This window comes from Shewanella sp. H8 (assembly GCF_040285065.1).
Taxonomy (GTDB): Bacteria; Pseudomonadota; Gammaproteobacteria; order Enterobacterales; family Shewanellaceae; genus Shewanella; species Shewanella polaris.
In genome coordinates this window covers 1,441,786-1,499,456 of sequence record NZ_CP157213.1, presented here as the reverse complement: position 1 = coordinate 1,499,456, position 57,671 = coordinate 1,441,786, and the positions used below count along the sequence as shown (strand labels likewise).

Below are 57,671 nucleotides of genomic sequence, written 5' to 3'. Positions count from 1 at the left end.
TGTTGTTTGTATACATGCAATAAAACGGATTTTTTTATTAAAAAAGTATAACTATGTACGCTAGTCGACCAATTGAATATCCAAGCCCTCTAACAAACTCATGGCTTCAAACCGGCTGAATATGGCTTGCTTAACGTTATTAGTGGTAATATCAATTTGATAATTCAACGCATCTGTAAAATTTGCCTCCGTTAGATTGGTATGACTAAATTGGCTTAAATTAAAATCGGTCAAACGAAAATCTGCTTTGCTTAAATTAGCTTCTCTAAAGTCGACATCATGGGCACGACAGTCAATAAGTGAAATCTCGGGTAAATGCAGTGAATAAAAATTACTGCCATTGAGCAAACATCGTTCGAACTTAATCGTGGTTTGAGTCATAAATTGCGGCCACTGAGCTTTAGTCCAATCAATACCTATGGCTTTACTGTCGCTAAACATAACATCATCAAACTCTGTGGCAACCACTGAGAGTACGCTTAAATTACATTGGCTAAAAACACACTCAATAAAATGACAATGATAGAAATCACTTTGACTAAAATCACATTGGGTAAAATGGCAGCGTTCGAAAGTAATATGTTTGAACTGTAAAGCCACGCCCTTGATCGATTCGAATAAATCATCGCTGTAGTGTGATAACACAAACAATTCACTAGATTGATGTTTTGCTATATGACTCATATCTCATATCCCTTACAAACAAAAAGACCTAGACGTGAGCCTAGGTCTTTTTTGTATTTCATCTGCTGCGACGACTTAATTAGTCGGCAACTGGATACTCAATTTCAGCATCAGCTTTAAGTGAGGCAACCACGGCACGATAATCAGCTTCGCTGTATTGAGGTGCGATACGTTGTTTAAGCGTATTAATTAAGTTGTCATTAATGCCTTCAGCTTTATTGACTTTATCAACCACAATAACCGCATAACCTGTCGCTAATGCTGCAGTGTCAATAGTGACATTATTTTCAGCAGGAGCAGCGATTTTGAATGCTTTATTGGTGATAGCTTGATCGATATCCTGATTAAAGCGACCTAATTTAGTTAAGGTTGTTAATGAGGCACCGGTTAAGGTGTTATTGCCTGCTTTTAACTGCGCCATATATTCGGCAGCTTTATCGCGAGCACCTTCATTAGCTTTGTCTTGCTTCAAACGCTCAACAATACCTGCTTTTACATCAGCAAAACTTAAGGTACCGGCAGTTTGATGACTTTTCAAGCGAATAACCACAACATGGTTTGGTGCAAGTTCAATCACATCACTATTCAAACCGCTGGCTAAAACCTGATCAGAAAATGCTGCTTTGATGAACTCAGGATTATTAAACTGAGCTGGTACGTCATCACGAGAAAACAACTCTGTTGTTTGCACTTTAGCATTAACGGCTTGCGCAGTTTCAGCTAATGTATCTGGGATTTCGTAACTGGTATCGGCTAATTTAGTTTGTAAACCATAGAACACATCAAGGGCTTTCTTTTCTTGCAACTGAGCAACAATTTTTGCTTTCACATCTTCAAAAGCAGTTGCTTGGCTGGCTTGTAAATCAAGCAGCTTGATAATGTGGTAACCAAAGTCACTTTTAACAATTGATGATACTTGATCTTTTTGCAAACCAAAAAGAGCCTCATCAAAGGCAGGGTCCATTACGCCTTGTTCAAACCAATCTAACTTACCGCCTTGCTGAGCACTGAGTTTATCGTCAGAATCAGTTTTTGCCACTTCAGCAAAGTCTTCACCCGCTGTTAACTTGGCTTCTATGGCGTCAGCTTTGGCTTTATCAGCGCTGTCGTCGTCAGTTGCTGCAACAAAAATATGTGCAGCAAGACGTTTTTCAGCAGTTTGATATTGTGCTTTGTTATCGTTGTAATACGCGAGCACTTCTTCAGCAGAAGTTTCGCTATTTTTCGCCATGTCAGCAACATTTAATTCAACATACTCTAGACTGACTTTTTCAGGGCTCATGTACTGCGATAAGTTAGCGTCGTAATAGGTTTTAGCTTCTTCATCTGACACCGACACGCTTGACAAGAAAGGTGTTGAGTCGACAACTAAATAACGAATATCTCGAGTTTGACCTTGAACTTCTGCAAGCTGCTTAGCTTCACCATCGAGAACAAACTCACTGCCTACAAGGGCATTTAATAACTGACGACGCGTCATATCAACACGCATCATGTTTCTAAAGCTTGTGGTTTGGTAACCTAACTGACGCAAAACGGCTAAATAACGTTCATTATCAAATTGACCATCAGTTTGAAACGCTGTCTCTTGGAGAATAGCTTGTTTAATTTGATCATCAGATACACGCAAGCCCAACTTATTGGCCGCTTGATCAATGAGTTTATCAGCAATTAAGCGATCTAATACGCCTTGCTTAATGCCATTCATGTAAGTTTCGTCAGCCGCTAATGTTGCAAACATTTCGCCTAGCTGTTGCTCAATACGTGAGCGTTCATTTTGAAAAGCCTGCTCTAAGTCGTTGGCACCAATTTCATCACCATTAACAACTGCGGCAGGAACACCTGTGTTTGAGCCTAAATAACTGCTCACACCGGCAAAAGCAAAAGAAAGTATCACAAGTACTAGAATTGTTTTAGCAACAATCCCCTGTGAACCTTCACGAATTTTTTCTAACATCTGAATTCTCGCTTGTTGCGATTAATAAAATAAAAAGGCGCATCACCTTGTGAATGCGCCTTATTGTAAATTATATGGAGTTATCAGACGCTACCACGGGTAAAACCCAATACTCCCAATATGTGCTATGCAATGCATAACAATATTGCTTTTCGTAAAAAGCACCGCCTAAGCAGTGCTTATTTTACGAATGCCTTACAAAGGCACGTTGTTAATAATTAATTAACAGCGTCTTTTAACGATTTGCCAGCTTTGAACGCAGGAATGTTCGCAGCAGCAATTTTAATTTCTTGACCCGTTTGTGGGTTACGGCCAGTACGTTCAGCACGTTGACGCACTTCAAATGTACCAAAACCAACTAGAGAAATTTTATCGCCATCTTTAAGACCTTCAGTAACCGCAGCGATAAAAGAATCTAGTGCGCGACCTGCAGCCGCTTTAGAAATATCAGCACCAGATGCGATTTTCTCGATTAGTTCAGATTTGTTCATGTCATCCCCTTGAATGTTATTGTCGCGCCGCAACCTAATCCGTGTTTAGAGCGGTCTGCGGAGGCTTTATGTTAAAAAGTCTGATAACGCACCAAACTTAGTATGAAAACCAAAAAAATGATATTGGATACAGCTCAGTGTCAGATGCCCCAAGGGCTTGGTGCGTCTGACTCTCCACAGACCTAGGCTACCACAGGTCAGCGTTTTGTTAAGCCCCTTTTTTCACTTTTTTTATGCTCTACAGCAAATTTTTAACTAACAAGCTACTTTTTAACCACTTCAAAGCCTTCAACTGGTCGTTCAAGCGCCAATTTTAGCACTTCATCGATCCAGCGAACCGGGTGAATGGTTAAGTCAGCAATCACATTTTCGGGAATTTCTTCCAAATCACGTTCATTTTCTTTAGGAATTAACACATGTTTAATTCCACCACGATGGGCTGCTAATAGCTTTTCTTTCAAACCACCAATCGGCAAAACTTCACCACGAAGCGTAATTTCACCGGTCATAGCAACATCACTGCGTACTGGATTACCGGTTAAACTAGACACTAACGCGGTACACATTGCTGCACCCGCAGATGGACCATCTTTTGGTGTCGCACCTTCTGGTACATGCACATGAATATCACGCTTTTCATAAAAATCATTATTAATACCAAGATTTTCTGCGCGAGCTCGTACCACTGTCATTGCCGCTTGAATCGACTCTTTCATCACATCGCCCAGCGAACCGGTATAAGTTAATTTACCTTTGCCTGCAACTGAAGTAGCTTCGATTGTTAATAAATCACCACCGACCTGAGTCCATGCCAGACCGGTTACTTGGCCGATTTGGTTGTTCGATTCAGCTTTACCAAAATCAAAACGTTGGACACCTAGGAATGACTTTAAGTTATCCTGGTTAACCTCAACAACTTTAACCGTTTTATCGAGTAAAATATGCTTAACCACTTTACGGCAAATCTTCGATAATTCACGCTCTAATGAACGCACACCTGCTTCACGAGTGTAATAACGAATAATCCCTAAAATAGCGCTGTCATCAACCTTGATTTCTTTTGCTTTAAGGCCGTTACGTTCAATTTGCTTATTCAATAAATGTTGTTTTGCAATATTAAGCTTTTCATCTTCGGTATAACCCGCTAAACGAATCACTTCCATACGGTCAAGTAAAGGGCCAGGAATATCCATTGAGTTTGACGTAGCAACAAACATGACATCAGATAAGTCGTAATCGACTTCGAGATAATGATCGTTAAACGTTGCATTCTGTTCTGGATCGAGCACTTCTAATAATGCTGACGATGGATCGCCGCGCATATCTGAGCTCATCTTATCGATTTCATCGAGTAAGAATAATGGGTTTTTCACACCCACTTTAGCCATTTTCTGAATGACTTTACCTGGCATTGAACCAATATAAGTACGGCGATGACCACGAATTTCCGCTTCATCACGAACTCCACCTAATGCAACGCGTACATATTTACGCCCAGTAGCTCTAGCAATAGATTGACCCAGTGAGGTTTTACCCACACCTGGAGGTCCAACTAGACACAAGATAGGTCCTTTAAGTTGTTTAACACGACTTTGAACGGCTAAATACTCAAGGATACGTTCTTTGACTTTTTCAAGCCCATAATGATCGGCATCAAGTACTTCTTGCGCCTTAGCTAAGTCACGCTTAATTTTAGAGCGTTGTTTCCAAGGTACTGAAGTCATCCAATCTACGTAACTACGAACAACGGTAGCTTCAGCAGACATTGGCGACATCATTTTGAGCTTATTTAACTCAGCAGAGGCTTTCTCTTTTGCATCACTTGGCATGCCAGCTTCTTCAATCTTACGCGCCAGCACTTCAAATTCGTCATGAGTTTCGTCAATATCGCCTAATTCTTTTTGAATAGCCTTCATTTGCTCATTCAAATAATATTCGCGCTGACTTTTTTCCATCTGCTTTTTAACGCGAGTACGGATACGTTTTTCAACTTGTAACAAGTCGATTTCCGATTCCATCATCGCCATTAAATATTCAAGACGCTCGCCGACATTTATCATCTCAAGTACAGATTGCTTATCTTCTAGCTTCAATGGCATATGTGCGGCCATGGTGTCAGCTAAACGAGCCGCTTCATCAATACCAGAAAGTGAAGTTAACACCTCAGGCGGAATTTTTTTATTCAGCTTGATGTAACCTTCAAACTGGCCAATCGCGCTGCGAACTAACACTTCTTCCTCTTTGTCACTTAATTGTTCTGACTCGAGGTATTCGGCTGTTGCAACGAAGAATTCTTCTTCTTGAGTGTACTTTTTGATTTTGGCTCGTTGACCGCCTTCAACCAATACTTTCACAGTGCCGTCAGGTAACTTCAGTAGTTGTAAAATAGAGGCTACTGTACCAATATCAAAAATATCGTCCTTAGTTGGTTCATCAAGATCTGCATCTCTTTGGGCAACCAATAAAATTTGCTTGTCTTGTTCCATTGCCGATTCTAGGCAACGAATGGATTTTTCCCGTCCTACGAATAGCGGAATTACCATATGTGGGTAAACTACCACATCTCGCAGTGGTAATACGGGGAGTTCGATATGCGCTTCACGCTCTTGGGTCATGGCTCGATTCCGTTTAATGAAAAGACTTAATACTGATTATATTGGGGTGATGTTATCAGTTTCAATGGCTAATACGAAAAAAGGAGTCCAATGGACTCCTTATTTTTCAATTTACTTATTATCAGCGTAATTATTGCTCGCCAGACGCTTTCTGAGTCTCTGTATTTTCGTAAATCAAAATAGGAGCTGATTCACCTTTTACAACAGATTCATCAACAACAGCTTTAATCACACCTTGTTTCGATGGAATATCGTACATAGTATCAAGCAAAATGCTTTCAACAATAGAACGTAATCCACGCGCACCGGTTTTACGAGACATGGCTTTTTGCGCAATGGCTTGCAATGCATCATCACGGAATTCAAGTTCGACATTTTCCATCTCAAATAACGCACTATATTGTTTAGTTAGCGCATTTTTAGGTTCAGATAGAATTTGTACTAATGCAGCTTCATCTAACTCGGTTAGTGTTGCAACAACAGGTAAACGACCAATAAATTCAGGAATTAAACCAAACTTCACTAAATCACCAGGCTCTACTTGGCTCAGGATCTGTGAAATTGTCGCTTTATCTGCTTCACCTTTTACTTCCGCACCAAAACCAATTCCCGTACCAGTGTGTGCACGTTGTTCAATGACTTTTTCAAGCCCTGCAAACGCACCACCACAGATAAACAGAATTTTAGAGGTATCCACTTGCAAGAATTCTTGTTGTGGATGCTTACGTCCGCCTTGTGGAGGAACAGAAGCCACGGTGCCTTCAATTAACTTAAGCAACGCTTGCTGCACACCTTCGCCCGAAACATCACGAGTAATAGAAGGGTTATCTGATTTACGGCTAATTTTGTCAATTTCATCAATATAGACGATGCCACGTTCGGCTTTCTCGACGTCGTAATCACACTTTTGCAGTAGCTTCTGAATGATATTTTCTACATCTTCACCCACATAACCTGCTTCAGTTAATGTCGTTGCATCTGCCATGGCAAATGGAACGTTAAGTGAACGAGCGAGTGTTTCAGCCAATAATGTTTTACCGCTACCGGTTGGGCCTAATAGTAAAATGTTACTTTTACCTAGCTCTACACCATCTTTAATTGCGCCATTACGTAAACGCTTATAATGATTGTATACCGCTACAGCTAACACTTTTTTAGCTTGATCCTGACCAATCACGTAGTCATCAAGATGATTGCGTAACTCATGCGGTGTCGGCAATTTGTCTTCATCACGTTTAGGCGAAATCTCTTTGATCTCTTCACGGATGATGTCATTACATAGCTCAACACATTCATCACATACATAAACTGATGGACCAGCAATGAGTTTTCTGACTTCATGCTGACTTTTTCCGCAAAAAGAGCAGTACAGCAATTTGCCGCTGTCACCGTTATTTTTGTTATCGCCCATTATTCTACCTCTGTTTACAACTTAGGCTAAACCTAAGCTCTGCTTGTAGATACTTATCATAACCACATTGATGACGGAACGTCTTTAAATACAGAATACCTGAAAGTATCTAGAAAATCAGCAACCAGTTTAACCGCGACTCGTTAGTAATGAATCAACAATACCATATTCAACAGCTTGAGTAGCACTCATGAAGTTATCACGATCGGTATCACGTTCAATAATATCTAGCGGTTGACCAGTATGCTCGGCTAACATTTCGTTTAATTTATTCTTAATGCCTAGAATTTCCTGTGCATGAATAGCAATGTCTGATGCTTGGCCTTGGAAACCACCTAATGGCTGATGGATCATCACACGTGAGTTAGGTAAACAATGACGCTTACCTTTAGCACCACCGGCTAGTAAGAATGCGCCCATACTTGCTGCTTGGCCCATACATACCGTACTCACATTTGGTTTAATGAACTGCATGGTGTCATAAATAGCCATACCCGCAGTCACTGAACCACCAGGTGAGTTAATGTATAAATAAATATCTTTGTCAGGGCTTTCTGACTCAAGGAATAATAATTGAGCGACAATAAGGTTCGCCATGTGTTCTTCTACTTGACCAACTAAAAAGATAACTCGCTCTTTTAATAGACGTGAGTAAATATCATATGAACGTTCACCTTTCGCTGTTTGTTCAACAACCATAGGTACAAGAGCATTGAGTACTGATTCTGGTGCTTTATGCATTATTCATTTCCCTAAAATAAAAATGGCCCGCATGAGGAACCTCATACGAGCCATTATAAATGGCGAACGCCTTGTTAAGTCAAGCTTAGCTTACGCTTGTCCTGTAGCCTTGTTCATAAATTCTTCAAAAGCGACGTCTTTAACGGTTACTTTTGCAGATTTTAACAATGCTTCAACAGCTTGCTCTTCAAGCGCTACATTGCGCATGTTTTGCATGAGTTCTTTATTTGAGTTGTAGTATGAAACAACTTCAGATGGATCTTCATACGCTGAAGCCATAGATTCGATCAGTGCATTAACACGATCATCTTCAGCTTTTAATTCGTTAATCTTAATCACTTCGCCTAATAGCAAACCGATTTTAACACGACGCTCAGCTTGTTCAGTGAAAAGTTCAGCCGGAAGTTCTGGCATATTTTCAGTTTGACCACCAAAACGCTGCATTGCTTGTTGACGAAGTACATTCACTTCACCATCTGCAAGCGCTTTAGGAATAGCAATTTCGTTCGCAGCAAGTAAACCAGTAATAACCTGCTCTTTCACATTCGCTTTTAGCGCTTGTTCTAATTCACGAGTCATATTCTTGCGGATTTCAGCTTTAAGTGCATCTAAGCCACCTTCAGCAATACCAAACAAAGAAGCAAACTCGTCATTGACTTCAGGTAAGCTAGCCGCTTGAACTTCAGTCAAAGTAATAACAAACTTAGCCGCTTTACCTTTCAAGTTTTCAGCATGGTAATCTTCAGGGAAAGACACTTCGATTTCGAATTCGTCACCTGTTTTATGCCCTACAATACCCGTTTCAAAACCAGGGATCATACGGTTGCTACCTAATTGAAGTTCGAAATCGTCAGCTTTTCCGCCTTCAAATTCTTCGCCGTCGATAGAACCAATAAAGTTCATTTTCACTTTATCGCCATCGGCAGCTTCACGCTCAACAACGGCATAAGTAGCATGCTGCTTACGTAACGTTTCAATCATAACGTCAACATCAGCGTCATTTACGTCAGCTTTTGGCTGTTCAACGGTAATGCTGTCTAAACCAGTTAATACAACTTCTGGGTAAATTTCAAAAGTAGCAACGAATTCGAAGTTGTCACCATCTGTACTACCCGGAGTAAATACTGGTGCGCCAGCTGGGTTTAACTTTTCAGCCACAATTGCTTCAATAAAGTTACGTTGCATCACTTCACCAGTGATGTCTTGACGAATGGCTTTACCATAACGTTTGTTTATTTCAGTAATAGGTACTTTACCTGGACGAAAACCAGGAAGACGAGCACGCTTAGCTTCGCGTAATACATTGTCTTTAACCAATTTCTCAATTTGCTCAGCAGGTACAGAAATGGTTAGGCGACGTTCTAGGCCTTGAGTTGTTTCAACAGAAACTTGCATTGTTTTACCTCGAAATATGTCTAACGTTCTTTGTAATAGTCGACAACTCAACCATTAGATATTCGTTTCTTGACCATGTTTTTAGCTAGGGCACTCAACACAGCAATATTATTCATACTGAAAACACTGTTGGTACAGGTAGCTCATTTTGGATATTTATCAAGACGCGACATTATAGCTACCGTTTTTAACAGAGTCGAGCCTGAAAAGGACGATTTACGTGATAAACAAGCCGACTTATGCACAATTAAGGTGTGTTTGCACGTTTAATGTGCGAAATGAAATTTTTATTTACGCTTGAGATGCTTAATAGCAAAAGAATTGTCGTGACTTAAAAGCAGCAGCAAAGCACTTAGAGGGGTTGTATGAGATAATTTGATTTAATCAGAAAAATGGGGTGACTGATGGGGCTCGAACCCACGACAACCGGAATCACAATCCGGGACTCTACCAACTGAGCTACAATCACCACTGAAATGGTGCACCCGGCAGGATTCGAACCTGCGACCACCCGCTTAGAAGGCGGGTGCTCTATCCAACTGAGCTACGGGCGCATGGTTACAGCTTGAAGCCGTATCCTGTCTGGCTGAACAATCTTACTTGTTCTATTATTCACTACTATAGCAAATAATATTTAATTTGGTCGGTGATAGAGGATTCGAACCTCTGACCCTCTCGTCCCAAACGAGATGCGCTACCGGGCTGCGCTAATCACCGAAAATATTGCTTCGTATTCGAGTCATTTATTATCTTTACACAATAACAAGGTTGTCTCGAGAACGGAGCGCATATTAACGAGTCACCTTGCTACCGTCAACGATTTTTTTAACCCTTAATGCTATATGCCGAATTTAGCAGCAAAAACGATGATTAGCATCATAGCGAGAATAGTTTATTCACTGTATTTTCCTCGTCTAGCAAATGACACTCTTCAATACGCCTGTTAGAATAAGCACCGTTCGCTAATTGACTTCAACACCCGCGTCACTCAAAGGAAACTCTACAGCCATGACTGCTCAAATTATTGACGGTAAAGCCATTGCACAATCTATCCGCACTACACTTAAGCAAAAAGTAGCATTACGAAGACAAGCAGGATTTCGTGCGCCAGGTCTTGCCGTTATTTTAGTGGGCAGCGATGCCGCATCTCAAGTTTATGTTGGCAGTAAGCGTAAAGCTTGTGAGGAAGTCGGTTTTGAGTCTGAATCTTTTGATCTTGACGCCAGCGCAACTGAAGCAGAACTGTTAGCTCTAATTGACAAGTGTAATGATAATCCAAGCATTGATGGGATTTTAGTTCAACTGCCTCTGCCTGAACATATTGATGATTCAAAAGTTATTGAGCGTATACGTCCGGATAAAGACGTTGATGGCTTTCATCCATATAATGTCGGCCGTTTAGCCCAACGTATTCCTGTACTTCGCGCTTGTACGCCTATGGGCATTATGACGTTAATAAAATCAACTGGTATTGATACATATGGCTTAGATGCGACGGTAGTTGGCGCATCAAATATTGTCGGTCGTCCAATGACGCTAGAATTATTATTAGCAGGTTGTACAACAACGACCTGTCACCGCTTTACTAAAAACTTAGAACAAAAAGTGCGTCAAGCTGATTTATTAGTCGTCGCGGTAGGTAAACCAGGCTTTATTCCTGGTGAGTGGATAAAGCCTGGCGCAATTGTTATTGATGTTGGTATCAATCGCTTAGACAATGGCAGTTTAGTGGGTGATGTTGAATTTAACGTTGCCGCAGAAAAGGCGGCCTTTATTACTCCTGTACCTGGTGGCGTTGGCCCGATGACCATTGCAAGCTTATTAGAGAACACGCTATATGCATGCGAGCAATATCATAGTTAACTTAAATCACAGCTAAAAAATAGTTTCTATCCAACAACAAAAAAGCCTGCAAATGCAGGCTTTTTTAGTTAATGAACGAATTACATTACTTTTTACGCCATGTTGTGCCGCTAGGGCCGCCATCTTCTAACACAACCCCTAACGCGTTTAAGCGATCGCGAGCGACATCCGCAGCTGGCCAATCTTTTTCAGTACGGGCACGGTTACGTTCAACGATAAGCGCTTCAATTTCTGCCACTTCATCGTCACTGCCCTCACCTTTAAAGAAAGCTTCTGGCGTTTGGCTGATAAGGCCTAGCACATCTGCTAATTGCTTCAAACTGACACCTAATGCCGATGCTGCAGCCATATCGGTTACTTTAAGACGATTAATTTCACGAACCATCTCAAATAATACCGAATAGGCTTCAGGTGTATTAAAGTCGTCATCCATTGCGGATCTAAACTTGGCCACAAAGGTTTCAGCAGGCGCTGCTTTTACGCTTAAATCTAAATCTTTAAGTGCTGTGTATAAACGCTCTAATGCCGCACGAGCTTGCTTTAAATTATCTTCAGAATAATTTAACTGGCTACGATAATGACCGGATAATAAGAAGTAACGTACGGTTTCAGAATCATAATGTTTGAGCACATCACGAATGGTAAAAAAGTTGTCTAATGATTTAGACATTTTTTCACGATCAACCATTACCATTCCGGTGTGAATCCAATAATTCACATATGGGGTATCGTGAGCACAACAAGACTGAGCAATTTCATTTTCATGATGTGGAAACTGCAAATCAGAGCCGCCACCATGGATATCAAAATGTACCCCAAGGTGCTTACCGTTCATGGCTGAACATTCTATATGCCACCCTGGACGCCCCGGACCCCAAGGTGATTCCCAAGTTGGTTCACCCGGTTTAGACATTTTCCAAAGCACAAAATCCATTGGATTGTGTTTAGCATTGTCTATTTCTACTCGAGCACCAGCTTGAAGTTGATCAAGATTTTGGCCTGATAACTGCCCATATTCAGGAAATGATGCAACACTGAATAATACATCACCATTGCTGGCAACATAAGCATGGTCGCGCTCAAGTAAACGCTGAACCATATCGATAATTTCTTCCATATGCAGCGTTGCTCGTGGCTCGAAATCAGGTCGTTTCATATTTAAGGCATCAAAATCTTGGTGCATTTCGCCAATTAAACGTTCAGTGAGTGACTCGCAAGATTCATTATTTTCAGCAGCACGTTTGATAATTTTGTCATCAACATCGGTAATATTTCGCTGAAAATTAACCTCATAGCCTATGTAGCGTAAATAGCGCACTATCATGTCAAACGAAACAAAGGTACGACCGTGACCAATATGACATAAATCGTAAATCGTCACACCACAGACGTACATTCCGATTTTACCAGGATTGATTGGTATAAATTCTTGTTTCTCACGGCTCATACTATTGTAAATCTTTAACATCGATTGTTCTCTTTTACACTAATTTATAACGGGAATATTACTTGAGATTCTAGCATGATGTCACCTGTTTTGAACACCGCACTTTAAGCGGCACTTAAGATACGTTAGAATCGCACAAATTATTCTTTCAAGTGAGATAACATGATTACTTTACATACCAATTTGGGCGATATTACTTTACAACTAAATGAAGAAAAAGCGCCTATTACCGCCGCTAACTTTATGCAGTATGTTGAAGATGGCTTTTTTGACGGTACAATCTTTCACCGTGTTATTGACGGTTTTATGATCCAAGGTGGTGGTTTCACTGAAGATATGAGCCAAAAAAGTGTAAAAGCATCAATTAAAAACGAAGCTAATAATGGTTTATCTAACCGTAAAGGCACTGTTGCCATGGCGCGCACATCAGATCCACATTCAGCTACAGCACAATTCTTTGTTAATGTTAATGACAATACTTTCCTTGATTTTAAATCAGAAACATCTCAAGGCTGGGGTTACTGTGTATTTGGTGAAGTTGTTGAAGGTTTAGACATTATTGAAAAAATCAAAAATGTTGCAACCGGTAATAATGGTATGCATCAAGATGTGCCATTAGAGGCTATTGTGATCGAAAGCGTTAGCGTTAAAGCGTAATAGTGAAAAGAACTGTCTTTGTGGGCGATTTACATTTAAGTGCTGATCGCCCCGATATCACTCAAGCCTTTGTGCATTTTCTAAGCCATGGTTTAGACGATGCTGAGGCGCTTTATATCATCGGCGACCTATTCGAAGTATGGATGGGTGATGATATTGCCGAACCCTTTAGCATTGCTATCTCAGAGGCCATTAAAATAGTCTCCAACACCATGCCCGTTTACTTTATTCATGGTAACCGTGATTTTATGGTCGGCAAACAATTTTGCCTACAAGCAGGTATGCAAGTGCTACCAGAGGTGTATTGTATCGACTTGTACGGTGTTAATACCGTGATTTTGCATGGTGATAGCCTTTGCACCCTTGACCTTGCTTATCAGCGATTCAGGCGCTTTAGAAGTTTAGGACTTGTACGTTGGGTTTACTCCCACTTACCCAAAAAGACCCGCTTAAACATTGCCGCAAAAATTCGTCAAAAAAGTGTCCAAGGCAATCAACAAAAACACTATGAGATTATGGATGTTGAACCTAGTGCGGTAACCGAACTTTTAGCCAGTACTGACTGTCAGCGAATGATCCATGGCCATACTCACCGGCCTGCCATTCATCAATTAAGCCATCAACAACAGCGAGTAGTCGTGGGTGATTGGTATACACAAGGTAGCGTATTAAACGTTAGCGAAAACGGTTGTGAGCTTTTACAACTGCCCTTCCTAGACACAAACTGCACCCATTAAACCATGTCTAGCTATACGTCATAAGCAAAGTATAAGTTCGGAGGTTAACTCACCGAGCTATACTGCTGGTACACCGCTATGGAAACGAAATTCGCCATCTACGGACAAAATCAATTCCCTTTCCTTTTCACGAAAATAATCAATTCGCTCACTTATATCGGTGCCCGCAACATTCTGAGCAAGGGTTAAATAATCTTGATAATGCCGTGCCTCTGAGCGAAGTAATGAAATGTAAAATTTAGCGAGTTCATCATCTAAGTGCGGTGCGATCTTGGCAAACCGTTCGCATGATCGAGCTTCAATAAATGCTCCTATAATCAATTTATCAATAATGGTTGCAGGTTCGTGAGTTCGTACATGAGTCATTAATTGCTTGGCATAACGGCCGGCACGAATATTACTGTAGTCAATACCACGTGATGTCATGATTTGCAGCACTTGTTCAAAATGATGAAACTCTTCTTTGACCAGTCGCACCATCTTATTCATTAAATCAGTACTTATGACTAAATTATTACTGACGACTAATTCGTTGGTAATATCATTTTTTTTAATATCACGGGCCAAAAATGCTGCCACATTACGATCTTGCTGATAAACAAAATCTTCGTAAGGCTTTGCCCAATCTTTTAATAAGTTTGCGCTCGTTTTATCAATCGCATATTTACGGATCATAAAAATAGCTGTTTGCGCAGCTTTTAGTTCGCAGTTGCAGTGATCAATGAGTAATGCGTTAAGTTGCTCAGACTGCTTTGCCTGCTCAACCCAACTATTAGGGGTTTCACAACCTAGGAAATCATAAATAGGAACGAGTAATTGCTGCATCAAATAAATAATCCTCTCAAAATTCTTGGACTATCTTACCTACAGAGTCTTCTTTTCTGAAGTTAAAAACATAATACAACTTGACGAATGTCTATTTATGTTCAATAAATAAGCCAAGCATCTAAATTTAACGATTTTGTAACAGGTGCTATCGATCACCTTAAATGATGATTCTAAATTGGGATAGAGTCATAACTTAACAACATAGATGTTAGCAATGAGGAACTACCTCAGTGTATTTGCCAACACCATAACCCTGTTGATAAGTTGATGTGGACTGATTAAGGCGATTGGTACAAAGCTGTAGTCAGTTCGTCGTTGTTTGGCGAGCTAGGTCAGAAATGCTAAACAAGGATAACTATAATGGTACTGAATCACTTAATGGGGCTTTACACTCATCCGAAACAAGAGTGGAAAACAATTGAAAAAAACCATGAAGCACTAAAAAGTAGCTTAAGTCATGTGTTACTTATTGCACTTATTCCTGCAATTTGCTCTTATTTTGCAACCGCTCATATTGGTTGGCATCCTGGCGTAGGAGAATCACTGTTTCTCACATCTCAAAGCGCATTATTTATGTCCATAGGAATGTATTTTGGCTTAATAATTGGCGTTCTGGCACTGGCTTATTTGGCCTTTTGGATGGGCAAAACATTTGATGCAGATCCAACCTACACTCAAGCTCTCGAATTAGCGTCCTATACTGCAACGCCCTTATTTATGGTCGGTCTTGCAGCACTCTATCCAGTATTATGGTTCATCATGATCGTCGGATTAGTTGGCTTATCCTATTCGGTTTATCTGTTATATGCAGGTGTTCCTATCATTATGAATATTCCTGAAGAAAAGGGCTTTATTTATTCAAGCTCAGTTGTTACAGCAGGTCTGGTATTATTAGTCGCGTTGATGGGAAGTAGTATTATTTTATGGAGTATTGGCTTTGGGCCGATGATGCAATAATGAATTGGTTGATTATTGATTATTGATTATTGATTATTGATTATTGAAAGAATAATACAAAAAAGGCGCATTAAGCGCCTTTTTTATTATTAAAATAAGTGATTAAGCGAAAGTATCTCTTAACGGAACCGTTAAGTTAAATACCAAATGTTCAGCGCTAGAATCTTTACTGTCTGCACAATAATAACCTTCGCGTTCAAACTGGTAGGCTTTTTCTGCCGGAGCATTAACCATACTAGGTTCAACGAATCCATTAACTACTGTAAGCGAGTTCGGATTGAGCACTTCATCAACGGTTTCAAAAGCTGCTGGGTTTTCACTAGTGAAAAGTCTGTCATACAAACGAAACTCTGCAGGCTTTGCTGTTGCTGAGTCAACCCAATGAATAACGCCTTTGACTTTACGACCATCAGCAGGATTTTTGCCTAGCGTATCTGCATCATAGGTACAATAAACCGTGGTGACATTACCGTATGAATCTTTGTCACAACGTTCCGCTTTAACAATATATGCATTGCGTAAGCGGACTTCTTTACCTAATACAAGACGTTTAAAGTGCTTATTTGCCTCTTCTTTAAAGTCTTCTATATCAATAAAAAGTTCACGACCAAAAAATAACTCTCGAGTCCCCATAGCCTCATTGTTTGGATGGGCTGGCGCAGAAATAGTTTCAGGTTGTGTGTTTGGATAGTTTTCAATAACGACTTTAATCGGTCTTAAAACAGCCATTGCACGAGGAGCATGTTCGTTTAACTCTTCGCGAATACAAGCATCTAACATACCGACTTCGACTAAGTTTTCTTGCTTAGTGACCCCAATACGCAGGCAGAACTCACGGATTGATGCAGCCGTATAACCACGACGACGTAAACCAGCAATCGTTGGCATACGAGGGTCGTCCCAACCAGATACAAGTTTGCGCACCACTAGGTCATTGAGTTTACGCTTAGACATCAAAGTATATTCTAAATTTAAACGCGAAAACTCATACTGATGCGGACGATCTGGAGTATGAAAGTCGTCTAAATGATCTAAAACCCAATCATAGAGACGACGGTTATCTTGAAACTCTAGAGTACAAATCGAATGAGTAATATGCTCTATGGCATCAGAAATACAATGAGTAAAGTCATACATTGGGTAAATGCACCACTTATCACCTGTCTGATGATGATGTGCAAATCGGATACGATAAATAACCGGATCCCGCATGCACATAAAAGAAGATGCCATATCAATTTTAGCACGCAGAGCACATTCACCTTCTTTGAATTCGCCTTTACGCATTTTTTCAAATAATGCGAGGTTGTCTTCAACACTGGTGTCACGGTAAGGACTGTCTTTTCCTGGCTCTTTCAAGGTGCCACGATATTCTCTGGTTTGTTCCCCGTTTAGGAAACAAACATAAGCAAGACCTTTAGTGATTAACTCAACAGCATACTGATGTAATTGGTCAAAATAATTGGATGAATAACGGATATCGCCAGACCATTCAAAACCTAACCAACGCACATCTTCCTGAATTGACTTCACATAGTTAATGTCTTCTTTTTCAGGGTTAGTATCATCAAAACGTAAGTTACATTGACCTTGGTAATCTTTTGCAATACCAAAATTTAAACAAATAGACTTAGCGTGTCCTATGTGTAAAAAACCATTAGGTTCTGGCGGGAAACGAGTATGAACTTCGTTATGCTTACCGCTTTTTAGGTCTTCGTCTATAATATTACGAATGAAGTTACTTGGACGTACTTCGGTGTCCACATGACTCATGGAATTCCTCTTGGCGCACAATGGCAATATGAATAAAGACTGATGATCCTACAGATCTTAAGTAGTTACAACTGCTAGCGTCGAAAAAATTAACCTGATAAACAAAAACACCCATTCGAGCAAAAATAACAACGACCGAAGCACGCTATTTCTATGATGTATTTACTCATATTAATAAAAAACCCAGCAAGCTGGGTTTTAGATTAATCTGAAACAAATCGTTGCACGTTATTCGGTGATGATTCGTATTCCTGGAATAATTTGTTGCGCTTTGCGACCTTTTTTATTTAACCACATATAAAACATCATCAAGGCTACAATAAAGAAACCAATCCAACTGGCTGACTGCACAGGATGCTGAGTAAAGGTCGCACCTTGATACACCACAGTCGCAGAGCCATAAGCCAATGAGAAAGTCCAAATAGCTGCAAAGCGTGCCCATTTAGCACCAAATTCATGTACTAAGGCACCCATAGCGGCTACGCAAGGTGTATAAAGTAAAATAAACAGTAAGTATGAAAATGCAGCTATCTGGCTTTTAAACCCTGTTTGCAGCGCACTAAATGTAGAAGAGTCAACAGACAACTCCATCGCGGCTTCATCTAAGTCAGTAATACCTGCTATCGCAATTGATAAAGGATCACCAGGCTCAATGCCGAGTAAATTGGCCGGAATTGTCGCTAAGCCTATTTTGACGCTATCCCAAATAGACACGAGTTCTTCGTCATCAGCCTCTACAGTGCTATATAAACTATTTAATGTTCCAACCACTGCTTCTTTAGCAAAAATGCCGGTAATAATACCCACAGTCGCAGCCCAATTATCTTGTTCAATGCCCATTGGGCTAAAAATTGGTGTGATTTGCTGGCTAGCAACACTAAGTAATGATTCTTTACTGTCTTCATGCCCGAAAGAGCCATCCGTACCGATAGCATTAATGAAATTAAGCAGTGTCACTACAATGATGATGGTTTTACCCGCTCCCTTAACAAAGCTTTTAGTTCGCTTAGTTGTACGAGAAAACACCGCTTTAGTTTTAGGCATTTCGTAACTAGGTAACTCCATTACAACGGCACTACTTGAACCCGGCAATACGGTATTTCGTAATAATAACCCAGTGCCAATCGCGGCTAAAATACCAATAATATAAAGTAAAAAGACTAAGTTTTGACCTGAATGCGGGAAAAATGCTGCAGCAAATAATGCATAAACAGGCAAGCGAGCACTACATGACATAAACGGTGCCATCATACCGGTAACGATACGCTCCCGTTCACTGCCTAACGTTCTCGTTGCCATTATGGCAGGCACCGAACAACCAAAACCCACAATCATTGGCACAAAGGCTTTGCCAGGTAAACCGATACGACGCATTAAACCGTCAACAACAAACGCCGCACGAGCCATGTAACCAGATGCTTCGAGTACTGATAGCGCTAGAAATAATGCAGCAACAACAGGAATAAACGTTGCAACAGTCTGAATACCTTGACCGACACCGCCAGCTAAAATTGTCACCAACCAATCAGGTGATCCCATTGAAGTCAACAAGGCACCAAAATGGTCAACAAAAATAGCACCTGCTGTAATATCAAAGAAATCGATAAAGGAGTTACCAACGTTAATACTGAATAAAAACATTAGATACATGACAAACAAAAAAATAGGGATACCCAAAATAGGATTTAAAACCACTTTGTCGAGTCTATCGGAGGCACTAACATGCTTACCTTGATTGACTGAAGCTTCGAACACCTGTTGCACAAAATCGTAACGGGTAGTGGCAATCATAATATCAATATCTTCACCAGCCTGCTCAACTCGTTGAGTACACTGTTTTACCGTTTCATGTAATTGTACTTCACTGGTACCGCACCCTTTACCATGGCTGTTAGCTAATATAGCAAGCGCCTCTCCACGGCTTAACTCAGCAAGACCTTGGGTTTGATTTTGCATTTGTAGTGCCGTTATACTTGTTTCAATATCAGCATGATACTGCAACATTAACGATGGCGTTGTGTCATCTTTTTTCAATAATGAAAATATTTCAGCCTGTAGTTTTTCGACATCAGCTTGTTTACGTGAACAAATAGCAACGACAGGACAACCTAAACGTTTAGACATGTCATCAGCATTAATAACTATCCCCAACTTTTTGGCTGCATCAATTTTGTTAATGACAACAATCATAGGAATACCTAACTCACGTAATTGCGTGGTTAAATATAGATGACGCTCAACGTTAGTAGCATCAACCAAATTGATGATGGCATCCACTTGTTGTTCCGAAAGATAAGCTTGGGCAATTTGTTCGTCTAATGAACAGTCACAGCTATTGCCTGCGGGTAATAAATCATAAATCCCTGGCAAATCGGTAAGAAAAATATCTGCATCAGAATAGCTAATTTTACCGGTTTTCTTTTCTACGGTAACACCCGACCAATTACCAACCTGTTGGCTTGCACCAGTAAGAGCATTAAAAAGAGTCGATTTACCTGCATTGGGATTACCCACGGTGACACAGTGAAATTGTTTAGTCATTTTTTAGATCTACCTCAATAATATCTGCTAAATCACAACGCATACATAATTTACTGCCACGTAAATCTAATTCAACACCAGACCCCATTGGGGCTCTGCGTATAAAATTAAAATGGGTGTTAGGCGTTATGCCCATAGATAATAATTTACGCTTAACAGTTTGCGGTAACGTTAATTGACCGATTTCAGAGATAATCGCTTGATCGCCTGGCTTAAGTTCACTCAGCTTCATGTAACACTACCTTCAACAACATTGATAACGTCAAAAATTTTATCCGAACTAAATAAGTTAAACTCCAATCTAGATCAAAGTTTTACTTGTTAACGAGAATAGTTTTCACTTGTATTACGTATTATGTGACAAAAGCACGCTAGAATACAGCAGAAAGGAGATTTATTTGAAGAAGAAATAGAGGTATGAAGTAAAAAGTAAATAATTGTTATTCTCTTTGAGCAGTCAATAACCCCATGTAACAATCGTCTAACCATATGCCATCAATACAGCTATTTTGTCTTAATGTTCCTTCTAGTACAAAACCAACCTTTTCAAGAACCCTACGTGAAGCGGTATTTTGTTTAGCACAAAGTCCAATATATTTATGCATCTTAAATTGTAACGCGCCCCAATCGGTTACCGTTCGTAGGCTTTCCGTTGCAAACCCTAAACCTTGTTGTTCTGGAGCAATGAGATAACCAACTTCAGCTCTTCTCAATTCTCCATCATCGCATCTAAAACCAATCAGTCCGACAAACTCATTAGTGTCGATTCGTTCGATGATCAGCGATAACCAGTCTCCGGTTTCAAATAACCACTCAGCTTTACGTTGTTCAAACTTAGATATTATATCCGATTCAGATTCAATGTTTCGTATATATTGATTGATACTTTCATCAAGATGTAAGCGTAAAAAATCACTCCAATCATTACTGTGTAAATTTCGTAATTTCAAACGATCACTATAAAGATTTATGTCCATATATTATCCATTTACTTATCAAAAAAAATGGCAGCTTAAGCTGCCATTAATTATTACATAATCAATTGAGACTAGCTGCGACTAGTGACTTCAAGTAAATGAAAACCAAATTGAGTTTTAACAGGTCCTTGAACAACATTTAACGGAGCACTAAAGACAACTTCGTCGAACTCTTTGACCATCATACCGGGTCCAAAAGAACCTAAGTCACCACCTTGTGCGCCTGATGGACAAGAAGAATTTGCCTTCGCGATATCAGCAAAATCAGCACCAGATTCGATCTGTTGCTTGAGAGATTCGCACTGTTCTTGAGTACTAACTAATAGGTGTCTAGCGGTTGCTTGTACCATAATATGGCTCCAAAAATATACTGTATTAAAAAGGTAACATTAACATAATGACAATATGATGACACAATAAAGTCATCACATTTGTGTCATGTTTATTTTGTGGATTCTGCTTTAATCCAATCTGCAATTTTGTTTTCCATCACAGCCATAGGCAACGAGCCTGATGTTAATAATTGATCATGAAAACCTTTAAGGTCAAATTTATCACCGAGCGTTTTTTCAGCATCAGCACGCAGTCTTAAAATAGTCAATTGACCGACTTTATATGACAATGCTTGACCAGGAATAGCCATGTAACGTTCAACTTCAGCAATGATATCGGATTCTGCCATCGGCGAATTATCCATCATGTATTGAATAGCTTGCTCACGGCTCCATCCTTTTGCATGAAGTCCTGTATCAACAACTAATCGCATTGCTCGTAACATCTCATCTGATAATTTACCAAAATATTGGTATGGATCGCTAAATAAACCCATTTCAATACCTAAATATTCTGCGTACAACGCCCAGCCTTCTTCAAATGCGGTATAACCTTGGAAGCGTTGGAATTGTGGAATATCAGTTAACTCTTGTTTTATCGAAATCTGAAAGTGATGACCAGGTGAAGCTTCGTGTAACGAAAGCGTTGTCATACCCCATTTGGGCTGAGCTTTTAAATTATACGTATTGATATAAAAAATACCAGGACGAGATCCGTCCACAGCTGGTGATTCGTAAGATGCACCGGCAGCAGATTTTTCACGGAAACTTTCTACTGGTTTAACAATGTAATCAGCTTTAGGCATTACATTAAAATACTTAGGTAACACCTGATGGATATGCGCTTTAATTGTCATATAGCCATCAATAAGATCTTGTTTATCAGTAAAAAAGTATTGTGGTTCTGAAGACAAAGATGCGAAAAATTCTGTAAGATCGCCTTTAAAACCTACCTGTTCCCTTACTTTATCCATTTCAGATAGAATGCGGGCTACTTCAGACAAACCAATTTGATGAATTTCATCCACTGACAAGGTTGTTGTTGTATGGCTATTTGCTAAGTGTTGATACCAATCTTTACCATTGGGTAAACCCCACCAACCATCTGATGCTCGAGAATTTGGCAAATAATCATTTTTCACATAGTCCCGCAATTGAGTTAATGCTGGTAATAACTCATTTTTAATCAGCTGAGTATATTCATTAGTTAATTGCAATTTTTGCTCAGTTGAAAAATCTTCTGGCAGTAAATTTATCGGCGAATAGAAAAGGCTGTCCTTGGCATCTTTAACGAGTTGGGCATCTAGCTGAGGAATTATCCGTTCGACAAGCACTCTAGGTAATACAACTTTACTGGCAATACCTTCATCCATACGTTGCTGAGCTAACTTAGTCCAATTAATAAATCCGTGTAATCGAGACAGCCAATTTTGGTAATCCTTGACGGTTTTAAATGGTTGAGCACTCTCACCACTGCCTAACTGCACCATAGTAAACACGGTGCTATAAAACTGATTGATAGGTAAAAAATGCTCTGGATAAGTTTCACCGATAAGCTCCATATTACGATCATAAATAAACATGTCGTAACTGAGCTTAAGCGAAGCTGGTAGCTTATCTGCATCGATGGATTTAGCTTGACTAAAATATTGACTATTTAAGTCATGACGGGCCTTTAAATATTCTTCTGTTAATGCGCCACCAAATTGGTCGTTATAATCATTAACACCCACAAAAGTGGCATAAATAGGTTCAAGCTTTAATTGATCATTAAAAAAATTATCTGCCATCGCTAAATACTGCTCTGAAGCAGATTGAGTCATCACTGCAGCGCTAGACTTAGAGGCAAATTCTGAAGCAGGAGAAACTGTTGAGCCATCAGAACAACCTTGAGCGGCCAATAGTAAGGACACACTAAGCGCCAATAATGTTTTATTCATTTTTATGATTCCTTAATACACATTAACTAGGACAATATTAGACCTAAAGTCATATAGTTAGCAGTAATATGTTGGTTTGTTATGGTTATCATTAAAGCTAAGTGATAATTAAACTTTTAGTCATTGTTATTGATACAAGCCAAACACAATACACATGAATATAAAATTAACACTGTATTGATTACAAATTCATGCTCAAAATGTCAAGTTGATGTCACGCGGCAATTGAACCTTTTTGATCATCCTGCACCTAGTGATACATTGGCTATCATTATTAATTTAAAATGCATGAAGAAGCGCTTTCAGTTTTATAGACTAGACACGCATGCTTGCCTTAATGCAGATTATCAATCAATGTTAAAATATTGATGCTCATTCTTTATGATGGGCAACACCAGACAATTTTCTCATTGTATCCATGCCTTGCTTTACATGAAACAAAACTTCAGTAAATACACACAAACTAACAATTAAACTTGCTCAGTTCACCCCAAAATGCTCTAAAAACTGCAACCTTTTGAACCGATACAGCAATATAAATGCAACACGTCAGTTAACATAAATGATTAAATGGTTTTATAAGCTAATAAAAAAGCCCCATAAAGGGGCTTTTTTTAATCGAGATGACAACTAAAGCGTTACGTTATGCATCCGAGCTTTATCTTTAATATAAGAAATATAGCTCTTAGCACTTCGTTCTGTCTTCTTATCATTAGCGGCAAGTAATGCTCGCTTATAAGCAGACTTGTACTTTTTAAGGCTTAAGTATGCTAAAGCTAGCTCAAACTGAGCTTCACCAGGGTTATCAATACCCGCATCAAGTGCCTTTTTAAGCACTGGTATAGCGTCATTGTATTTTTGATCTAAAGCAAGAATACGACCTTGTTTTAAATACAAATCACCCTCATTGCTAATTGCGGCAGCTTTACCATAGTAGTAAGCAGCTTCTTTTAGCTCTTTAGCATTATGATAAAAACCAGCTAGAGTTTTTAAACTCTTCGCGTTTTCAGCAATTAGACCTGACTTTATATGCTTTTCAAAAATGGTAGCAGCTTTATAAGGCGAGCCTTTTTGTGCTAACAATTGAGCCAAACGAGTAATGTTACTGTCTGTCTCTAAAAAGCCATTTTTATATGCTAAATCATATGTCGCTAGTGATTTATCATAGTCTTCAGTCATTAAGTAAAACTGAGCTAACTGAACCCAGAGACGTTTGTCGTCTTGGAACAAAGGTACCATCGTTTCTAACACTTTAACGGCTTCTTTGTACTTTTTCTGGTTAAAGTAAGCGGTTAACTTCATCTGATATAAACCTTTATCAGGTGTGTCAGATAAAGATAAACCTTTATCTGCTACTTGAAGTACTTTATTCCACTCTTTTAACTCAGTGTAGGCAATACCTATTCGACGATACATTTGTGCATCAGACTTACAGGTAAACTCCATCCACTTATAATAATATGGAATTGCTTCTTTAAATTGTTTCTCTTGTAGTAATAAATCTGCATACAAACGCATTGTTGCAGCATGATCTGTACCACCAAGAATATCAGCATCAACAGCAGTCTTTAAATACTTTATCGCTGTTTTCATCTGACCTTTTTCAGCATAAAAGTTACCTAACATACGGTCGACATACGCTTTGTCGAAATCGTTGTTAGTATTAGCCTCAAGCAAAATTGAAATTGCTTCGTCTAAGTTACCTTCAGTATATGCTTCAAAAGATTTTTGAACTTTTTTTGCAGCGCTTGCGCCAACAGCACGAGATTGACGTTTATCAATTTCACACTTCTCGGCAGCAACTACAGTGCTAGACAATAATGCACTTCCACAGACTGAAAGTAATAACGCTGTAGCGATACTAGTAACTATACGCATTATCTACCTCCTTTCTCTAATGTGAAGTCCAATTGAACTGTCATACCAGGTTGTTTTAATGGTTTGCCATCAACAATCTTTGGTTTGTACTTCCACTTTTTCAAAGCGCGAACAGCTTCACGATCGAATACTCGTCGAGGTTCAGCCTTGATGACAGTAACGTCTTCCACACCGCCAAGTTCGTTAATAGTAAAAGACAGTTGAACGTAACCTTCTTTACCATCACGTGCAGCAGCAATTGGATACTGAGGCTCAATACGAACAATAGGAGTCGCATCACCGTCACGAGTCATCATGTTACCGAGTTTAAAACCAGTACTTGGTCCGCCCGCTTGGATACCACCCATATTGAACGACATATTAGTGTCAATATTAGATGATGAATCAGGCGGAGTAGTATCCGGCTTAGGTGGCTGCTCCGGTGGTGGAGGTGGCTCAGGAGTAACCCTTGGTTTTTTCTGTGCCTTCGAATCCTGTTTATCCATCGTAATTTCAATAACAGGTGTGTCCGCTGACTCATCGTTGCGTTGTGCACCGCCGCCGACTAGGAAAGCCATGAAAGCAAACAGCCCGAAAGTCACTGCGGCACCAATGATAATTGATACGAGTGCTCTTAGCATATTACTCATTCCCCGCTGATATTGAAATTTTGTCAATACCGGCAGCTTTTACATTATCAAGCACTTTAACAACGACACCATGTAAAGCGTCTTTGTCTGCTTGAATAAGTACTGCTGCTTCTGGTGCTTCCGCTAGCATACGTTCTACGTTAGCCGTTACACGTTCGATATCAACCTGACGGTTTTCCATCATAATGACGCCAGTTTTACTGACACCAATAAAAATGTTTGCCGATGGTTTAGACGTAGCCTGTGACGCTTTAGGCTTGTTGTAGTCTAAGCCTGAAGGCTTAACAAATGATGTTGTTACAATGAAGAAGATCAGCATGATAAACACGATGTCTAGCATCGGGGTCATATCAATTTGCGCTTCCTCTTCCATAGTGGAATGCTTCTTACGTGCCATGTTCAATCTCTCTCTAGTGGTGAGGCATGCTGTCTTTTAGCTTTTGTAAACTGATTCTCATTTTTGAGTCTAAACGAGTGCTAAAGAAAACACCCGATAGCGCTGCAACCATTCCTGCCATTGTTGGCATTGTGGCCATAGAGATACCAGCGGCCATTAAACGAGCATTACTCGTCCCCTGAACTGCCATCACATCGAATACTGAAATCATACCGGTTACAGTCCCTAATAGACCAATCATTGGACAAATTGCCACTAGGGTTTTGATTAACAGCATACGTGCATTCAAATCTTGCTTCGCTTGGGATACCCAAGCTTCACGGATACGGTGAGCGTGCCAAGAAGTTGTTTCTTCTCTTGCTTCCCACGAGGCGATCACGGCTTGATGTTGCTTTGGTGATATCCAATTTAGATACCAGTAACGTTCAAGCATTAATACCCACATTAGGAATAGCACAGCTGCAACCAACCAGAGAACATCGCCTCCGGAGGCCATGAAGCCCCTGACGGAATCCCATACGTCCATCAGGATTAGCATCATTAGTCAGCCCTCTTCTCAGCATGTTCTGCAATAATACCAGCACTTTGCTCTTCAAGAACTTGAACAATTGATTTACTACGAGCAACAACGATTGCGTGTAACAACATTAGAGGCAACGCAGCAACAAGACCCTGCACAGTTGTAATAAGTGCCATAGAGATACCACCAGCCATCAATTTAGGGTCACCAGTACCGAATAACTGAATTGATTGGAAGGTTGCAATCATACCAGTAACTGTACCTAGTAGACCCATCATAGGAGCAATAGCAGCAATAACTTTAATGATTGAAATACGAGCTTCTAAAGCCGGCGTTTCTTTTAAGATAGCTTCATCAAGTTTCAACTCAAGCGTTTCAACATCAACATCTTTGTTTGACTGATAAACTTTTAGGATACGACCTAAAGCATTGTTACCAGGATTATCGATATTTTTACGTTGACGGTTAACTTTACCGCTAATAATAGTCAGAGTGACTAAACGCTCAAGAGCGATTATGGCACCTAATATTAATAGACCAATAATGATATAACCAATTGGACCACCCGCTTCGATTCGATCTTCTAAGCTAGCTTTGTTAGTGAAGATGTTTAATAACACGCCACGAGCCGGATCAATATAGAAAGGAGCAACACCAGACGTGGTTTTTTCCCAATCAGCAACGGCACTAACTTGGTAACCTTCAGGTTGCTGTGATAATTGTTGGATTAAGTTAAGTTCTGGCTTGTAAACAACATATTTGCCTTGAGCAGTTAAGTTAAATGGTCCAACACGATAAATCGGGGTGTCTATAACGTTGCCATCAATAGCCGTTACCGCACCATTGAACTTAACAACTTTCCCTGATTGAACCATTTCAAATAACTGAGCTTCCCAAAACTGCTCTAACTCTTCAATTTTAGGTAGTGATTTACGAGCACCTAGTTCAGCAATAAAAGCATCGCGGCCTGGGTACTGAGCACTGATGTTAGACGCTGCTAATTTACCAGAAAAATCACCGGCTTCACCTTTAACAACACCAAACATTTCACCCAAGTCACCTTGAGCTGTTTTTAAATCTTCTTCTAACTGAGCGATTTTACGCTCGTTGTCTAAGAATGCTTGGTTTAAATCTTTTCCACGTTGCTTTTCAGCAGCGAGAGCATTTTTTTCACGTTTAAGCAATGCTGCTTTGTCACCACGTTCAGCTTGAAACTCTCTTTCGCGCTTAGCGTTAGTTTTGCCTTCGCTTGCTCGATCGGCTTTTACTTGCTGTAACAGTTGACTGATAGTTTTTGGTGCATCTGCAGCAGAAACCATACCAGCTGTTAAAGAGAAAGTTGCAGCCAATAGCACTGTTGTAATTAACTTCTTCATTATTGTGCAGTCTCCGCAGCAGGAATTGGTAATGCGAATAGGTCTAGTGCGCCTTGCTTACGAGCAATGCGGATACCTTTAGTAATGTCACGAAGGTAGCTATCGTCTAACTTATTCCAAGACTTCGCATCGGCATCGTACATCCATGCAATTTTCTGGTCTAAGCTTTGTGCATAAAGTGCCACTCTACCTAGGTTAAAGAAATCAACGAGCACTTCTTTACCATCTAGATCTAGTTTACCTGTATGAACAGCAACGAAGTTACCATACTCACGCTCGATACTATATGCATCCAAGATAAGACGATATTTTTCTGCCAATGTAACTTCTGCAGTGTTAAGAATATCTTTTAAATTGTTAACTCGGTTATGACGAACTTCCGAATTAAAAGGTAAATCTAAATTTACAAACTGTTCTAAGGCATCCACCATTTTAAACATTAATGGCACAACACCTTGGCGAAGTTTATCTACACCATTGATATCTGTTTGAATTAAATCAAGTGAATTTTGTTGATCAGCTACCAAGCCTGCAACGTAATCATTGTATGACTTCAATGATTCACGCTCATCAGCAACGCTGCCATACTCAAAAAGCATGTCTTGTGCTTGGTCAAAATATTTGTCGACTTTCTTTTGCGACGCAGCAGAAGCAGCATTTAGGCTGCTATCAGCTTTTTGTACGTCAGCTAGAGGATCTGCAACAACGAAGTTGCTACCAGCTAAAGCCAGAGCGCCAACAAGTGCAGTAGCGATTTTTGTTCTATTGCTTACCTTGGACATAGTTCCCAACCAATTTGAAGTGAATTAAAAAGTTCAACTAAGATAAAACAGTCATGATCTAAATTTGTTAATCAATACCATTTCACTAAGTACGTCTTTTTCTTGTGATTGTTAGTTTTTCTTCCCTTTTCTACGCTGATTAAGGCGCAGACCCGTTGGCATCATTTCACAAAATGTTGACCTGTGTCAACATTTGAAAAGTTTAAAAACTTGTGGAAAGAGCAGTTAGAGTCGTCAATGTTGACGAAAGGTTAATAATTAAACGTCTTCGACATAAATGTGTCGTAATTTAATGCTAAGCGAAAAATATTATTTGTTTTTATTCATGTAGTTAAACAAAAATGACAATACAACAATACACTGTATTTATCTTTTTTTGCATTACTAAACAAATTTTGAACCATGTAAATACCAACCTAAGACTTCATTTTGTTCATTATTTAATACTTTAAGTTCATTTAAAATCATATTGTTTTCGTGAAACTTAGCAATAAATTTTGCCAATTTAATTTCATCCAATGCTGCATTGACCAACTCGGTCAATCTTAGTCTTAACGTATCCATTTGTACTGTAATAAATTCAATAAATTCTAACTTCTTTGTAACAGGCCAAAATAATCAAGTTTTAAAAAATTGAGTAACGAAATGTATTAAATCACAATCTTGAGCTGCCGCCTCATCAAACATGATCAAAAACCAATCAAGGTATTGATTTTAATCTAATTTTTACATTAATGGTCTTTCTGTATCCGATCTTCATCTGTTCGTTTAAACACATTACCCATTGCATTTGCCATTTTGGCTAAACAATTAATTAATCATACATACCAATATAATTAGCTCAATGTGAATGTACAGCGTATGGATTATATCTAGTTAACCGCCTATTGAGTATTTGCATCCCCGTTTGTCTGCGATTGAGTAGATAATAGTACTCACTACAGTATTCCTGAAGAAACATACTTTCTCGAAACTCCATGAAACGTTCAAAGCATAAACGCTTTTAAATTACCAATGGCAATATTTACCCAAGATTTACTCAAGGGAGTCATTCATTAATAAGCACCTAGGGTATTAGACTCGCTTAATATTGTTGGGCCTTGTCTATAATGTTCAAAGCAGGCAAGCCGTCGGTATGAACTTCATACTGTTTATCTAAGTGCTTTACAATAAACTTCCAACGTTATCATGGCAAACGCTGTTCTCTGCTTGCATAGCAATAAATTCTGCTCTTTCCCCTTTTATTTTCTGCGGAAACTAAAACAGATGTTTTACCTTCTGTGCCACATCCACACTTCCTCTTTCATTTGCCATCTACCTCGGCATCATCAATTTCAATGACACCTAAAAGCCAATATAAACTGTCTCGATAGCTATTACAGGTCCCAGTTGACTTAATATAAAGCGCGCCAATTAACTTATATGAGTTTACTGAATTTCAATACCAAAATACTCTCTTTATATGAGCCTAAAAAAATTGATAGTCCATAACCACTTAATTAACGAAATAGGACTACCGTAGAATATTGTATCTGCTGTTACCGATGTTTGTTTAGGACATTGGTACATTCATATACATTAGGAATTGTAAGCTCATATCCATGCTCACAACTGCACTTAGGGCAAATAAAACCAATAGGCCATCTCATTTGCTTGATGTGATTTAAACACTCAACTTGAGAACAAAATTGACGTTGTCTTCTAAGTTGAATTAGGTGTGTAGTTGAATAATTTAAATTATCACTGTCATGATATGGATATGCTGTAATGACGGCATGAGATAATGGTTAGCAATCTAAAAATTTTCATATTGATTCAAAACTGCACTATAAAAACCAGGAGCTGAAAACACTTATCTAAATCGGTTCGTACACAATAAAAAATAATTGAAACTTCAAGCGGAAAAATTGAACACCATGTTTAATGGTTTTGAACTGAATAAATCAGCCCATAATATATAAAAAAACCCACCTTCTTGGAAGGTGGGTTTTTATTTTAATAAATATATTTAACTCGGTATTTCAACCGTGTTCAACACATTATTTCAAACCAATGGCTTAGAATGACTGTTGAATTTTGAAGAACACTGTACGACCTAAAACATCGTATAAACCAGTGTTCACATCACGCCAACCTACAGATCCGTCATACCATGAAGGAGCTTCTTCATCTAGCAAGTTATTTACACCAAGTGTGACTTTACCATTCCAAGCATGGTAGTAAGAAAACTGGATGTTATGCTTGAAATACGAAGGAATATCCGCAAGATAATCGGTGCCATACTCTTCATTACCAGATTCTTGTGAACCAATATAATAAGTAGTCCATGCAGCACTCATATCACCAGAAGTCCACGCTAAATTCACGTTACCACGATATTCTGGATAATCTTGTAATCCTGCATAATCAAAAGCAGCTTCACCAGGTTCAGATGTCTGTTTGAAATCTTGTACATAACCAAGCTCGGTTTTAATACCAAAGTCGCCATACTCAGTATCAATTGAATATGATGCTTTAAAATCGAAACCAGAAGTTTCTAAACTTGCCATATTACGGTCAAAACTGTAAGCAACATCAATCTTACCATCTGCGTCACGAATAATTGCAGTTGATGAGCCACTGTCACTTTCATCTTTTAATAAACGGGTTAATGTTGTAGATGCAATTTGGTTATCTAAAGTTAAATCATAGTATGACAATTCAAATGCTAAGCTATCAGTAGCATTCCAAACCACACCAGTAGTTAATGATTCACCTTCTTCAGGCTTCAGATCAGGGTTACCACCGAACCATGTTTTGTGCTGTGAACCACCAACGGCACAGTAAACTGCATCATCGGCTGCGTTAGTTCCTGCATCACACCATAAGTTATCGTCAGCAGTTTCAAAGCTCAATGCTTGACTAGAGAACATTTCGCCCATGTTAGGAGCGCGGAAAGACTCACCCCAACTAGCACGAACTAACAATGAATCAACAGGACGCCAAGCGATACCTATTTGAGGAGACACATTGTCAAATGAACCAGCAACAACTTGCTCACCAACATCACCTTCTTGATCATAATTGTCGTAACGCACAGCAGCGTTAATATCAACATTGAAAGGTAGGCTTGCTTGTAATTCCATAAATGCAGAAGTACGGTCTCGAGTTGCATTTACATCATCACCACCAGAACCACCAGATACTCGTCCTGATGCAGATTGCGGATCACTCTTTTGAGTAAAGTCAACCGTTTCATATTCAATACCGAAAACACCAGATAAACTAAAATCATTCTCGTCTAGAAATAGAGTAGAAATTAAACCGTCAACCTGAGAGCTAACATATCGAGCTTGGTATAGACCAGTATGCGCCGCCTGACCATAAAGATCTTCCATCTGGCTATTCCAATCGCCGTAACTCATGCCAGTAGTATTAAAAATATCATACTCTTCACTATCAATTAGATTTTGAATGATATCATCGTTAATTAAGTTTTCATTGAAAGAATTCGTTGAAGAACGGCTATGTTGGCCATTTACTTCCCAATCAATACCATTACCAACATCAATAAAACCAACTAAACCACCAAAGAAATCAATATCGTTAATTTCAGTGCGGGTGTCACGATTGCCAAGTTGAGCACCACGCATAAACAGATCTAAGTCTTCACCTGTTGGGTTATACGCATTGTCGGCTGACATTGTTGGTAAATTTGTTGATACTGGAGTACCCGCATAACGTGTTTCAGTTTCTGAAAGTGAAGCGCTTGTACGGCCTCGGAACTTAAGGTTATCAGCTAATTCATATGAAAAATTTGACAGTACAGAGTTTTGAACTACATCACCAAATAACTTAGTTACTTCGCCATAGCTATAAAGACAACGTCCAGTGTCAGCACTATCAGTCAAATCATACGTGTTAGGAGCTTGGTTACACATATCACGATTGGTAATCCATCCACTATCACCTACTCCGTTTGGTACTGAACTATATGATGAATAGTCAAAATAAGTTGGATCATCAAATTTCCAAATATCTTTATCCCAAACAGCATCCGCTTTATAGTACTCATATGTTAATGTAATATTACCTTTATCACTTGAGTAACCAGTTGCCACTGTAAATCTGTTTGTATCACCACCGTCTGTACTTGGCAGCTCAGTATCATAAGAAAAATCAAGGCCCTGATAGTCTTTTTTAGTGATAATGTTAATTACACCAGCGACTGCGTCTGAACCATAAACAGCTGAAGCACCTTCTCTTAAGATTTCAATGCGTTCAACAATTGCCATTGGAATTCTAGACGTATCAGCTGCAGCGCCTGAGCTAGAGCTAGTACCAGGCATGCGACGACCATCTAATAATACCAATGTATATTTGGCATCCAAACCACGCATTTGGACACTACTTGTTGCGGCAGCACCAGAACCATAGCCTGATGTTCCACGCCATGAACCAAAACTGTTAACAGATGAATTATTCAATACATCTGCAATTGTCGACTCACCAGTTAATTTAATATCTTCTGCGGTCAAAACCGTAACAGGTGACGCATTCTCCATATCAACTTGCTTAATACGCGAACCAGTTACCTCTATACGTTCTACTTTTTCGCCATCTTCATCAGCAGCAAAAACTGCTGGTGAAGCGAATGCTGCCGCGGCTGCACCACTGATCAGTGCTAATCGCACTGATTTAGCTAATACGTTCTTATGCATTGTCTATCTCCCTGGATTTTTTTATATCTTTCTTATAATAATGACGGCCATTATAGGCGTCTGTTAAATGAGAAAAATGCAACACAAATGCATTACAACCTCTCAATTACAGATGCAATAAAATCACATTTAAAACAACTAATCAACACTTTGAAATTACACATGCATAAAAGTTAACCAGATGTAAAAGATTTTAGTGTTGTGAAAAAACACTCAATAATAAATTAAACTTTTAAATACAAGCTATTAAGTCAATTATTATTGGTTACATATTTTATACAACCTAGAGTGTAAAAATAATTTATTGTTTTAAATCTATTTTTTACCCAGCCCTTACTATTAACTTCTCCTTAACATAAAAGGTTAATTTCAAACATTAAGAATTGCTCAATACCTTAAATTTTATCTACACATGGTTCAGTTATTAGTTTTAACCTTTAACTGGAAATCATCAGATAAGCTCAGTTAGTTATCTTAGTTTAGGCAAGGATTCCGTTAACTGTAATGAATGGAATTTAAAGGCTATGAATATTAAATTTAGGGGATATGAGACAGGTAAAAATGCTATCTGGAAATGTATAATGCCACCTCCCTTTAAAATAAATTAATGCATAAAAAATACGAACAACTTTGGCTTATTATTTTGTTTTTTTTACAGTAGCATCATTTGATTGTTTACTAGCGCATCGAAACTCTGACCACATAGTTGCAAGATGGGCTCTGCGATGGGTTGAATTTGTTTACTAATGTAATATTCATAATCGATATTCTGTGGTTTTGCTTCAATTGCCTGTGCGCCAGTCAACGTCATAACGTATTTAATTTGTTGACCTTTACGAGTAACGTTTACGTCATCCAGAAGTTGAGCAAGCTGTTTGGCCGCTTTTACATGAGGGGATGATTTAGCGGTGTAATCTTCAACATTTCGCCTTAATCGCTTTTTGAAAATAAGCTCATTATCTCTAGCGCCACTTTTAATTGCCGCTAGCTCATTGCTCAAATAATCAATGACATCCTCGCCCTTGAAAAACAGTTCATATAAATGATATTGCATTCTCCGCGCGATAGGGCTCCAATCACTTCTCACCTGCTCCATCCCTTTAAACGTCAGTTTTAATTGTTGAGCGTCGTTTAATACCGCACCGACATAGCGTTTTTTACTGCCTTCATCTGAACCTCTTAGCGTCGGCATAATAAATTGTTCGAAATGGGTTTCAAATTCGAGTTCTAGATAGCTGTCTAATTGATATTCATCTGCACACCATTCAAGCCAGCGTTGGGTAATCAATGTCGACAAGTATTCACCAATCGCTTGAATGTCGTTAATTCCATGATTATCCCCTAACCACACAAATGTAGAATCGGTATCGCCATAAATCACTTGATAACCACACTCTTCTATCCATTGTTTAGTCAGTTTCATTATCTGATGACCGCGCATGGTAATAGAACTGGCTAGTTTTGCATCATGAAAAACACAACCTCGAGAGCCTAATACACCATATAAGGAGTTCATAATAATTTTTATTGCTTGTGATAGAGGTGCATTTTTATCTCGTTTCGCCCGCTCACGTTGTTCCGCTAAACTTGCAATTAACGCTGGTAAAATAGGCTTGTTCCGACTGAATTTGGCGCCTAAATATCCATCTACAGTAGTGTTATCAACATTACAACTACTGGCGTGCAAACCTTCAACTAAACCTTTGGGATCGATAAGAAATGTTCTGATAATCGACGGATACAAGCTTTTAAAATCTAATACCAAAACATCTTTATAGTAGCCTGGGATAGATGACATAACATATCCGCCGGGGCTCTCAAGCCCCTGACTAGCGAGATGGGCTGGCGCAACAAAGCCACTTCGATGTAAATGAGGTAGATACAAATGATAAAATGCGGCAATAGATGCGCCAACACGACCAAACTCTAAGCCGGTTAACTTGGCTCGCTCAAGGGCAAAATCTAATAATTGTGTTTTTTCAAAAATATCCCACACCAAACGACAGTCCGTAAGGTTATAAAAAGCCAGTGCATTTTTGTCTGTTTCAAATAAATGAGTAATTTCTTGTCCACGATTTTCAACATGTTCTATGGCTTTCCCTTCGGCTAATAAGTGCCGCGAAACAGACTCTAATGAGAAACTATCAAATTGATAAAATGCCGCTTTAAGCCAATCAATACCATCCAGTACTACCCGTCCAGGTAAAGATAAGGTTTCAGGCCGATATTTGTCAGCCACTTTCCAGCTCAGTTCAGTATCACCTCGGCCGATGGTTAATGGGATTTGATGTAATACGCAGCGTTTATACAGCAAGGCTAAGTCAAAGGTCACCACCGCCCAACCGACGATAATATCGGGGTCATAGTCGCTAAACCATGCAATTAATCTCTGTATAAGCTCAACTTCATCCTTAACCCAAATAATGAACTCATGGCATTGTGCTTGTGGTTCGCCCACCATAATTACGCATTGATAATCTGTTCCATACAAACCGACCGAATAAAGTTCACCAGCAAAACTACACTCAAAATCCAGTGAAACCATCTTCAAAGGAATATCAACAGGTTCGTTGGCGGGTATTTTTCTAGCCCGATTAATCTCTAATAAAGAAATTGTTGAAGTTGGATTACTATCTTGATAGTACCCTGAGCACTCTATATCTAAGGCAATAAACCGTTCGATAAGATAACGTTGTTCAGGCCTTATATCGGCTTCAAATAAAGTAATCCCGATATCATTAGCAATGCGACTGAGTAATTTTAATTGCGTATTTGATTTAAGATACAAGGCACTAATAGGCTCATGCTCAAAGCTCATCAATGATTTCGACTCAGCCTTAAGGGCAAAACCGACTTTTTGACTTAATTGATTAACATCTTGTTGACGACAAAAACATATCACTTCACTGTGATACAGCTCTGCGAGTACTGGTCCCTGAGCCGTTTTAATATAGTATTGAAGCACTAACTGTCCATGCCGATAAATGGCATGACGAGTTAATACTCGCCCCTTTACATAGTTGAGACTTGATGGGATATTTGCTTGCTTCACTATGGGTTCGAATTCCTGCACAAGTTTACTCAATTTGATTTATTACTTCGTGGCATGCTAATTCACTGTTATTATGTACAGCATAATTCAGTCTATGCAGAAATCATACTTCCTATGCTACCGGATAACATAAAAAGTCAAATTCGCACCATTTATAAAGAAATTGCCGCATCTATGCCACAATTTCGATCTCGTCGCGAACAAAACTATATGGTAGCGGAAATATCTAAAACCTTAGCGGGTGAGTATGACAAAGACCGTCGCATTATTGTGGTTGAGGCTGGAACAGGTATTGGTAAATCATTGTCCTATATCTTAGGCGCTATACCTTTAGCGGTTGCCAGTAAAAAGAAAGTCTGTATTGCCACTGCAACCGTGGCACTTCAAGAACAATTACTCCACAAAGATCTGCCTCACTTTTTGCAGCAATCAGGAATTGAATTTAAATTTGGGTTAGTAAAAGGTCGCCAGCGTTATGTGTGTTTAGCTAAACTTGAAGCCATGATAGGTGCACAAGATGGTTCACAAATGGCTATGTGGCAAACTAAGCCAGATCAAAGTCAAATAAATGAATTACAAAAACTGCATCAAGATTTTCATCAAAAACGTTGGAATGGTGAAATAGATACCTTAAAGCACCCTATTCCTGATTTTTTGTGGCAACAAATTTGCTGTGATAAGCACAGTTGTCATCGTCAAGTATCGGCGCATCATAATTGTCCGTTTCATAAGGCTCGTGAAGATGTTGATACTTGGGATGTACTCATTGTTAACCACAGTCTATTATTTGCCGATTTAGAGCTTGGTGGTGGCGTCATTTTACCAGAGCCAGAAGACATGTTTTATGTCATCGATGAGGCTCACCACTTGCCCATTGTTGCAAGAGACTTCTCCAGTGCTCAAGCTACATTGCGTGGTGCTTGTGACTGGTTAGAAAAAGCATCCAAAACCTGTTCTAAATTACAAAATCAATTGAAAACCACCCACATTATCGCCCCCGTACAGGCAATGCTTGATCACATTACCGACTTAACTAATCTCCTGACTCAAGTGGCTCATTATTGTGATACTCAACCACAGCTGTTTGCTAACCCTGAATCTAGACTTCGTTTTGAACATGGTCAATTGCCGCAATCATTATTAATTCAAGCAGAAAATCTTGCTACGGCTTCTGGCTCTGCTGTGAAGCAGTTTAATAAAGTGGTGTCGGTATTAAATGAAGCAATCAAAGATGGTGAAGTGCCTAAACATCAGTCGGAAGGTTTGTTGTCTGAAACCGGATTTATCTTACAGCGGCTAGATAACTTACATAAGTTATGGAAGATGATGGCCAAAGAAGACAGTAAAAAAGGCGCACCAATGGCACGTTGGGCAGAATTAATTACCGGTAAACAACAAGATTATTTATTTTGTTCATCGCCTATCGAAGTCGGCTTTATGCTGGAGTCTATGTTGTGGCAAAAAGCCGCTGGAGTGGTATTGTGTAGCGCAACACTTAGAGCGTTAAATAGCTTCAACCATTTTGCTCATCAAGTGGGACTATCAATGAATGATGGAAGTCGTTTTTTGGCCTTGTTATCCCCTTTCGATTACGAAAATAATGCGACCTTATTTATTCCTCAAATGGTGTGCGAACCTACTGACGATAATTATACTGCTGAACTTGCGCAACATATTGTGACTCTCATCGATGGTGAAATGGCGACTTTAGTGTTGTTTGCTTCATATTGGCAAATGGATAAAGTGGTTGAACTCGTCGAAGGAAAAATCCCAAAAGAACTGCTTTTTGTTCAAGGTGCCATTCCACGTCAACAAATATTAGAACAACATAAAAAGCGCTGTGATGAGGGGCTACCCAGTGTTATTTTTGGTACCGGCAGCTTTTCTGAAGGTCTGGATCTACCCGGAGATTACTTAACAAACTTGATTATTACCAAACTTCCATTTGCGGTGCCTACCTCGCCAGTTGAACAAGCTCACGCGGAATATTTAAAAGTAAAAGGGGGTAACCCATTTTTACAGCTGACAATTCCCGACGCATCGCGTAAATTAGTCCAAAGTTGTGGCCGGCTCCTTAGAAAAGAGCAAGATTATGGCCGAGTCACTATTCTGGATCGCCGTTTAGTCACCAAACGTTATGGCAAATCATTAATTGATGCCCTGCCACCTTTTAGACGTGTTATCGAATAGGTATTGTGTTGGATTTATTATTAGACCCTAGCCATTGGGCTGTTTTAGCGGTCATTGGTATTATTGCTGGTTTTATTGATGCCATCGTTGGCGGCGGTGGACTGCTTTCTATTCCTGCATTACTCACCGTAGGCATACCTCCCCACTTGGCTTTAGGCACCAACAAACTAGCAGCATGTTTTGGATCGCTGACCTCAAGCTATACATTTTATAAACAACATTTATTTAACCCTAAAATATGGAAACCCTGTCTTTATGCCACGTTTATAGGTTCTATCGCAGGGTGTATTTTAGTGTTTTTAATTGACCCAAAATGGCTTGAAAAAATTCTACCTCTACTTATTATTAGTATTGCTATTTATACCTTGTTAAGTCCTAAAGCGATGGGCGACAAAAATATTACGCTTCCTAAATTGCCATCACCAACAAATAAACAAATTAGCCAAGGTTTTATTTTGGGTGGGTACGATGGATTTGCAGGACCTGGCATAGGCGCTTTTTGGACCATATCGTCTATTTCACTGTACAAACTGCCCCTGTTGCACAGTTGTGGATTAGCCCGTGTGATGACAGCAGTGAGTAACATTACTGCGTTAATTATCTTTGCATCTATGGGGCAAGTTCATTGGATACTGGGTTTATGGATGGGTGTATGCATGATGGCGGGATCATTCATTGGCGCTAGAAGTGCAATTAGATTCGGAATACCTTTTATTAAACCCATATTTATTATTATGGTATTGTCGATAGCAGTCCATCTAACGTGGAGCGCATGGGCATGAACACCCAACAATTAGTATCAATGTTAAAGCAGCAACTCGCGCAGCTTGAACAAGATGCATTAATTCACGACCAAAAACTAGCACCTTCGCAGCGAAAATCATTACAAGAAATAGAGCGATTTAACAGCCAATTATTTGCTCAACAGGGGGCTCAACTAAGCCCTTGCATTGCACAGTTACGTCAAGACATTAAACAGCTAGAAAAACAACTATTCCTTAAGTTGGGTAGCAATGTTATCCAACTCAGTTGCGATCGTATTCAAGACAGATTTAGTGCATTACGCAGAGCATTACTCACTACCGACATTAATCTTAAATCTGAAGATCAGCGAAAAGCCAGTAATCGGGCTAGATATGCAAAAAAACAGCAACAAGCAGTACAAGACAGTGGATTTGGTTGGATAGCCAGTAATATCATGCAAAATAGCCATCAACTCTATGCCGAACTCAATAAACATTTAAATTGGGCTAATAAAATAGAGCAAAAAATTCAACAATTGGAAGCAAGTCTTGAATTCTGTCATAGTGATGACAAAATAAAATTGCAAAATGATATCCTTATGATGCATCGTCGTTTAGGAAAATGTAAACAAGCAACCAGTTATATTGAAGAGCGAATTCAACTTTTTGAAAAGCCTCGCCAAAGTTACCCTCGTTAAGGAGAAACAATGAAATCTTTATTTACCGCTAGTGCGCTTTTGGCATTGTTGACATCATCATCAGTCTTAGCTGCTAATATAACCATCCCCATGTCTTTTGAGTATTTAGCACTTGATGGTACAGAGGTTGAGACCAGCATGTTTAACCATCAATCTGATCTAGCATTGACTAATGGCACCCATAAAATTGCGGTTCGTTACCACGATGTAGTTGAGGATTCCTTTAGTGATAGTCAATCCTTTGTAAAATCAAGCCCATTAATTATAACGTTGACTGTTGATGGTGATCATCAATACTTATTGCAACCAGCTGAAGGTAATGTAATTAAAAAACCTAAATCATTTGCAAAAAAACCGCAAATCATTATTAAGCGTCAAGACAATGCGGCTGTGACTTACACCGTAGAACAAACCAATTTTACTGAAGATTCACTTCTTACGAGTCTATTTAATAAAAAAAATCAGCATGATATTGAAACTTTATCAGCTTCCGCTACGGGTGACGGTAGCCAAGCAATACAAGCTGTCGAGGTCAAATCAGACATTGAATCTGCAACAATGGCACCTGTTGCTGCACCTATTATTTCAACTGCAACTGCACAAAAATCAACCCCTGCACAAGCTGAACAAATGTTGCAGTATTGGTGGTTACAAGCCGATGAAAAAACACGTAAAGAATTCATGGGCTGGGCAATAAAGCAACTGTAAGTTTATGTCGATACCTTTTGTATATCACGCCAGCTATTCAAAGCTGGCGCTACCGAGCACCCATCGCTTTCCTACTACAAAATATCATAATTTGTACCAACATGCGCTCAAACAACATTTATTGTTTGAGCGTTATCGGCATATCCCTTCGCCAATAAGTATAGACATGCTTTATGGCGTGCATTGCCCACAGTATGTCGACCAATTTATCAATGGCACGTTAGATCACAAAGCTCAGAGGCGTATCGGGTTCCCATGGAGCACTGAGTTAGTCACCCGTACTTTACATGCCGTAAATGGAACTCGCTTATGTGTTGAGTTGGCACTTAAACATGGAATCGCAGTGCATTTAACGGGTGGTTATCATCATGCACATTATGACTTTGGTAGTGGTTTTTGTATTTTTAATGACTTAGTCATTGCCGCTAAATCAGCCATTGAATCTGGAGAAGTTGATAAAGTACTTATTTTTGATTGTGATGTTCACCAAGGGGATGGAACAGCGACACTCACACAAGGTGACCCTAACATCATTAGCTGCTCAATCCACTGCGCAAAAAATTTCCCATCAAGAAAACAACAATCTGACTACGATATTGATCTCGATAAAGGCTGTACCGACACTCGTTATCTGGAACATATACAACAAATATTGCCTTACCTGATCCGTCTCCATCAACCTGATTTGATTATTTATGATGCTGGTGTCGATATCCATCAAGATGATGACTTAGGATACTTCTCGATTTCAAATCAGGGTATTCTCGATCGAGACAAACAGGTAATATCAATAGCGAAAATGCATAACATCCCACTTGCAGCAGTGATAGGTGGAGGCTATAGTCGTAGTGAAACAGAATTAACGCTCCGACATAGTCAATTATTAATTGCAGCAAATGAATCATGGTTATCAACCCAGTAAGCCACGGCTTACTAAAGCACCACCGAGCTAATATCAATACTCCCGACATTACAGTTGATGTCGATAAATCAAACAATCTCAATGGAGCGTAATAATGCAATTAGAAATCCGAAACTATTATGAAGTTCTATTAATGGAAATGCTGAGAGATGGGGGCTTAATGGAAGAGCTACCAGAAGAATACTTAGCTGACTTATGCTGCGTGACCTTAAATCAGTTACCTGTAAGGTACATTCGACATTTAGTTGATACGTATTTCTTTGAAAATTATCAAGAGCTGGCACAAATGAAAACAGAGATAAGTGAAGCACTTGAACGTTCGAGACAATTCCTTAAAGTGAATTTGCAAAAACGCTTACAAGAAGAAGCCGATCTGGCTGCGGCACAACAATAATAATAAAATGATCGATTAGATAAAAAATGGTACGGGGAATATTGGAGGTTCCCCTAGAGCCGACACCCCGGCACATGAGTCACTTGCTGCGGTTGCTCCCTTCCAGGCCTGGCCGAGTTCACAAGTTATCATTGCGGGGGGACCCTAGGGTCACCATTGATTTCCGAATCATAAAAAAAACAGCTTATGTCTCAGAACGAGGCGATTATCCCCTAACCCATTGGCTTGATCAAGCCTTAATCTTAATAAGTTCCCAATCCTCTACCTAACTGCACAATACTTAACCTCAACGAGAGATAAGAGATAGGTTAACCGTTAAAATTGAGTTTATTTTTTTAATTAGGTATACCAGTAAGGCGTAACTCACTGGTTATCGTCTTTGTGCTGTCATCCCATGATGTAAACAGATACTACTTGTTTGACGTAACATACGGTTAATCGTGTCACTAAAAAGGTAATTGTAATTGTTGATACTGCTATTGATGGTTTAGGTGCTCATTATACTTGATACAATTCTAGAGGCCGCAGAACAAAAGAAGACTATTGCCTTTGTGTTATGAAAGAGTTTAATGGCACCTATATATCAATATGACATTTCACAATTCTCCTTCTATTTTGGCTAATGTAACACCTAAATTGATACCAGTATTCAAGTGATATCCGCCTAATTTATAAGTAAAGACAAACATATTTTCATAAATTTGGACTTTAATAAAATGTATAAACATTTAACCTTTATGTATCAATGTAACTGTTGTTTTATCGACTAATTTTCTCAACTTAATCCTAAAATATTATTTTTTGCGAACAATCAACTCCTATGAATTCAGCATTTAATATACCTCTTAATTAATAGGCCGATCATCATCACACTATTACATTCGAGTTAAAGACGAGTGGGTGTTTGTAAAGTAATATTATGGCTGGGAAATTTAATTCCAACATCAACTTAACTGAACAAGATAATTGCAGAACATACTGCCAGTAAGTTAGACGGATGACCTTTGCAGGGAAAATATGATGAATACAAAACACAAAAAAATGGCATTGGTATTTGCAATGTCAGCTTCAATGACATTGGTAGGTTGTGGCGGAAGCGATGATAATGTAGCTGAAGTGACGACCCCAGACACCTCTGGCAGCGAACCTGCTGCAGCCATCACAGCATTGAACTTAGACATCACCAAAGTCACTTACCAAGACAATAAGCCGACGATAGAAGTATTTGCTACCAATTCAGAAGACCTCCCTGTAGTAGGCCTTACCGAACTCGAAGTTAAGAAAGTCGTTCAGCTTATCCCTGCTGGCGCAAGTGGTGCAGGCAACGCTGCTCAATGGCAATATATTGGCTCGCAAGAAACATTTACAGATAACGCTGACGGAACGTATAGCTTTACCATAGATGTTGAAGGTTTTAATCCAGAGTTAACGCAAAGATATAATGTGATTGCCAGCGCATCGACTTTACAAGATGGCACAACCACAGTACCACGCACCGAATACACCGAAGATTTTGACGGTGAAGGCTTTACCGCTAAATACACTAAAAACATTGTGAGTGGTGCTACGTGTAATACTTGCCATGCAAAAGGTGAGAAAATTTATCATAGCTATACTGATTTAGAAACCTGTACTTCATGTCATACCAACGAATTAGCCATTGAAAAAGGCAAAGTTCAAGATGATTTTAGCCACTTAATCCACAATGTTCATAACGATGCCAAAATGTATGGCAAGAACATGGATAAAAGTGCTGAAACAGCATATGCCATAGTGCAAGATAACTGTTCAACATGTCATGTTGATTCAGAACAACTCAGTGAATCGGGTAACTGGACACGTATTCCAACCATGGAAACCTGTTCAAGCTGTCATACGGATATTGACTTTAAAACAGGTCAAGGGCATTCACAACAAGTCGATAACTCAAATTGTATTGCATGTCATAATGCTAGCTGGACAGAAGAGTTACATACTGCAACCTTTACTCAGAAAAAAGCATTTATCGACTCATATGGCATGAGTGCAACCCTAACAGCAAATAAAGCCAGTACTGACGACAAATCTGCAACCTTATCGGTAACGATATTAGATGCTAACGGTGCAGCAGTTGATGCCACAAGTTTAGTGAGCAAAATTCAACGTCTTGAAACAAACACTAACGTTGGCCCTAACTTCCCTATCATGGGATATAACGCTAGCCCAGGTAACGGCTTAGCCAAAATCAGCAAAGACTTTATCTCCGCGGGTGAATTACAAACTGATGTCAGTATTGAATCAGGTAAGTTGGTATACAACATCGCATCACTACCATTTGGTGCTGATGATACCGATACCGCATTTAGCTTTATCGGCCTTGAAATGTGTAACGACGGAGTCCAAGCAATTGATTGTGGTGATGACGTAGCGACCACTAGTATGAAAGCCGAGCTAACATTTGGTACATTATCAGGGGATGCCCCAAGCTATCGTCACATCGACTCGGTCAATTATGGCTCATGTGATAATTGTCATGGCGACAGCTTTGAAATACATAAAGGTTACCATGCTGGCTTTGTGATGACAGAACAATTAGCTCGTGAACTCAATGGTGAACTCACTGTTGGTTTAGATGCTTGTGTCGTTTGTCATACTCCCGACGGCACATATGCTTCAGGTGCGAACCAAGGCGCAATTGAAATGAAAGTGCACAGTGAACATAATGGACAAGGCATTATCAAAGACTGTACTCAATGTCACAATGACTTTAATCTTGATGCATTTAAAGTTAAAGGTGCATTAGCAACCTCTGCAGGTCTTTATACAACACCTATTACCGCGACATGTGCTTCATGTCATGGCTTAGATGCGATACAACAACATGTTGAACTCCAAGGTGGTGCTGTTATTAATGGTAGCTACCAAGAAGCCAATGATGCTGCACAATTAGAAACCTGTTTCGACTGTCATATACCTACCATTGAAAATCACAACCAAGTGAAACTTTAATTTGTCCATTGAGAGAGGAGCCCAGCTTCTCTCTCATGTTATGACTTACGTTATTAATCAGTGACTATTAAATGGACAAATCAGGAAGTCGACTTATGAAGACCACACATCAAATTAATACACTATTTTTCGCCTTACTCTGCCTCACCGTTTCGTCTATATTTATGTCGAATAATGTGCAAGCGGCAAAGTGGGACGCCAGCATGACACCAACAGAAGTTGAAGCCACTTTAGATAAGAAATTCGCCGAAGGTAAATATTCTCCTAAGGGCGCTGACTCATGTTTAATGTGTCATAAAAAGTCAGAAAAAGTGATGGACATCTTTAAAGGTGTACATGGCTCAATTGACTCTTCGAAAAGCCCAATGGCAGGATTACAGTGCGAAGCTTGTCACGGCCCGCTTGGCTCTCATAATCGTGGTGGTAAAGAACCCATGATTACCTTTGGCCCAACGTCAACACTCTCTGCAGACAAACAAAATAGTGTTTGTATGAGTTGCCATCTCGACGATAACCGCATGTCTTGGGACAGCAGTCATCACGCCAATGGCGATGTAGCTTGTGCGTCTTGCCATAGTGTACACGCAGAACACGACCCTATATTGTCAAAGCAAACTGAAATGGAAGTGTGTACGAGTTGTCATGCCAAGCAAAAAGCCGACATGAATAAGCGCTCAAGTCACCCAATGAAATGGAATCAAATGACGTGTAGTGACTGTCATAATCCTCACGGCAGCATGAGCGATGCAGATCTAGTTCAGCCTACTGTAAATGAAACCTGTTACTCATGTCATGCAGAAAAGCGCGGTCCTAAATTATGGGAGCATGCACCTGTTACCGAAAATTGTGTTAATTGCCATAATCCACACGGTTCAGTTAACGATGCCATGCTCAAAACGCGTGCACCACAATTATGTCAGCAATGTCATGCAGGTGATGGGCACACCAGCAATGCTTATTTAGGCAACACTGACATGGGCTCAACGGTAAATGGTAGCGCCTTTACTGGTGGTCGTAGCTGTTTGAACTGTCATAGTCAAGTACATGGTTCAAATCATCCATCTGGTAAGTTATTGCAACGCTAAGGAGAAATATATGAACACTAAATTAAATCTTATCACCTTAGCGTTACTGACTAGCACCAGCTTTGGCCTAATGGCAGATGGTTACAGTCTTGCAAACGCTAAAACTGAAAACGTTAAGTATTCAGCATGGAAATGTAAAGGGTGTGCAGTCGATACAGGTACCACTGGTACTGTAGGTGTCGGCGTCGCTTACAACAGTGAAGACGATATACATTCAGCAAACGCTTTTCATAGCAGTAATCAAACTGCTGGCAAAGTTGATGCTGATATTAAATATAATGGTGAGAATGGCTATCAAGCAAAGGTCACTGCCTACAACATGGGCATGGACAATGGCCGCATGGACGTTGAAGTCGGTAAGCCCGGAACCTATCAACTCAATTTGAACTATCGCGCTATTGAGACTTATAAAAGTAACAATGCCTTAAGCCCTTATCAAAATATCGGCAGCGATGATCTTACGCTAGCCAGTAATTGGGTCACTGCAGGTTCTACTCCAGATATGCCAATGCTATCGAGCAGTTTAACGCCTTTTGAACTGTCGCTAAAACGTGAACGGGCGGGATTAGGTTTTGAATATAAAACTGAATCACTGTTCACTACCTACGTTAACTTTCAGCGAGAAGAGAAAACCGGAAACAAAATTGCTTCAGGTAGCTTCTTCAATCAATCAATCATGCTCGCAGAGCCCGTTGATTACACTACTGACGTTTTAAACGCGGGAATAAAACTGGGTGGTAAGAATTGGTTTACCAGCTTAAATTACACCGGTTCGATATTTAATAACAACAACCAAGAGCTTGGTTTTGACAATGCGTTCAATCCTACTTTTGGTGCTCAAGATCACGGCTACATTGCACTTGATCCAGATAATGAATCACATACCATTTCGTTAATGGGCCAATATAATGATTCTATCACCAGCTTCAGTGGTCGCTTGCTCATTGGTCAAATGACACAAGATCAGCAATTAACGGATATAGGTTATGGTTACTCGTTACCCGCTGAGAGTATTGATGCCAAAGTTGACATCACTGGCATGACATTAAAAGTAGTGAATAAACTGAGCCGAGGATGGCGCCTTACTGGTAGCTACGATTATAACGACAGAGAAAACAATACCAATATAGAGCAGTGGACTCAAATTAGCATTAATGATGTAACCGGTGAATTGGCTTACAACACGCCATACGATCTCACCACGCATCGAGCTAAATTATCAACTGACTATCGTATTAGCCATGATATTAAGCTTGATGCTGGTTACGATTTCGAAAGAAATGAACGCAGCTATCAAGACCGTGAAAAAACCGATGAGAATGATCTTTGGGCGCGTATACGCCTAAATAATTTTGACATGTGGGACATGTGGCTTAAAGGCAGCTTTAGTCAAAGAGATGGTTCTGAGTATCAAGCATCGGAGTCATCATCGTCTGAACAAAACTCACTGTTACGTCGATACTACTTGGCCGATCGTGATCGCACTCAAGTTGAAGCGCGGTTTAATCACACTCCAATTGATAACTTAACTGTCGATTTTGGTGTTCGTTATGCCCTTGATGATTATACCGATACTAACATCGGCCTAACCGAGTCAAAAGATACCAATTACGATATTAATCTTAACTACATGGTTAATAGCGATATCAATATCAATACATTTTATAACCATCAAGTGATTAAATCGGAACAATCTGGCAGTACCAACTTCAGTATAGCCAATTGGCAAGCCAATATTGAAGACACTGTCGATGTTGTCGGAGCAGGTTTAAGCTACAATAATTTAATGGATAGTCGTTTACGACTAGGATTAGATTACACCTACTCAGACTCAGACAGCACGACTCAAGTTAGACAAGGTATAACCGGTAATTACGGTGACTATTTTGCCAAAGTGCATAACGTGAATGTGTACGCTCAATATCAAGCCACTGAAAAAATGGCCTTTCGCATTGACTACAAAATGGAAAAATATCTTGATAACGATGATGCTAATGATCTTGAAGTCGATACCATTTGGAACGTAATGAGTTTAGGTAATTTACAACATGACTACACGGCGCATATGATCATGCTCAATGTTCAATATACATTGTAAATGACATATTTTTCGTAAGAAAAGTAATTGCACCTGTAACATTACGCCAACCTGATCTAGGTTGGCGTTTTTATAGCGCTTCTTTTAATAAGTACCAAAAGTTGAATATATAAAAATACCTTAACAAACGGTGTTAGCATGGCATTAATATCTCAATTAACCTTATGGTCTTATACTGAAGATCACTAAGGCCATAACCTGACGTATAAATATTTAAATATCAAACTCTTTATACGTCAACGGCATTCAACTGCGTAATCTACATCATGTATTATCACATACCATTATTTACCGCTCAGAGGAATTCATGTTTCAGATTGACACACTAATTGCCGCTAAGATTGTTGACCGAACCATGAAAATTATTGGCCATAATATCAATGTGATGAATGCTCAAGCAGTTATATTGGGATCAGGTGATGTTGAACGAATTGGCACTATACATGAAGGCGCATTATTGGCTATTAGCCAAAACCGTAACGTTGAGATCAGTCAAACTATCGCTTCAAATCTACAAGGGGTAAAACCTGGGCTTAATTTACCATTGCATTATCAAGGTCAAGTTGTCGGTGTGATTGGCATCACAGGCGAACCCGATACGTTAAGTCACTATGGTGAATTACTTAGAATGACCGCAGAAATGATTGTCGAGCAAGCCAATTTACAAGAACAGTTACAATGGCAAAATCGTCAAAAAGAAGAGTTTATTTCACAACTCATCCATGCTAACGAACAAGACTTAGTTTCATTAAAGCAATGGGCATTGCAATTAGGTATTGATTTAAGCGTACCAAGAGTCGCTGCAATTATCGAATTAGATAGTAATAACCCACTATATCAACAAGATAATCAAGCATTAAAACAAGTCCTGTATTTATTACAAAACCCTGTACGCGATAATTTAATCGCCATGACTTCACTAACACAATTAGTGATTTTAAAACCTGCGTTTTTAGACGGTAAACAATTTGACCCAGAACTCGAAAATCAACGCATCAACCAATTACTCAAACGCTTACCCGCAAACATGCAACTTAGCCTACATATATCGTTAGGCCATTATTTTAGCGGTGATTTAGGTATCAGTTACTCTTACCGCACCGCCAAAGAAACCATGGATATTGGCAAAAAATTACACCCAACAAAAAGCAAATATTTATATCAAGATTACAGCTTGCAAGTGCTTTTATCAGGCTTACGTCACCACTGGCGAGGTAATGCCCTTGCCGGGCCTTATATGAAACTGATTGAAGTGGACAAAAATCTACAACTGCAAAAAACCCTTGCCGCTTATCTTGAACATATGGGGGACATACAAACCTGTGCTAACAGCTTGTTTATACATCGAAACACATTACGTTACCGATTAGATAAGATTCAAACCATCACCAATATCGATTTACACAGTTTTAATGGCTTACTGAGTCTCTATTTAGGTCAGCTAATACATCAACCTAACGCCTAATTGTGCAATGGCACAAAAATAGTCACGAATTGTATATTTATCAGTTCCGATGAACAAAGTAATTTATTATTAATGGTTTACTATGATGAATACTAAACCACTCCTACAACAATAAATAACGAGTACTCTATGGGACTAATATTGATATTACTTGGCGTGATAGCATTCATTGTCATCGCCACCTCCAAATTTAAACTGCACCCTTTTTTAACCCTCATTTTAGCGTCATTTCTCACCGCATTTGCCTATGGTTTACCCAGCAATGATATTGCTAAAATTATCACTGGGGGGTTCGGTGGGATTTTAGGTTATATCGGCTTAGTCATCGTATTAGGTACTATTATTGGTACTATTCTCGAAAAAAGTGGCGCGGCAATTACCATGGCCGATGTCGTTATAAAACTATTTGGCCAGCGCTTTCCAACCTTAACAATGTCCATGATTGGCTATTTAGTCTCAATCCCTGTTTTCTGTGATTCAGGTTTTGTTATCTTAAATTCATTAAAACAATCGATGGCTAACCGTATGAAGGTGTCACAAGTTTCCATGAGTGTCGCTCTAGCAACAGGGTTATACGCTACTCATACTTTTGTGCCTCCTACTCCAGGCCCTATTGCAGCGGCAGGTAATCTCGGACTTGAGTCGCAACTAGGACTCGTAATAGCTGTAGGTGTGTTTGTAGCAGCGATTGCCGCTTTTGCTGGTATGTTATGGGCCAACCGTTTTGCTAATGAGGAACCAGATGGAGAAGGCGCAGAGGAACTTAAGCTGTCGCAGCAAGATTTTGATGAACTAAAAAAAGTTTATGGCGAGTTACCTAGCCCAATAAAAGCATTTGCACCTATTTTTGTCCCTATTATTTTTATTTGTTTAGGTTCAGTGGCTAACTTTCCTTCAAAACCGCTTGGAGAAGAAAGCTTATTCAATATGTTAGTCTTTTTAGGTCAACCCGTTAATGCCTTAATGATTGGCTTACTGTTATCGTTATTTTTGTTAAAGAGTAACGAAAAAATTAAAGAATTTAGTGAACGTATTGGCCATGGATTAGTTGTCTGCGCGCCCATTTTATTAATCACTGGTGCTGGTGGTGCATTTGGCGCGGTATTAAAAGCCACTGAAATTGGTGTGTTTCTTGGTAACGGTTTATCAGGATTAGGTGTAGGTATTTTTATGCCGTTTATTGTTGCAGCCACACTGAAATCAACCCAAGGTTCATCCACTGTTGCCTTGGTCGCCACGTCTGCATTAGTGGCACCATTATTAGGCGATATTGGTTTAGCTTCAGAAATGGGTCGAGTATTAACCGTAATGGCTATTGGTGCAGGAGCAATGACAGTTTCACATGCCAATGATAGCTTCTTCTGGGTAGTAACTGAGTTTAGTCACATGAGCGTTAAACAAGCTTATCGGGCCCAAACAATGGCGACCTTGATCCAAGGTATCACGGCGATGATTACCGTTTATCTATTGAGCTTATTTTTACTGTAAATTATTAATCAGAGCCTTATTATGAAGATTGTTATTGCACCAGATTCATTTAAAGAAAGCTTAAGCGCGCTTGAAGTGGCCAATGCCATCGAACAAGGGTTTAAGGTTATCTTTCCTGATGCAGAATATTGCAAAGTGCCGATGGCCGATGGCGGCGAAGGAACAGTACAAGCCATGGTTGATGCCACCCAAGGAGAGATTATCAACCTCACGGTCACAGGTCCTTTAGGATTACCTGTGGATGCATTTTATGGCGTGTTAGGGCAACTTGATGAAGCTGGAAACCAAACTGCGGTCATAGAAATGGCCGCGGCATCGGGCTTACACCATGTGCCGTTAACCCACCGTAATCCGTTATTAACCACCAGTTTTGGTACTGGTGAGTTAATTGTTGATGCATTGAATAGAGGCATTAGACATATCATTTTAGGCTTAGGAGGCAGTGCGACTAATGATGCAGGCGCAGGAATGATGCAAGCATTAGGCGTAAAACTTAGCGATATTGCTGATGCACCGCTGCCTTTTGGGGGCGCAGCCCTCAACACCTTGCATCAAATAGATATTCAATCGCTTCATCCCGCAATTAAAGATTGTGTCGTTGAAGTGGCATGCGATGTCGATAATCCATTATGTGGACCAAGAGGTGCCAGTGCTATTTTTGGCCCACAAAAAGGGGCCACAACTGAGATGATAGAACAACTCGACCAAGCTTTAGAATATTTTGCCCACACCATTAACCAGCAACTTGGCCAATCAATGAATACTTATTGCCGATTGCATCCTGGAGCAGGGGCTGCTGGAGGCATGGGGTTTGGCGTGATGGCGATATTAAATGCATCCTTAAAGCCTGGGGTCGATATTGTCACCAAAAGCGTTAAACTGGCGGAGTATTGTCGCGATGCTGATTTAGTGATCACTGGCGAAGGTCGTATTGATGGCCAAACGGTATTTGGTAAAACCCCTATGGGAGTACTTAACGTGGCTAAGCTGCAAAACATTCCCGTTATTGGCATTTCTGGATGTCTTGGCCAAAATGCAGATGCTATTTTAGTCGAAGGCATGCACGCAATTTTCCCCATTATTCCAAGTTTACAACCATTAGAACAAATATTGTCTGAAGCCCAAATCAATTTAACCAATACTGCACGAAATATTGCGGCAATTATGTCTCTTTCATTGATTAAAAAGTAATGTTATCCAGCACAAATACACTTATATATTTGTGCTGGATAAATCCTATCGACATCACTCATTTTTCGCATATCCTAATCCAATCATCAGTAATAACGAGATAAATACTTGAAGCAAAACCAGCCATACAGTAAAGTTAGCTCCCTTATTTCATCCTGAAGGTGCAGTCTTCATCGTAAAGCATCACTTAAGGCTAACAGGATGAAGTCTTCATCATTACGGCAAGCAAAATGACCTCCAAAATCACCCGTCAAGCACACGCTTCAGAAGACAGTTTACTGCGAATTTTTACCGCCCCTGAAGATTCAACTTCAACGTTGAGCATTATTGAGCAAAAACTGTCTCAAGACCTCGCAGGGTTTTTAGGCAATAGCATCGCCGCATTAGAAAAACCACTGTCAGAAATAGAAACCGACTTTAGCGCATATCAGATCCCGACAGATCCTAAATTCGTCTCTGATTATGCCGACGAAATAATGCAAAACTTAGTCGCCCATTCAGTCCATACTTCGGCACCCAGCTTTATTGGACACATGACCTCGGCCTTGCCTTATTTTGTATTACCACTGTCAAAAATGATGGTGGGACTAAATCAAAATTTAGTCAAAATTGAAACATCAAAAGCCTTTACCCCATTAGAGCGCCAGGTATTAGGCATGATGCACCATTTGGTGTATCAGCAATCTGATGATTTCTATCATCAATGGATGCACAGCGCCGACCATTCCCTCGGGGCATTTTGCTCTGGCGGCACCGTTGCTAATATCACCGCACTGTGGATCGCTCGAAACCGATTGTTACAACCACACGGTGAGTTTAAAGGTGTAACCCGTGAAGGAATGATTAAAGCATTACGCTTTTATGGCTATGATGACCTTGCCATTCTAGTGTCTGATCGTGGTCATTACTCTTTGGGTAAAACGGCAGACTTGTTGGGTATTGGCCGAGATAACATCATTAGCATCCCAACCGACGAACATCATAAAGTCGATGTAGCCGCCATGCGTGATGCAGCAAAAAAGCTGGTACAACAAAATATTAAAGTCATGGCCATTGTTGGTATCGCAGGCACAACTGAAACAGGTAATATAGATCCCTTAAATGAATTAGCTGCATTAGCCAATGAGTTAAATTGCCATTTCCATGTAGATGCAGCATGGGGCGGCGCAAGTTTATTATCCAAAAAATATGGTCACTTATTGAAAGGCATCGAGTTAGCCGATTCAGTCACTATCGACGCCCATAAGCAAATGTATGTCCCGATGGGCGCTGGTATGGTGCTATTTAAAGACCCAGAACTGGCAAACGCCATTGTCCATCATGCAGAATATATCTTACGTGTGGGTTCAAAAGACCTAGGCAGTCATACTCTTGAAGGCTCACGCCCAGGGATGGCAATGCTAGTAAATGCTTGCCTTCAAATTATTGGCCGTGATGGTTATGAAATCCTCATTAATAACAGCTTAGAAAAAGCCCGTTATTTTGCCTCAATCATCAACCAGCATGCTGATTTCGAGTTAGTCACCGCCCCAGAGTTATGCCTGCTGACGTATCGCTATGTACCCGCATCGGTACAAGCAATACTGACGACGGCAATATCGAACAACAACACAGAATTGGTGTTTAAAATTAACGAGTTATTAGACGGACTGACACAATTCATTCAAAAGCATCAACGCGAACAAGGCAAATCATTCGTGTCACGCACACGCATTAAGCCTGTAAAATACTCTCGTCAACCAACCACAGTATTCAGAGTCGTACTGGCCAACCCGTTAACCAGTCATCAAATTTTGCAAGATGTACTAACGGAACAAGCCAGCATTGCAGCTTTAGACAACGAATATTTACCACAGCTGTTAGCGCTATAGAGGAACTTGGTGAACTACCCACCGACGCACTTCGTGTCGATCAGTGGGTTTTCTCGACATTTTCAATAAAACCTAAATTTCAGACGTAAAAAAGCCCCAACTATTGTTGAGGCTTTTTTACACCATTCTCTATTACTAGAGATTATAATGGTACCCGAGGCCGGACTTGAACCGGCACGCTTATTCAGCGAGGGATTTTAAATCCCTTGTGTCTACCGATTCCACCACTCGGGCAAAGTGTTGTTTTAACCGTTACTAAAAGTAACCATCAAACGCAATATTGTGGAGGCGCGACCCGGAGTCGAACCGAGATAGACGGATTTGCAATCCGTAGCATAGCCATTCTGCCATCGCGCCATCTTTAACCAAATTCAAATCCATCGGATAAGATAAGAAATTGGAGCGACATATCGGGTTCGAACCGATGACCTATACCTTGGCAAGGTATCGCTCTACCAACTGAGCTAATGTCGCCTATATAACTTTTATAATGCTTTATTATCACAGCAAGAAAGGTATCGTCTTTCAACCTATCCAACTGAGCTAATGTCTCGTATTCAATCATGTTAGTTAACATAAACCCCTAAGGCTTGCTGCTGACTCATCACTTGTCTACGGGGAGGCATTCTACCGAATTAACCTCGAGTGTCAATTATTGATTCGTGCATTTTTGATCGTTTGCGCACTAAATAATCTTATTGAACTATTATTACGCTATTCTGCAGTTAAATCTTTCCAAGCTGCTGAAATATAACTCATCATCGACCAGAACGTTAGCGCCGCTGCAATATAAAACAAACCAAAAGCAACATCGGTTAACCATGGTGTCGGTTTCCAAATTAAACCAATAATAGCAACCATTTGCGCCGCAGTCTTATATTTACCAATCCAAGACACTGCTACCACACCGCGTTTACCAATTTCTGCCATCCATTCACGCAAGGCTGAAATAACAATTTCGCGGCCGATCATAAATAATGCTGCAAGGGTTAGATACATATTGTCATATTGCTGAACCAACAATACTAGTGCCGTCGACACCATCACTTTATCTGCAACAGGATCTAAAAAAGCGCCAAATCGAGTTAACTGGCCAAGTTTACGTGCAGCATAACCATCTAACCAATCTGTTAAGGCTGCCAACCAAAAAATAAATGCCGAAACAAATGGTGCCCATGGATAAGGTAAATAGAAAACAGCTATAAATACGGGTAACAAAGCAATACGGAATAATGTCAGTGCAATGGGTAAATTAAACGGCATAAAAAGACCAATTTGTCAGAAGCAGCGTCAATTTTGCCCTAATTTTAGCCCCCTCGCAATGCATCATGAATTGTTTGTGCCATTTCTAAGCTAATTCCGGGCACTTTTGTCAATTCAGCCACACTAGCTCCCTTCACTTCTTGTATTCCACCTAAATGTTGCAACAATGCTTTACGTCTTTTAGGGCCTACACCCGTGATTGATTCTAATGTAGAAGTATTACGCGTTTTCTGGCGTTTATTACGGTGCCCTGTAATGGCAAACCGATGTGATTCATCGCGAATGTGCAACATTAAATGAAATGCAGGTGAGTCACTGGCAACCTCAAACGTTTGCTCACTGCCTCCAACGGTAAACGTTTCAAGTCCGGCTTTACGCCCTTCCCCTTTAGTCACACAAATTAATAGCGGTGGATGATCAATATTAATACACTTTTCATCGACAATCATTTGCGCCACTCTTAATTGGCCAATGCCACCATCAATAAAGACCAAATCAGGTACTTTTCCATTATTATCAATTTTATCAAACCGACGCCTTATTGCTTGATCCATGGCGGCATAATCATCACCACCAGTGATACCAGTAATATTATAACGCCTGTAGTCAGCTTTATGCGGTCCTTCGCGATTAAACACCACACATGATGCCACTGTGCTTTCGCCCATAGTGTGGCTGATGTCAAAGCACTCCATCCGTTTAATTGGCTCATTAAGTTCAAGTGCTTCCTCAAGCAGTTGGAATCGTTGCTCAACGGTATTCTTATGCGACAGCCTAGTCGCTACTGCATTACTGGCATTGGTCATCGCTAAACGTAAAAAGTTAGCCCTGTCACCACGTACTTGAGTCTTTAATTCAAACTTTTTATCTAATGCATGCTCTATCGATGCTTCAAGTTCTTTTATGCCGTCAAAGTGATGGCTTAGGATGACTTCTTTAGGAATGGTACGCTGAATATCAGCATTAAGATAAAACTGACCTAAGAAGGACGACAATACTTCTTCTATGTCGGTTTCGGCTGGTACAGAAGGATAATAGCTACGACTGCCAAAAATTTTACCTTCGCGAATAAACAACAGATGAAAACAGGCAATACCAGACGCGTAATCGACGCCTATGACATCCATATCTCCTTTTTGATTCGTCACTTCTTGCTGTTCTGCTACGCGCCTTAGCGCAGTAATTTGGTCACGATATTGTGCGGCGTGTTCGTATTCCATATCAATCGCGGCGGTTTCCATTTTTGCCACCAATTGCGCTATCACTTGCTTGTCTTTACCACGTAAAAACAAACTCGCTAATTTAACTTGCTCATTGTATTCATCATCACTTACCAGACCAACACAAGGCGCACTACAACGATCTAATTGATACTGTAAACAAGGGCGAGATCGCGATTTATAGTACAAATCATCGCATTGACGGATTGGAAACAGCTTTTGCATTAAATGCAAACTTTCGCGCACAGCACCACCATTGGGGTACGGGCCAAAGTAATGACCTTTTTCACGTTTTGGGCCACGATGATAAGCAAGTCTTGGGTGTTTATGGCCGCTTAATAGAATATAGGGATAAGATTTATCATCGCGCAACAGAACATTGTATTTAGGCATGTACTGTTTGATGTAATCGTTTTCGAGTAATAGCGCATCGGTTTCACTATGGGTAACTGTGACATCAATATGATCGATGTGCGCCACCAGCGCTTGAGTTTTAACATTAGGGATATTGGTTCTAAAATACGAGCTTAACCGTTTTTTGAGATCTTTAGCTTTACCAACATAAATGACTTGTTGGCGTTTATCGTACATTCGATAAACGCCAGGAGCTGAAGTAACATTTTTTAAAAAAGATTTGGCGTTAAAACCACTGGACATGATTAAAGCT

General features: G+C 39.8%; 43 protein-coding genes, 6 tRNA genes, 1 other RNA gene and 1 pseudogene. 17 read left to right on the top strand and 34 right to left on the bottom strand.

All coding sequences use genetic code 11. The features are described from left to right. Positions 1-60: 60 nt before the first annotated feature. The 10 genes from ABIS04_RS06580 to ABIS04_RS06535 all read right to left on the bottom strand — a co-directional run bounded on the left by ABIS04_RS06580 (position 61) and on the right by ABIS04_RS06535 (position 10,011). Positions 61-684 (bottom strand): pentapeptide repeat-containing protein, encoded by a 624-nt coding sequence (locus ABIS04_RS06580; RefSeq protein WP_350432953.1) that lies wholly within the window; start codon positions 682-684, stop codon positions 61-63. A gap of 79 nt (positions 685-763) precedes the next feature. After that, on the bottom strand, positions 764-2,641 hold the full coding sequence (locus ABIS04_RS06575; RefSeq protein WP_140233807.1) for a SurA N-terminal domain-containing protein: 1,878 nt from the start codon (positions 2,639-2,641) through the stop codon (positions 764-766). A gap of 218 nt (positions 2,642-2,859) precedes the next feature. Beyond that, complete coding sequence (locus tag ABIS04_RS06570) at positions 2,860-3,132, bottom strand: HU family DNA-binding protein (RefSeq protein ID WP_137221577.1); 273 nt, start codon at positions 3,130-3,132, stop codon at positions 2,860-2,862. Between the two features lie 263 nt (positions 3,133-3,395). Then, positions 3,396-5,747 carry an endopeptidase La gene (lon, locus tag ABIS04_RS06565; protein ID WP_137221579.1) on the bottom strand — a complete coding sequence of 784 codons (2,352 nt, stop codon included), beginning with the start codon at positions 5,745-5,747 and terminating at the stop codon, positions 3,396-3,398. A gap of 130 nt (positions 5,748-5,877) precedes the next feature. Beyond that, on the bottom strand, positions 5,878-7,158 hold the full coding sequence (clpX, locus tag ABIS04_RS06560; protein ID WP_137221581.1) for an ATP-dependent protease ATP-binding subunit ClpX: 1,281 nt from the start codon (positions 7,156-7,158) through the stop codon (positions 5,878-5,880). 129 nt (positions 7,159-7,287) lie between these two features. Then, positions 7,288-7,899 (bottom strand): ATP-dependent Clp endopeptidase proteolytic subunit ClpP, encoded by a 612-nt coding sequence (clpP, locus tag ABIS04_RS06555; RefSeq protein WP_137221583.1) that lies wholly within the window; start codon positions 7,897-7,899, stop codon positions 7,288-7,290. 90 nt (positions 7,900-7,989) lie between these two features. Next, positions 7,990-9,294 (bottom strand): trigger factor, encoded by a 1,305-nt coding sequence (tig, locus tag ABIS04_RS06550; protein ID WP_137221585.1) that lies wholly within the window; start codon positions 9,292-9,294, stop codon positions 7,990-7,992. 393 nt (positions 9,295-9,687) lie between these two features. Beyond that, positions 9,688-9,763, bottom strand: a tRNA-His gene (locus tag ABIS04_RS06545). Positions 9,764-9,771: 8 nt separating this feature from the next. Continuing rightward, positions 9,772-9,848 (bottom strand) — tRNA-Arg (locus ABIS04_RS06540). A gap of 86 nt (positions 9,849-9,934) precedes the next feature. Beyond that, positions 9,935-10,011, bottom strand: a tRNA-Pro gene (locus ABIS04_RS06535). Positions 10,012-10,302: 291 nt separating this feature from the next. Here ABIS04_RS06535 and folD point away from each other — a divergent pair. Further along, positions 10,303-11,157 carry a bifunctional methylenetetrahydrofolate dehydrogenase/methenyltetrahydrofolate cyclohydrolase FolD gene (gene folD, locus ABIS04_RS06530; RefSeq protein ID WP_350432952.1) on the top strand — a complete coding sequence of 285 codons (855 nt, stop codon included), beginning with the start codon at positions 10,303-10,305 and terminating at the stop codon, positions 11,155-11,157. Positions 11,158-11,242: 85 nt separating this feature from the next. Here folD and cysS read toward each other — a convergent pair whose 3' ends face one another. Then, positions 11,243-12,625 carry a cysteine--tRNA ligase gene (gene cysS / locus ABIS04_RS06525; RefSeq protein WP_350432951.1) on the bottom strand — a complete coding sequence of 461 codons (1,383 nt, stop codon included), beginning with the start codon at positions 12,623-12,625 and terminating at the stop codon, positions 11,243-11,245. 141 nt (positions 12,626-12,766) lie between these two features. On the opposite strand from cysS, the gene ABIS04_RS06520 reads away from it, so the two are divergent. Together ABIS04_RS06520 and ABIS04_RS06515 are read left to right on the top strand one after the other, a co-directional pair. Beyond that, positions 12,767-13,261 (top strand): peptidylprolyl isomerase, encoded by a 495-nt coding sequence (locus ABIS04_RS06520; RefSeq protein ID WP_350432950.1) that lies wholly within the window; start codon positions 12,767-12,769, stop codon positions 13,259-13,261. A 2-nt stretch (positions 13,262-13,263) separates the two neighbouring features. Further along, on the top strand, positions 13,264-13,998 hold the full coding sequence (locus ABIS04_RS06515) for a UDP-2,3-diacylglucosamine diphosphatase (protein WP_350432949.1): 735 nt from the start codon (positions 13,264-13,266) through the stop codon (positions 13,996-13,998). 57 nt (positions 13,999-14,055) lie between these two features. On the opposite strand, the gene ABIS04_RS06510 is transcribed toward ABIS04_RS06515, so the two are convergent. Continuing rightward, positions 14,056-14,823, bottom strand: a complete 768-nt coding sequence (locus tag ABIS04_RS06510; RefSeq protein WP_137221595.1) for a tRNA-(ms[2]io[6]A)-hydroxylase — start codon at positions 14,821-14,823, stop codon at positions 14,056-14,058. Positions 14,824-15,186: 363 nt separating this feature from the next. Here ABIS04_RS06510 and ABIS04_RS06505 point away from each other — a divergent pair, with 363 nt between their 5' ends. Further along, complete coding sequence (locus tag ABIS04_RS06505) at positions 15,187-15,783, top strand: Yip1 family protein (protein WP_137221597.1); 597 nt, start codon at positions 15,187-15,189, stop codon at positions 15,781-15,783. A gap of 102 nt (positions 15,784-15,885) precedes the next feature. On the opposite strand, the gene glnS is transcribed toward ABIS04_RS06505, so the two are convergent. The 16 genes and pseudogenes from glnS to ABIS04_RS06425 form a co-directional block, all read right to left on the bottom strand. Next, positions 15,886-17,556, bottom strand: coding sequence for a glutamine--tRNA ligase (gene glnS / locus ABIS04_RS06500; protein WP_140233803.1), 1,671 nt, complete (start codon positions 17,554-17,556; stop codon positions 15,886-15,888). A gap of 228 nt (positions 17,557-17,784) precedes the next feature. Continuing rightward, a complete protein-coding gene (feoB, locus tag ABIS04_RS06495; protein ID WP_137221601.1) occupies positions 17,785-20,097 on the bottom strand; it encodes a Fe(2+) transporter permease subunit FeoB in 2,313 nt (770 codons plus the stop codon). Beyond that, entirely contained in the window at positions 20,090-20,329 is a 240-nt protein-coding gene (locus ABIS04_RS06490) for a FeoA family protein (protein WP_350432948.1), read from the bottom strand. Before ABIS04_RS06490 ends, feoB begins: the two co-directional genes overlap by 8 nt. 208 nt (positions 20,330-20,537) lie before the next feature. Beyond that, complete coding sequence (locus ABIS04_RS06485) at positions 20,538-21,074, bottom strand: GNAT family protein (protein WP_350432947.1); 537 nt, start codon at positions 21,072-21,074, stop codon at positions 20,538-20,540. A gap of 71 nt (positions 21,075-21,145) precedes the next feature. Continuing rightward, entirely contained in the window at positions 21,146-21,424 is a 279-nt protein-coding gene (locus ABIS04_RS06480) for a peptidylprolyl isomerase (protein ID WP_137221607.1), read from the bottom strand. A gap of 92 nt (positions 21,425-21,516) precedes the next feature. Continuing rightward, entirely contained in the window at positions 21,517-23,346 is a 1,830-nt protein-coding gene (locus ABIS04_RS06475; protein ID WP_350432946.1) for a DUF885 domain-containing protein, read from the bottom strand. A 630-nt stretch (positions 23,347-23,976) separates the two neighbouring features. Beyond that, positions 23,977-25,224 (bottom strand): tetratricopeptide repeat protein, encoded by a 1,248-nt coding sequence (locus ABIS04_RS06470; protein ID WP_350432945.1) that lies wholly within the window; start codon positions 25,222-25,224, stop codon positions 23,977-23,979. Continuing rightward, on the bottom strand, positions 25,224-25,844 hold the full coding sequence (locus ABIS04_RS06465) for an energy transducer TonB (RefSeq protein ID WP_140233798.1): 621 nt from the start codon (positions 25,842-25,844) through the stop codon (positions 25,224-25,226). The genes ABIS04_RS06470 and ABIS04_RS06465 overlap by 1 nt, the downstream gene beginning before the upstream one ends. A gap of 1 nt (position 25,845) precedes the next feature. Continuing rightward, positions 25,846-26,250, bottom strand: a complete 405-nt coding sequence (locus tag ABIS04_RS06460; RefSeq protein WP_137221616.1) for a biopolymer transporter ExbD — start codon at positions 26,248-26,250, stop codon at positions 25,846-25,848. A 13-nt stretch (positions 26,251-26,263) separates the two neighbouring features. Further along, positions 26,264-26,791: a MotA/TolQ/ExbB proton channel family protein gene (locus ABIS04_RS06455; protein WP_137221618.1), complete on the bottom strand. Its 528-nt coding sequence runs from the start codon at positions 26,789-26,791 to the stop codon at positions 26,264-26,266. Then, positions 26,791-28,146 carry a MotA/TolQ/ExbB proton channel family protein gene (locus ABIS04_RS06450; protein ID WP_140233797.1) on the bottom strand — a complete coding sequence of 452 codons (1,356 nt, stop codon included), beginning with the start codon at positions 28,144-28,146 and terminating at the stop codon, positions 26,791-26,793. Before ABIS04_RS06450 ends, ABIS04_RS06455 begins: the two co-directional genes overlap by 1 nt. Next, positions 28,146-28,928 (bottom strand): DUF3450 domain-containing protein, encoded by a 783-nt coding sequence (locus ABIS04_RS06445; protein ID WP_140233796.1) that lies wholly within the window; start codon positions 28,926-28,928, stop codon positions 28,146-28,148. Before ABIS04_RS06445 ends, ABIS04_RS06450 begins: the two co-directional genes overlap by 1 nt. Before the next feature lie 384 nt (positions 28,929-29,312). Then, on the bottom strand, positions 29,313-29,471 hold the full coding sequence (locus ABIS04_RS06440; RefSeq protein WP_350432944.1) for a hypothetical protein: 159 nt from the start codon (positions 29,469-29,471) through the stop codon (positions 29,313-29,315). A 298-nt stretch (positions 29,472-29,769) separates the two neighbouring features. After that, positions 29,770-30,640, bottom strand: a pseudogene (locus tag ABIS04_RS06435) (IS1595 family transposase). A 345-nt stretch (positions 30,641-30,985) separates the two neighbouring features. Then, entirely contained in the window at positions 30,986-33,628 is a 2,643-nt protein-coding gene (locus ABIS04_RS06430) for a TonB-dependent receptor (RefSeq protein WP_350432943.1), read from the bottom strand. A 652-nt stretch (positions 33,629-34,280) separates the two neighbouring features. Continuing rightward, positions 34,281-36,680: a DNA polymerase II gene (locus tag ABIS04_RS06425; RefSeq protein ID WP_350432942.1), complete on the bottom strand. Its 2,400-nt coding sequence runs from the start codon at positions 36,678-36,680 to the stop codon at positions 34,281-34,283. Positions 36,681-36,794: 114 nt separating this feature from the next. On the opposite strand from ABIS04_RS06425, the gene dinG reads away from it, so the two are divergent. The 6 genes from dinG (at position 36,795) to ABIS04_RS06395 (ending at position 42,335) form a co-directional block, all read left to right on the top strand. Next, a complete protein-coding gene (dinG, locus tag ABIS04_RS06420) occupies positions 36,795-38,870 on the top strand; it encodes an ATP-dependent DNA helicase DinG (RefSeq protein WP_350433397.1) in 2,076 nt (691 codons plus the stop codon). Positions 38,871-38,878: 8 nt separating this feature from the next. After that, the gene (locus ABIS04_RS06415; protein WP_137221628.1) at positions 38,879-39,652 is read left to right on the top strand and encodes a TSUP family transporter; all 774 of its coding nucleotides are present in this window, start codon (positions 38,879-38,881) and stop codon (positions 39,650-39,652) included. After that, positions 39,649-40,311, top strand: a complete 663-nt coding sequence (locus ABIS04_RS06410) for a primosomal replication protein (RefSeq protein ID WP_350432941.1) — start codon at positions 39,649-39,651, stop codon at positions 40,309-40,311. The genes ABIS04_RS06415 and ABIS04_RS06410 overlap by 4 nt, the downstream gene beginning before the upstream one ends. A gap of 9 nt (positions 40,312-40,320) precedes the next feature. Continuing rightward, the gene (locus ABIS04_RS06405) at positions 40,321-41,019 is read left to right on the top strand and encodes a DUF2057 domain-containing protein (protein ID WP_350432940.1); all 699 of its coding nucleotides are present in this window, start codon (positions 40,321-40,323) and stop codon (positions 41,017-41,019) included. A gap of 4 nt (positions 41,020-41,023) precedes the next feature. After that, a complete protein-coding gene (locus ABIS04_RS06400; protein WP_350432939.1) occupies positions 41,024-41,941 on the top strand; it encodes a histone deacetylase in 918 nt (305 codons plus the stop codon). Positions 41,942-42,035: 94 nt separating this feature from the next. Next, complete coding sequence (locus ABIS04_RS06395; RefSeq protein WP_137221636.1) at positions 42,036-42,335, top strand: late competence development ComFB family protein; 300 nt, start codon at positions 42,036-42,038, stop codon at positions 42,333-42,335. A 50-nt stretch (positions 42,336-42,385) separates the two neighbouring features. Here ABIS04_RS06395 and ffs read toward each other — a convergent pair. Further along, an RNA gene (gene ffs / locus ABIS04_RS06390) (signal recognition particle sRNA small type) lies at positions 42,386-42,483 on the bottom strand. An 869-nt stretch (positions 42,484-43,352) separates the two neighbouring features. Here ffs and ABIS04_RS06385 point away from each other — a divergent pair. The 7 genes from ABIS04_RS06385 to panP all read left to right on the top strand — a co-directional run bounded on the left by ABIS04_RS06385 (position 43,353) and on the right by panP (position 54,521). Continuing rightward, positions 43,353-45,323 (top strand): OmcA/MtrC family decaheme c-type cytochrome, encoded by a 1,971-nt coding sequence (locus ABIS04_RS06385; protein WP_350432938.1) that lies wholly within the window; start codon positions 43,353-43,355, stop codon positions 45,321-45,323. A gap of 164 nt (positions 45,324-45,487) precedes the next feature. Next, positions 45,488-46,408, top strand: a complete 921-nt coding sequence (locus tag ABIS04_RS06380; RefSeq protein WP_371833633.1) for a DmsE family decaheme c-type cytochrome — start codon at positions 45,488-45,490, stop codon at positions 46,406-46,408. 10 nt (positions 46,409-46,418) lie between these two features. Further along, a complete protein-coding gene (locus tag ABIS04_RS06375) occupies positions 46,419-48,506 on the top strand; it encodes an MtrB/PioB family decaheme-associated outer membrane protein (RefSeq protein WP_350432936.1) in 2,088 nt (695 codons plus the stop codon). A gap of 307 nt (positions 48,507-48,813) precedes the next feature. After that, positions 48,814-49,971, top strand: a complete 1,158-nt coding sequence (locus ABIS04_RS06370; RefSeq protein WP_137221645.1) for a sugar diacid recognition domain-containing protein — start codon at positions 48,814-48,816, stop codon at positions 49,969-49,971. A gap of 129 nt (positions 49,972-50,100) precedes the next feature. Further along, positions 50,101-51,459, top strand: coding sequence for a GntP family permease (locus ABIS04_RS06365; protein ID WP_350432935.1), 1,359 nt, complete (start codon positions 50,101-50,103; stop codon positions 51,457-51,459). 21 nt (positions 51,460-51,480) lie between these two features. Continuing rightward, a complete protein-coding gene (locus ABIS04_RS06360; protein ID WP_350432934.1) occupies positions 51,481-52,650 on the top strand; it encodes a glycerate kinase in 1,170 nt (389 codons plus the stop codon). A 230-nt stretch (positions 52,651-52,880) separates the two neighbouring features. After that, positions 52,881-54,521 carry a pyridoxal-dependent aspartate 1-decarboxylase PanP gene (panP, locus tag ABIS04_RS06355; protein WP_350432933.1) on the top strand — a complete coding sequence of 547 codons (1,641 nt, stop codon included), beginning with the start codon at positions 52,881-52,883 and terminating at the stop codon, positions 54,519-54,521. 148 nt (positions 54,522-54,669) lie between these two features. On the opposite strand, the gene ABIS04_RS06350 is transcribed toward panP, so the two are convergent. The 5 genes from ABIS04_RS06350 to uvrC form a co-directional block, all read right to left on the bottom strand. Next, positions 54,670-54,755, bottom strand: a tRNA-Leu gene (locus ABIS04_RS06350). A gap of 49 nt (positions 54,756-54,804) precedes the next feature. Further along, positions 54,805-54,878: transfer RNA gene (locus ABIS04_RS06345), tRNA-Cys, on the bottom strand. Between the two features lie 41 nt (positions 54,879-54,919). Further along, a tRNA-Gly gene (locus ABIS04_RS06340) sits at positions 54,920-54,995 on the bottom strand. A gap of 240 nt (positions 54,996-55,235) precedes the next feature. Then, entirely contained in the window at positions 55,236-55,784 is a 549-nt protein-coding gene (gene pgsA, locus ABIS04_RS06335; protein WP_137221653.1) for a CDP-diacylglycerol--glycerol-3-phosphate 3-phosphatidyltransferase, read from the bottom strand. A 44-nt stretch (positions 55,785-55,828) separates the two neighbouring features. Beyond that, positions 55,829-57,661 (bottom strand): excinuclease ABC subunit UvrC, encoded by a 1,833-nt coding sequence (gene uvrC, locus ABIS04_RS06330; RefSeq protein WP_137221655.1) that lies wholly within the window; start codon positions 57,659-57,661, stop codon positions 55,829-55,831. Between the last annotated feature and the right edge of the window lie 10 nt (positions 57,662-57,671).

Bases quoted from the DNA above. Each gene is read 5' to 3' on its own strand.
- ABIS04_RS06485 (WP_350432947.1), bottom strand. From the start codon at position 21,074: ATGGACATAAATCTTTATAGTGATCGTTTGAAATTACGAAATTTACAC.
- ABIS04_RS06405 (WP_350432940.1), top strand. From the start codon at position 40,321: ATGAAATCTTTATTTACCGCTAGTGCGCTTTTGGCATTGTTGACATCA.
- clpP (WP_137221583.1), bottom strand. From the start codon at position 7,899: ATGCATAAAGCACCAGAATCAGTACTCAATGCTCTTGTACCTATGGTT.
- ABIS04_RS06510 (WP_137221595.1), bottom strand. From the start codon at position 14,823: ATGCAGCAATTACTCGTTCCTATTTATGATTTCCTAGGTTGTGAAACC.
- ABIS04_RS06490 (WP_350432948.1), bottom strand. From the start codon at position 20,329: ATGAAGCTGAGTGAACTTAAGCCAGGCGATCAAGCGATTATCTCTGAA.
- ABIS04_RS06360 (WP_350432934.1), top strand. From the start codon at position 51,481: ATGAAGATTGTTATTGCACCAGATTCATTTAAAGAAAGCTTAAGCGCG.
- ABIS04_RS06520 (WP_350432950.1), top strand. From the start codon at position 12,767: ATGATTACTTTACATACCAATTTGGGCGATATTACTTTACAACTAAAT.
- ABIS04_RS06465 (WP_140233798.1), bottom strand. From the start codon at position 25,844: ATGCTAAGAGCACTCGTATCAATTATCATTGGTGCCGCAGTGACTTTC.
- ABIS04_RS06410 (WP_350432941.1), top strand. From the start codon at position 39,649: ATGAACACCCAACAATTAGTATCAATGTTAAAGCAGCAACTCGCGCAG.
- cysS (WP_350432951.1), bottom strand. From the start codon at position 12,625: ATGTTAAAGATTTACAATAGTATGAGCCGTGAGAAACAAGAATTTATA.
- panP (WP_350432933.1), top strand. From the start codon at position 52,881: ATGACCTCCAAAATCACCCGTCAAGCACACGCTTCAGAAGACAGTTTA.
- tig (WP_137221585.1), bottom strand. From the start codon at position 9,294: ATGCAAGTTTCTGTTGAAACAACTCAAGGCCTAGAACGTCGCCTAACC.
- ABIS04_RS06450 (WP_140233797.1), bottom strand. From the start codon at position 28,146: ATGAAGAAGTTAATTACAACAGTGCTATTGGCTGCAACTTTCTCTTTA.
- folD (WP_350432952.1), top strand. From the start codon at position 10,303: ATGACTGCTCAAATTATTGACGGTAAAGCCATTGCACAATCTATCCGC.
- ABIS04_RS06475 (WP_350432946.1), bottom strand. From the start codon at position 23,346: ATGAATAAAACATTATTGGCGCTTAGTGTGTCCTTACTATTGGCCGCT.
- ABIS04_RS06370 (WP_137221645.1), top strand. From the start codon at position 48,814: ATGTTTCAGATTGACACACTAATTGCCGCTAAGATTGTTGACCGAACC.
- ABIS04_RS06480 (WP_137221607.1), bottom strand. From the start codon at position 21,424: ATGGTACAAGCAACCGCTAGACACCTATTAGTTAGTACTCAAGAACAG.
- ABIS04_RS06400 (WP_350432939.1), top strand. From the start codon at position 41,024: ATGTCGATACCTTTTGTATATCACGCCAGCTATTCAAAGCTGGCGCTA.
- pgsA (WP_137221653.1), bottom strand. From the start codon at position 55,784: ATGCCGTTTAATTTACCCATTGCACTGACATTATTCCGTATTGCTTTG.
- clpX (WP_137221581.1), bottom strand. From the start codon at position 7,158: ATGGGCGATAACAAAAATAACGGTGACAGCGGCAAATTGCTGTACTGC.
- ABIS04_RS06455 (WP_137221618.1), bottom strand. From the start codon at position 26,791: ATGATGCTAATCCTGATGGACGTATGGGATTCCGTCAGGGGCTTCATG.
- glnS (WP_140233803.1), bottom strand. From the start codon at position 17,556: ATGAGTCATGTGGACACCGAAGTACGTCCAAGTAACTTCATTCGTAAT.
- ABIS04_RS06505 (WP_137221597.1), top strand. From the start codon at position 15,187: ATGGTACTGAATCACTTAATGGGGCTTTACACTCATCCGAAACAAGAG.
- ABIS04_RS06385 (WP_350432938.1), top strand. From the start codon at position 43,353: ATGATGAATACAAAACACAAAAAAATGGCATTGGTATTTGCAATGTCA.
- ABIS04_RS06375 (WP_350432936.1), top strand. From the start codon at position 46,419: ATGAACACTAAATTAAATCTTATCACCTTAGCGTTACTGACTAGCACC.
- ABIS04_RS06380 (WP_371833633.1), top strand. From the start codon at position 45,488: ATGTCGAATAATGTGCAAGCGGCAAAGTGGGACGCCAGCATGACACCA.
- ABIS04_RS06570 (WP_137221577.1), bottom strand. From the start codon at position 3,132: ATGAACAAATCTGAACTAATCGAGAAAATCGCATCTGGTGCTGATATT.
- ABIS04_RS06460 (WP_137221616.1), bottom strand. From the start codon at position 26,250: ATGGCACGTAAGAAGCATTCCACTATGGAAGAGGAAGCGCAAATTGAT.
- lon (WP_137221579.1), bottom strand. From the start codon at position 5,747: ATGACCCAAGAGCGTGAAGCGCATATCGAACTCCCCGTATTACCACTG.
- ABIS04_RS06430 (WP_350432943.1), bottom strand. From the start codon at position 33,628: ATGCATAAGAACGTATTAGCTAAATCAGTGCGATTAGCACTGATCAGT.
- ABIS04_RS06365 (WP_350432935.1), top strand. From the start codon at position 50,101: ATGGGACTAATATTGATATTACTTGGCGTGATAGCATTCATTGTCATC.
- ABIS04_RS06395 (WP_137221636.1), top strand. From the start codon at position 42,036: ATGCAATTAGAAATCCGAAACTATTATGAAGTTCTATTAATGGAAATG.
- uvrC (WP_137221655.1), bottom strand. From the start codon at position 57,661: ATGTCCAGTGGTTTTAACGCCAAATCTTTTTTAAAAAATGTTACTTCA.
- ABIS04_RS06445 (WP_140233796.1), bottom strand. From the start codon at position 28,928: ATGTCCAAGGTAAGCAATAGAACAAAAATCGCTACTGCACTTGTTGGC.
- ABIS04_RS06470 (WP_350432945.1), bottom strand. From the start codon at position 25,224: ATGCGTATAGTTACTAGTATCGCTACAGCGTTATTACTTTCAGTCTGT.
- feoB (WP_137221601.1), bottom strand. From the start codon at position 20,097: ATGACTAAACAATTTCACTGTGTCACCGTGGGTAATCCCAATGCAGGT.
- ABIS04_RS06575 (WP_140233807.1), bottom strand. From the start codon at position 2,641: ATGTTAGAAAAAATTCGTGAAGGTTCACAGGGGATTGTTGCTAAAACA.
- ABIS04_RS06580 (WP_350432953.1), bottom strand. From the start codon at position 684: ATGAGTCATATAGCAAAACATCAATCTAGTGAATTGTTTGTGTTATCA.
- dinG (WP_350433397.1), top strand. From the start codon at position 36,795: ATGCTACCGGATAACATAAAAAGTCAAATTCGCACCATTTATAAAGAA.